Annotated in this window: 55 protein-coding genes and 1 other RNA gene (2 of these 56 only partly in view); 17 read left to right on the top strand and 39 right to left on the bottom strand. The window is 35.3% G+C overall.

Going from position 1 to position 57,671, the window contains the following annotated elements; translation table 11 throughout:
• The 3 genes in view from M900_RS04915 to M900_RS04905 are tightly spaced (at most 31 nt apart) and all read right to left on the bottom strand, a layout consistent with a single transcriptional unit that may run on beyond the window.
• Positions 1-191: the 5' portion of a hypothetical protein gene (locus M900_RS04915; RefSeq protein WP_021273637.1), read on the bottom strand. The gene continues 136 nt to the left of window position 1, outside the view; the window shows 191 of its 327 coding nt (coding positions 1-191); the start codon lies at positions 189-191; its stop codon lies off the left edge, out of view.
• A 31-nt stretch (positions 192-222) separates the two neighbouring features.
• Positions 223-3,375 carry an efflux RND transporter permease subunit gene (locus M900_RS04910; protein WP_021273685.1) on the bottom strand — a complete coding sequence of 1,051 codons (3,153 nt, stop codon included), beginning with the start codon at positions 3,373-3,375 and terminating at the stop codon, positions 223-225.
• Positions 3,375-4,757 (bottom strand): TolC family protein, encoded by a 1,383-nt coding sequence (locus M900_RS04905; protein WP_034731374.1) that lies wholly within the window; start codon positions 4,755-4,757, stop codon positions 3,375-3,377. The genes M900_RS04910 and M900_RS04905 overlap by 1 nt, the downstream gene beginning before the upstream one ends.
• 148 nt (positions 4,758-4,905) lie before the next feature.
• Between M900_RS04905 and rnpB the strand changes: the two genes are divergently transcribed.
• An RNA gene (rnpB, locus tag M900_RS16975) (RNase P RNA component class A) lies at positions 4,906-5,258 on the top strand.
• Between the two features lies 1 nt (position 5,259).
• On the opposite strand, the gene M900_RS04900 is transcribed toward rnpB, so the two are convergent.
• From M900_RS04900 to gshB, 3 genes are read right to left on the bottom strand one after another with little or no spacing between them, the layout of a single operon-like run.
• Positions 5,260-5,547, bottom strand: a complete 288-nt coding sequence (locus M900_RS04900) for a hypothetical protein (RefSeq protein ID WP_021273722.1) — start codon at positions 5,545-5,547, stop codon at positions 5,260-5,262.
• A 55-nt stretch (positions 5,548-5,602) separates the two neighbouring features.
• Positions 5,603-7,591, bottom strand: a complete 1,989-nt coding sequence (locus M900_RS04895; protein ID WP_021273642.1) for a flavohemoglobin expression-modulating QEGLA motif protein — start codon at positions 7,589-7,591, stop codon at positions 5,603-5,605.
• Positions 7,584-8,609: a glutathione synthase gene (gene gshB, locus M900_RS04890; RefSeq protein WP_021273600.1), complete on the bottom strand. Its 1,026-nt coding sequence runs from the start codon at positions 8,607-8,609 to the stop codon at positions 7,584-7,586. Before gshB ends, M900_RS04895 begins: the two co-directional genes overlap by 8 nt.
• Positions 8,610-8,774: 165 nt before the next feature.
• On the opposite strand from gshB, the gene M900_RS04885 reads away from it, so the two are divergent.
• Complete coding sequence (locus M900_RS04885) at positions 8,775-9,275, top strand: hypothetical protein (RefSeq protein WP_021273691.1); 501 nt, start codon at positions 8,775-8,777, stop codon at positions 9,273-9,275.
• A 71-nt stretch (positions 9,276-9,346) separates the two neighbouring features.
• Positions 9,347-10,369: a hypothetical protein gene (locus M900_RS04880; RefSeq protein WP_021273721.1), complete on the top strand. Its 1,023-nt coding sequence runs from the start codon at positions 9,347-9,349 to the stop codon at positions 10,367-10,369.
• Here M900_RS04880 and M900_RS04875 read toward each other — a convergent pair.
• Genes M900_RS04875 through M900_RS04855 form a run of 5 tightly spaced genes read right to left on the bottom strand, consistent with a single transcriptional unit; the run spans position 10,362 to position 14,291 of the window.
• Positions 10,362-11,234, bottom strand: coding sequence for a glycerophosphodiester phosphodiesterase family protein (locus M900_RS04875; RefSeq protein ID WP_021273627.1), 873 nt, complete (start codon positions 11,232-11,234; stop codon positions 10,362-10,364). The genes M900_RS04880 and M900_RS04875 overlap by 8 nt on opposite strands.
• A gap of 41 nt (positions 11,235-11,275) precedes the next feature.
• Complete coding sequence (locus M900_RS04870) at positions 11,276-11,791, bottom strand: hypothetical protein (RefSeq protein WP_021273768.1); 516 nt, start codon at positions 11,789-11,791, stop codon at positions 11,276-11,278.
• Positions 11,778-12,806, bottom strand: coding sequence for an A/G-specific adenine glycosylase (locus M900_RS04865; protein WP_021273653.1), 1,029 nt, complete (start codon positions 12,804-12,806; stop codon positions 11,778-11,780). The genes M900_RS04870 and M900_RS04865 overlap by 14 nt, the downstream gene beginning before the upstream one ends.
• Before the next feature lie 13 nt (positions 12,807-12,819).
• Positions 12,820-13,602 carry a hypothetical protein gene (locus M900_RS04860; RefSeq protein ID WP_034731361.1) on the bottom strand — a complete coding sequence of 261 codons (783 nt, stop codon included), beginning with the start codon at positions 13,600-13,602 and terminating at the stop codon, positions 12,820-12,822.
• A complete protein-coding gene (locus tag M900_RS04855) occupies positions 13,599-14,291 on the bottom strand; it encodes a helix-turn-helix transcriptional regulator (RefSeq protein ID WP_021273718.1) in 693 nt (230 codons plus the stop codon). Before M900_RS04855 ends, M900_RS04860 begins: the two co-directional genes overlap by 4 nt.
• Before the next feature lie 221 nt (positions 14,292-14,512).
• Here M900_RS04855 and M900_RS04850 point away from each other — a divergent pair, with 221 nt between their 5' ends.
• Positions 14,513-15,034, top strand: a complete 522-nt coding sequence (locus M900_RS04850) for a pentapeptide repeat-containing protein (protein ID WP_021273652.1) — start codon at positions 14,513-14,515, stop codon at positions 15,032-15,034.
• Positions 15,035-15,282: 248 nt separating this feature from the next.
• Here the strand turns inward: M900_RS04850 and M900_RS04845 are convergent, their stop codons facing one another.
• The 3 genes from M900_RS04845 to nadC are packed head-to-tail and all read right to left on the bottom strand — an operon-like array spanning position 15,283 to position 18,400.
• Complete coding sequence (locus M900_RS04845) at positions 15,283-15,969, bottom strand: glycosyltransferase (protein ID WP_157680546.1); 687 nt, start codon at positions 15,967-15,969, stop codon at positions 15,283-15,285.
• Positions 15,969-17,534 carry an L-aspartate oxidase gene (nadB, locus tag M900_RS04840; RefSeq protein ID WP_021273684.1) on the bottom strand — a complete coding sequence of 522 codons (1,566 nt, stop codon included), beginning with the start codon at positions 17,532-17,534 and terminating at the stop codon, positions 15,969-15,971. Before nadB ends, M900_RS04845 begins: the two co-directional genes overlap by 1 nt.
• An 11-nt stretch (positions 17,535-17,545) precedes the next feature.
• The gene (nadC, locus tag M900_RS04835; RefSeq protein ID WP_021273704.1) at positions 17,546-18,400 is read right to left on the bottom strand and encodes a carboxylating nicotinate-nucleotide diphosphorylase; all 855 of its coding nucleotides are present in this window, start codon (positions 18,398-18,400) and stop codon (positions 17,546-17,548) included.
• A 119-nt stretch (positions 18,401-18,519) separates the two neighbouring features.
• On the opposite strand from nadC, the gene M900_RS04830 reads away from it, so the two are divergent.
• A complete protein-coding gene (locus tag M900_RS04830; RefSeq protein ID WP_157680545.1) occupies positions 18,520-19,428 on the top strand; it encodes a ComEC/Rec2 family competence protein in 909 nt (302 codons plus the stop codon).
• Here the strand turns inward: M900_RS04830 and ung are convergent.
• Positions 19,418-20,083, bottom strand: coding sequence for a uracil-DNA glycosylase (gene ung / locus M900_RS04825; protein ID WP_021273590.1), 666 nt, complete (start codon positions 20,081-20,083; stop codon positions 19,418-19,420). The two genes, M900_RS04830 and ung, sit on opposite strands and share 11 nt — an antisense overlap.
• Positions 20,084-20,131: 48 nt before the next feature.
• Between ung and M900_RS04820 the strand changes: the two genes are divergently transcribed.
• Positions 20,132-20,719 (top strand): START domain-containing protein, encoded by a 588-nt coding sequence (locus tag M900_RS04820; protein ID WP_021273670.1) that lies wholly within the window; start codon positions 20,132-20,134, stop codon positions 20,717-20,719.
• A gap of 2 nt (positions 20,720-20,721) precedes the next feature.
• Here the strand turns inward: M900_RS04820 and M900_RS04815 are convergent, their stop codons facing one another.
• From M900_RS04815 to M900_RS04770, 11 genes are all read right to left on the bottom strand, one after another.
• The gene (locus M900_RS04815) at positions 20,722-21,639 is read right to left on the bottom strand and encodes a LysR family transcriptional regulator (protein ID WP_021273624.1); all 918 of its coding nucleotides are present in this window, start codon (positions 21,637-21,639) and stop codon (positions 20,722-20,724) included.
• 10 nt (positions 21,640-21,649) lie between these two features.
• Positions 21,650-22,183, bottom strand: coding sequence for a hypothetical protein (locus M900_RS04810; RefSeq protein WP_021273715.1), 534 nt, complete (start codon positions 22,181-22,183; stop codon positions 21,650-21,652).
• A gap of 21 nt (positions 22,184-22,204) precedes the next feature.
• Entirely contained in the window at positions 22,205-22,327 is a 123-nt protein-coding gene (locus tag M900_RS17955; protein ID WP_255344719.1) for a hypothetical protein, read from the bottom strand.
• 122 nt (positions 22,328-22,449) lie between these two features.
• Entirely contained in the window at positions 22,450-22,854 is a 405-nt protein-coding gene (locus M900_RS04805) for a hypothetical protein (RefSeq protein WP_034731358.1), read from the bottom strand.
• Positions 22,855-23,126: 272 nt separating this feature from the next.
• Positions 23,127-24,533, bottom strand: coding sequence for a methyl-accepting chemotaxis protein (locus M900_RS04800; RefSeq protein WP_021273705.1), 1,407 nt, complete (start codon positions 24,531-24,533; stop codon positions 23,127-23,129).
• Positions 24,530-25,087 carry a hypothetical protein gene (locus M900_RS04795; protein WP_198295943.1) on the bottom strand — a complete coding sequence of 186 codons (558 nt, stop codon included), beginning with the start codon at positions 25,085-25,087 and terminating at the stop codon, positions 24,530-24,532. The genes M900_RS04800 and M900_RS04795 overlap by 4 nt, the downstream gene beginning before the upstream one ends.
• Before the next feature lie 167 nt (positions 25,088-25,254).
• On the bottom strand, positions 25,255-26,193 hold the full coding sequence (locus M900_RS04790) for a substrate-binding domain-containing protein (protein ID WP_084703466.1): 939 nt from the start codon (positions 26,191-26,193) through the stop codon (positions 25,255-25,257).
• 69 nt (positions 26,194-26,262) lie between these two features.
• Complete coding sequence (locus tag M900_RS04785; RefSeq protein ID WP_021273716.1) at positions 26,263-28,452, bottom strand: thiamine pyrophosphate-dependent enzyme; 2,190 nt, start codon at positions 28,450-28,452, stop codon at positions 26,263-26,265.
• Between the two features lie 124 nt (positions 28,453-28,576).
• On the bottom strand, positions 28,577-29,668 hold the full coding sequence (locus tag M900_RS04780; RefSeq protein WP_021273603.1) for a hypothetical protein: 1,092 nt from the start codon (positions 29,666-29,668) through the stop codon (positions 28,577-28,579).
• Positions 29,669-29,728: 60 nt separating this feature from the next.
• The gene (locus M900_RS04775) at positions 29,729-30,388 is read right to left on the bottom strand and encodes a hypothetical protein (protein ID WP_157680544.1); all 660 of its coding nucleotides are present in this window, start codon (positions 30,386-30,388) and stop codon (positions 29,729-29,731) included.
• 71 nt (positions 30,389-30,459) lie between these two features.
• Positions 30,460-31,566 carry a Glu/Leu/Phe/Val dehydrogenase gene (locus M900_RS04770; RefSeq protein WP_021273630.1) on the bottom strand — a complete coding sequence of 369 codons (1,107 nt, stop codon included), beginning with the start codon at positions 31,564-31,566 and terminating at the stop codon, positions 30,460-30,462.
• A 108-nt stretch (positions 31,567-31,674) separates the two neighbouring features.
• On the opposite strand from M900_RS04770, the gene M900_RS04765 reads away from it, so the two are divergent.
• A complete protein-coding gene (locus M900_RS04765; protein ID WP_034731351.1) occupies positions 31,675-32,022 on the top strand; it encodes a 2Fe-2S iron-sulfur cluster-binding protein in 348 nt (115 codons plus the stop codon).
• Here M900_RS04765 and M900_RS04760 read toward each other — a convergent pair.
• From M900_RS04760 to M900_RS04750, 3 genes are read right to left on the bottom strand one after another with little or no spacing between them, the layout of a single operon-like run.
• The gene (locus M900_RS04760; RefSeq protein WP_021273703.1) at positions 31,997-33,244 is read right to left on the bottom strand and encodes a radical SAM protein; all 1,248 of its coding nucleotides are present in this window, start codon (positions 33,242-33,244) and stop codon (positions 31,997-31,999) included. The two genes, M900_RS04765 and M900_RS04760, sit on opposite strands and share 26 nt — an antisense overlap.
• The gene (locus tag M900_RS04755) at positions 33,241-34,860 is read right to left on the bottom strand and encodes a radical SAM protein (RefSeq protein WP_021273682.1); all 1,620 of its coding nucleotides are present in this window, start codon (positions 34,858-34,860) and stop codon (positions 33,241-33,243) included. Before M900_RS04755 ends, M900_RS04760 begins: the two co-directional genes overlap by 4 nt.
• Positions 34,853-36,490, bottom strand: a complete 1,638-nt coding sequence (locus M900_RS04750; protein ID WP_021273730.1) for a radical SAM protein — start codon at positions 36,488-36,490, stop codon at positions 34,853-34,855. Before M900_RS04750 ends, M900_RS04755 begins: the two co-directional genes overlap by 8 nt.
• A gap of 93 nt (positions 36,491-36,583) precedes the next feature.
• On the opposite strand from M900_RS04750, the gene M900_RS04745 reads away from it, so the two are divergent.
• Genes M900_RS04745 through M900_RS04735 form a run of 3 tightly spaced genes read left to right on the top strand, consistent with a single transcriptional unit; the run spans position 36,584 to position 39,689 of the window.
• A complete protein-coding gene (locus M900_RS04745) occupies positions 36,584-37,555 on the top strand; it encodes a class II aldolase/adducin family protein (protein WP_021273617.1) in 972 nt (323 codons plus the stop codon).
• Positions 37,555-38,997, top strand: coding sequence for an NTP transferase domain-containing protein (locus M900_RS04740; RefSeq protein ID WP_021273698.1), 1,443 nt, complete (start codon positions 37,555-37,557; stop codon positions 38,995-38,997). Before M900_RS04745 ends, M900_RS04740 begins: the two co-directional genes overlap by 1 nt.
• The gene (locus tag M900_RS04735) at positions 38,994-39,689 is read left to right on the top strand and encodes a glycosyltransferase family 2 protein (RefSeq protein WP_021273629.1); all 696 of its coding nucleotides are present in this window, start codon (positions 38,994-38,996) and stop codon (positions 39,687-39,689) included. Before M900_RS04740 ends, M900_RS04735 begins: the two co-directional genes overlap by 4 nt.
• Here the strand turns inward: M900_RS04735 and M900_RS04730 are convergent.
• The 9 genes from M900_RS04730 to M900_RS04690 are packed head-to-tail and all read right to left on the bottom strand — an operon-like array spanning position 39,679 to position 50,062.
• A complete protein-coding gene (locus M900_RS04730; RefSeq protein WP_021273688.1) occupies positions 39,679-40,266 on the bottom strand; it encodes a hypothetical protein in 588 nt (195 codons plus the stop codon). The two genes, M900_RS04735 and M900_RS04730, sit on opposite strands and share 11 nt — an antisense overlap.
• Complete coding sequence (locus M900_RS04725) at positions 40,239-41,933, bottom strand: hypothetical protein (protein WP_021273714.1); 1,695 nt, start codon at positions 41,931-41,933, stop codon at positions 40,239-40,241. Before M900_RS04725 ends, M900_RS04730 begins: the two co-directional genes overlap by 28 nt.
• On the bottom strand, positions 41,933-42,979 hold the full coding sequence (locus M900_RS04720; protein ID WP_034731347.1) for a radical SAM/SPASM domain-containing protein: 1,047 nt from the start codon (positions 42,977-42,979) through the stop codon (positions 41,933-41,935). Before M900_RS04720 ends, M900_RS04725 begins: the two co-directional genes overlap by 1 nt.
• Positions 42,969-44,408 carry a radical SAM protein gene (locus M900_RS04715; RefSeq protein WP_084703462.1) on the bottom strand — a complete coding sequence of 480 codons (1,440 nt, stop codon included), beginning with the start codon at positions 44,406-44,408 and terminating at the stop codon, positions 42,969-42,971. Before M900_RS04715 ends, M900_RS04720 begins: the two co-directional genes overlap by 11 nt.
• A gap of 57 nt (positions 44,409-44,465) precedes the next feature.
• Positions 44,466-45,158: a glycosyltransferase family 2 protein gene (locus M900_RS04710; RefSeq protein ID WP_021273614.1), complete on the bottom strand. Its 693-nt coding sequence runs from the start codon at positions 45,156-45,158 to the stop codon at positions 44,466-44,468.
• Positions 45,148-46,743, bottom strand: a complete 1,596-nt coding sequence (locus tag M900_RS04705) for a hypothetical protein (protein ID WP_021273669.1) — start codon at positions 46,741-46,743, stop codon at positions 45,148-45,150. The genes M900_RS04710 and M900_RS04705 overlap by 11 nt, the downstream gene beginning before the upstream one ends.
• Positions 46,740-47,798, bottom strand: coding sequence for a radical SAM protein (locus M900_RS04700; protein ID WP_021273643.1), 1,059 nt, complete (start codon positions 47,796-47,798; stop codon positions 46,740-46,742). Before M900_RS04700 ends, M900_RS04705 begins: the two co-directional genes overlap by 4 nt.
• Positions 47,788-48,984, bottom strand: a complete 1,197-nt coding sequence (locus M900_RS04695; protein WP_021273742.1) for an aminotransferase class I/II-fold pyridoxal phosphate-dependent enzyme — start codon at positions 48,982-48,984, stop codon at positions 47,788-47,790. Before M900_RS04695 ends, M900_RS04700 begins: the two co-directional genes overlap by 11 nt.
• On the bottom strand, positions 48,971-50,062 hold the full coding sequence (locus M900_RS04690) for a glycosyltransferase family 9 protein (RefSeq protein ID WP_021273628.1): 1,092 nt from the start codon (positions 50,060-50,062) through the stop codon (positions 48,971-48,973). Before M900_RS04690 ends, M900_RS04695 begins: the two co-directional genes overlap by 14 nt.
• A 76-nt stretch (positions 50,063-50,138) precedes the next feature.
• On the opposite strand from M900_RS04690, the gene M900_RS04685 reads away from it, so the two are divergent.
• The 6 genes from M900_RS04685 (at position 50,139) to M900_RS18040 (ending at position 54,441) form a co-directional block, all read left to right on the top strand.
• Entirely contained in the window at positions 50,139-51,197 is a 1,059-nt protein-coding gene (locus M900_RS04685) for a hypothetical protein (protein ID WP_021273623.1), read from the top strand.
• 15 nt (positions 51,198-51,212) lie between these two features.
• Positions 51,213-51,539 (top strand): hypothetical protein, encoded by a 327-nt coding sequence (locus M900_RS04680; protein WP_034731341.1) that lies wholly within the window; start codon positions 51,213-51,215, stop codon positions 51,537-51,539.
• Positions 51,511-51,942: a hypothetical protein gene (locus M900_RS04675; RefSeq protein WP_198295942.1), complete on the top strand. Its 432-nt coding sequence runs from the start codon at positions 51,511-51,513 to the stop codon at positions 51,940-51,942. Before M900_RS04680 ends, M900_RS04675 begins: the two co-directional genes overlap by 29 nt.
• Positions 51,943-52,061: 119 nt before the next feature.
• On the top strand, positions 52,062-52,544 hold the full coding sequence (locus tag M900_RS04670) for a ferritin-like domain-containing protein (RefSeq protein ID WP_157680542.1): 483 nt from the start codon (positions 52,062-52,064) through the stop codon (positions 52,542-52,544).
• A complete protein-coding gene (locus M900_RS04665) occupies positions 52,541-54,268 on the top strand; it encodes a carbamoyltransferase N-terminal domain-containing protein (RefSeq protein WP_021273734.1) in 1,728 nt (575 codons plus the stop codon). Before M900_RS04670 ends, M900_RS04665 begins: the two co-directional genes overlap by 4 nt.
• On the top strand, positions 54,265-54,441 hold the full coding sequence (locus M900_RS18040) for a DUF5989 family protein (protein WP_369751639.1): 177 nt from the start codon (positions 54,265-54,267) through the stop codon (positions 54,439-54,441). The genes M900_RS04665 and M900_RS18040 overlap by 4 nt, the downstream gene beginning before the upstream one ends.
• A 1-nt stretch (position 54,442) precedes the next feature.
• On the opposite strand, the gene M900_RS04660 is transcribed toward M900_RS18040, so the two are convergent.
• A complete protein-coding gene (locus tag M900_RS04660) occupies positions 54,443-54,736 on the bottom strand; it encodes a hypothetical protein (RefSeq protein ID WP_157680541.1) in 294 nt (97 codons plus the stop codon).
• A gap of 180 nt (positions 54,737-54,916) precedes the next feature.
• On the opposite strand from M900_RS04660, the gene M900_RS04655 reads away from it, so the two are divergent.
• Positions 54,917-57,671 carry the 5' portion of a hypothetical protein gene (locus M900_RS04655; protein WP_021273647.1) on the top strand. 557 nt of this gene lie beyond the right edge of the window, so 2,755 of the gene's 3,312 nt are visible here — the first part of the coding sequence; it begins with the start codon at positions 54,917-54,919; the stop codon falls past the right edge of the window.

Genomic DNA, 57,671 nt, shown 5'->3' with positions numbered 1-57,671 from the left:
AACTTACTCAAGCCAGTGTAAGCCTTAGTTATTTTTTCAAAATCGCAGTCTTCACGATGTTCTTGTTTCTGAGACTTCCCACCTAATGTCGTTATTTCGTAATTGTCTTTGTGATATACGTTGTGAAAATAATCAGCGAAGCTGATCGATAAGAATGACAAGAGAATGGCATAAAGAAAAAATATCCTCATGCCATTATAATTCCTTTTTAAAACGCCTAAGTCAAGCTTCTACTTCTGTATGTAAAATAGACTCTTCAGTTTCACGTTCGATTACATCTAATTCTTGCGCAATACCAATAGCAACTTTGTCTTCTTTCTTCCTAAAAAAATTAGAAAGCTTCTCAAATACAATATATTGACAAGGAACAAAGATCAGCGTTACTGCTGTTGCAAAAGCAAGACCCCAAGCAAAACTCATTGCCATTGGTTTAATAAAAGGGTCCCCTCCTGTTGCGTGCGCAACGGGAAGAAGTCCAGCAACAGTTGTTACCGTTGTCAAAATTACGGCACGCAAACGAGATAAACAGCCTTTAAAGATTGCTCGAATCAAGTCTGGTTCTTTTTTTCTAAATTCGTTAATACACTCAACTAAAACAATCGAATCATTTACAACAACTCCGACGAGACCAACAACTCCCATCATTGCCATGAAGCCTAAGCTCATTCCAAAGAACTTAAATGACCAGATTACACCTATCATCCCAAGAGGAATTGCCGACATAACAGCGAGAGTATTACCGACAGAATTGAACATAACAACAAGAACAATAAAAATTAGAGAAAATGCGATAAGGAAAGACTTAATTAATCCACCCATCGATTCTTTCGTGTCTTCATTTTCTCCTCCGAATTTAAATGTAACGCCTTCATATTCAGAAGTAATCTCTTTAACTTTAGGAGCAAATTCTTTTGCCACTCTTGTTGGAGTAGTCACGGCCTTATCAAGACTTGCTGAAACTGAGAAAATTCTCTTCCTGTCCAGACGTCTAATGACAAAGGCTCCAGGATGTTTTTCTAGATAAACGACACTGCCTAATTTAATTCTTCTACCTGATGAATTTAAAATAGAAAGATCTAATAGCGGTGCCGCATCTTTAATCCATCTATCATCAAATTTAATTTTGATATCAATATCCTCATCAGACCTTCTGATTTCCGTAATTGTATCTCCCGCCAGTGCTCTTCTTAGCTCAAAAGCAATAGTCTGAACGTCAAGACCAAGTCTTCTCGCTTCATCCTCTTTAACTTTAAAGATAACTTGATCATTACCTTCTTCAAAATCAATCTCAGTAGTTGTTACACCTTTAACTTCTTTCAGAGCGTCTTCGATTTTATGTGAAACAGCTTTAAGGTCCGCAATTGATTCACCTTTGATATCAATTTCAACAGGCTTACCTCTTGGTGGACCACCTTGAATTTTCTTAACAGTTATTTGATACTCACTCGACACTAGAGATTGCGCTTTTTCGAGAGCAGTATTTAAAATATCATCTGTAGTTCTCTCTCTTTCTACTGGGTCTGTTAAATAGATAACGATTGATCCATAATGGTTTCCAAGCTTATTCCCTTGCTCTCCTGCAAGAAGACCTACGCGTGCTTGAATTTGTTGAACTTCATTACGAGGAAATTCATTAATCAGCATTTTTTCAACTTTTAGCATTTCATTTGCTGTTACACTTTGATCTACACCAACTCGACCTTTGAATTGCATAAATACAGTTCTAACATCATCACCAGGGAAGAGTTCAAAATTCATTGTCTTCGCAAAAAACACTGAACCAAGAAATAACATAATGAAAAATGATACTGTGATAGCTGGAGCATTAAGTACTTTCTTCAGTACTTTTCCATAAAAAACGAGTACAGGTTTATACCAAGTTATACGCCACTGTTTTTCTTTTTTTAGACGTACAAAATCTGCTAAGTGTGCAGGTAAAATAAAGAAACACTCAAAAAGTGAAGCGACTAAACATATCATAACAGTCGCAGGAACTGGCCAGAGAAATTTCCCCATGATTCCCCCCATAAAGAAAAGTGCTCCAAAGGCAATCATAGTAGTTATGATTGTCCCACAAACTGGTTTAAATGTCTCAACAGCAGATTGCCTTGCTGCTTCACGAGGTTCAATTCCAGCCTCAAGTTTTTGGTAAAAATGCTCAGCAACAATAATTGAGTCATCTACAAGCATCCCAAGTACTAGAATAAGACCGAACATCGAGATTAAGTCAATAGTCATTCCAAAGGCCTGCATAATTGCGAACGAAGTCATAAATGCCATCGGGGCTCCTAGAGAGGTAACCACAGATGTTGAGAAATTCAAAAATAAAAGAAGACAGCCAAATACAAGAAATATTCCCATAATCCCATTTTCTTTTAATACATTTAAACGACGACTTACGTAGTATGAAGCATCATCAAGTAGATCATATTTTATATCTTTATAATCAGAGTTTTCAAAAAAAGCATGTACAGTTTCCTTGATCTGATCAGTCGTCTCAAGAATGTCAGAAGACTGTTTAATTTTAATATCTAAAAATAAAGCTTCCTCACCATTTGACCTTCCAAGTACGGAGTTCTCAATTGGACGTTGAACAACATGAGCAATATCTTTAACTGTAACTTTCTTCCCTTCACTATTGGACCGCACAACAACATTCTCGACATCCTCGACTGAATTAAATTCGTTAAGAGTTCTAATGTATACATCGCCCTCGACAGCTTTAATTTTCCCCGCAGACAAATTCATATTACTCTTCTTAATTGCTGCTGCAATCTCTGTTAATGTAACTTCATTATCTTCAAGCTTCTTAGGGTCTAGTAGTGCAACTATTTCATCCTCACGATACCCATCAATATCAACAAGTGAAATCTTCTTATTTAACTCTAGTTCATCACGAAGTTTTTTAGAGACTTCTCTTATTCGCGTGTATTCTGCCCCCTTAATTGCGACCTTAATTACACCACGTCTATTCTTATTACTTAGACTTGATACTTTTGGATCTTCAACTTCATCAGGAAAATCATTAATTTTATCAATCGCATCCTTAGCATCATCAAGAACTTTACTGATTTTTGCATCCGGATCAACTGTAAGATAAACTATACTTGAGCCTTCTGCAGACAAAGCATTAAGCTCTTTAATACCATCAACTTCCTTAAGTGCTCTTTCAACACTCAGGGTTACAAGCTTTTCAACATCTTCAGAGGATGAACCAGGGTAATCTGTTCTAATTAAAATCACGTCAAATTCAACTTGAGGAAATATATCCTTTTGCAATGTGTATGCTGAATATATTCCTAGCACTAAAACTAGGAACGAGAAGAGATTGACGACCGTGGATTTATCAACAAAGTATTCAATTAATTTCTTCATTACTTCGTAACCTTTTCTACAAGTTTTCCGTAGAGGTCATAAAGAGAATATACTTCTAACTCTCTTTGTACATTGTATTGAACGAAAGCTTGCTCTGTTTGTATTAGCTCTTCTTCTGCTCTGAGTACCGTATCAAGATTGGCACGACCCTTGTTATAAAGTTTGTTGTATTCATCGACTGTCTTCTTCGATAGTTCATATCTATCAGCAACACTGTCAATATTTCTATCTAGTGCAAGTAAGCGAACTTTAATTTGTTCAATTTTCTTCATTACTTGAACTTTTAACAATTTATAATCGTACTCAGCTTTCATTTTCGCTAAATTTGCTTGCGAGCGAGCATTCTTTTCAACATCAAATCCGATTGGTATTGAAACTGTTAATCCTATAGCTTTGGCACTATTATCGGCACCAAAACTCCCATCAGAGATTGGACTATCTTGAGCTGTATTAATTGAATTCGTCTTATAAGATGCGCTTAACTTAACAATCGGAAATACTGAATTGTCTGCACTCTCATAATTCTTTTCTAAGTATATAAGCTTCGATTTAATTGCTTGGATATCAAAATTATCTTCAAACTCACCGGCAGGTACTTCTTCTAATCTCAATTTCTTAACTTCATACGGAGGAAAGCTATCTAGAGAAACATTTCTCTCCAGTTTCGTTTCAAAATTTTTCTTTGCAACAAGTAAAGATGCTCTCTTCTGTTCTACTTGCTCTTTTTGATAGCGGTATCCAGACTCAGAACTATAAAGATCAACTCTCTCTTTAAGACCATCTTTTACTTGGCGCTTAATTAGCTTCAATCTTCTTTGCGCTCTATCTAAAGCCTGCTTTTGAAGTTCAAAGAATGTTACTTCTTTTTTTACATCAATATATTTCGCAATAAAGTCTAACAATGACTTGGACTTAATATTATCAAAAGTCTTATCTTGGAAAGTAACTTCTAGCTGTTTAACTTCTTTTGATAAGAACTCATTGCGACCAAAAAAATTTCTTCCGATATCTTGCGTGTACGAAACTTCTTGTGAAAAACTCTTGTAGTCACTTGCTGCATCATAGTCGTAAAGAGAACCTGTTATTGAAAACTCACCACCCCAAATAAAGTCCTTCGAGAGACTCGCAGAATGAGTCATTGTTTTTTCTTCTGTAGGATTGAGATTTAATGGAGTTGTTATTAAGTTAGAAGTTGATTTCTCGCTGGCTAGAGAAAAAACCAAGGGTCTTTTATCGAGCTCTAACTCTAGCAATAATTTCTGATATTCATAAGCAAATGATGAAGATTTGATTTCGTTTGATGTACTAAGGTATTCTTTTACAAATTGATTTAAATTAGCAAATGAACTCAATGATATAGTCATTAATAAGATATATTTCATTTATCCCCCAAAATTTTCTTCTACATATCAACTTATTGAACATCTGGCTAATTTCATCGTTAACAACTATGTAACAATTACGTCAGATTTTATTGAATAAATGAAATTTCATAGACTTGAATAATCTTCCATGCTAATCATTAAAACAAGAGTCAAGGAGACTATCGCTGGAGACTTCGGTCTCGGGAGGAAAGTCCGGGCACCATATGGCAGCTTAGCGGGTAATGCCCGTCCACCGTGAGGTGAGGACAAGTGCAACAGAAAGGAAGTACAGGGGTTTGAGTTAGATTGGGGTAGCGTAAGCCGGCCAATCAGCGAGAGATTTATCTCACCTGCTGTAGTGAAAACAGGTAAACTCTAGGCGGTGCAAGTTCAAATAGGTTCACGTTATGGGGGCGGCCAGCTTCTGTGAACGGGTCGAGCGCTTGAGCCTATTGGTAACAATAGGCCTAGACGAATGGTAGTCGAATACAGGACCCGGCTTATACCTTGGCTCTTTTTTTTATGCTGCGAGGATTTCTTCCTCTTCAACAGCAATTGCCACGTAATTTTTTCCACAATATCTTGTTCTTAGGGAATCGATAAACAAAATTGGGTTTTCTGTTGCAAAAACAAAAGTTGAAACATGTGGAGCAGGATTAAAAAGTCCTTCAGAAATAACACGATTTATATCTTCATTAATATGCGTGAGATGGATTACTCTATTTTCTACAATTCCATTGTTATTATAAACATAGTTTACCGTACGATGTTCATTACCATTAACTTCCATAATTTTTACTGCTTTCATAATCCCTCCGAATATTTTCACTATTCGGAAGGATCAAAAAATTCTCAAGTAATATTTAAAAAGAAGTTAATAGGTATTCGAGAACATCGTCGTTCTTGATTGGTGTTTCTTGAAATGATCTCGTAATAAATTCTGGTTTATTCAAAATTCCACGATCAAGAAGTTCGCGAATTTCGTTATAAAAGTGGTATGAGGTTTTTCCAATTAAAAGTGGAGTAATATCTTTACCAGAATCAATCATCTTTTTAATTTTTCTAAAACCTCTAAGATACAAATAGTCCTTAGTAAATCCACCACCCCGATAAACACGAGCTGTCAGGTAAAATGCCTTTTCCTCATCCATTTTATATCTTTCAACGACAAAATTAAATGTCTCTTTAAAGTCATAGACTTTAAGCATATGATCGACAGCAACAACTCGAAGAGATAAATCCTTTAGTCGCTCAATTGTTAAAAGTCCCGCACAATACTCACTAGCGATAGCAAGCCCTTCTTGCGTAAGGGTTGACACAGGAAGTCCTGATTCAAAAATGCGCAGAGGTTGTCTCTGAGCATTTTCTGTCGTCAACATATGAACACCAATTTCATGATGACAAAGAGCCTCAAGGAAATTCTTCTTTATTTTAATTCCCTTTTTTACTTTTAGTGTTTTCTTGGTCGGTGAGAACGCAGCGATGGATGGGATATTCCTAGTTAAATCAACCTTCCCCACAAAACCATAACTCTTCATTTCATTACGAAGTACAGTAACGGCTTTTTCATCATTGCATAGTGGAGAAATATTTTCTCTGTCCGGAGAATCAAGAAAGTACTTCGCAAGTGTCAAGTCCCCTTCGTGAGGTTCTCCAAAGTATTTTAAACTCATGTACTTAAACTTAATATCTCCACGATAAGCAAGAAGCTCTATCTGATCACAATAACCTTCAATTACAGAGCGATAAATTTTTTGCAAAGTAAGGTCATGAATACTATCAACTGGTACTTCATAGAGACTCTTTTTGAACTTAGCAACATCAACCTTCAAAGGCTTATAAGAGAACTCAGGATTCTTTTTAAATTTTGACGCGAAAAATTTTTTCTTCTCTGCCTCAAGATTACTTGGGTTAATAAAAGAAAGAAAATCAAATGACTTTAGTATTTTGCTGATCTGCGCATCTACAGATAGAGCAACAGGCTCGATATTTGAAGTTAAAAGATGTGATCTTTTATTTACCGAGATATTACATTTTTCTTCAATAAAGAGTTTTGCATTATCTAGAATAGCACGTCGTAAACCAGACTTAAGGTCATTTACGACTTCAGGAAAGATATCTCCTGTGTCTTCATTACAATAACTCTTTCTAATCTCTGTTGCATAAACCAGAGTATTTTTAAATTTTTGAGTAATATGTTTTAAAAAATAACCGTGTCCCTGAAAAACAAGGTTTTCAGCTGTTTGATTTACAAAGTAATCAGATTTTAGTTTTGAGAGTCTTTTGAGCCAGTCATCTACAAATTTTCTATATTTCTTGTCAACATTTGCGGTACCGACATTGAACATAGGTGGTTCTACATTTGTGATACGCTTGTAATTATAAGAGTGGATATCATACACGACACAAGACTTAAACTTTTTCTGAATTTTACCAACAAGAGCATCTACCACACGATAAAAGTTTCTATGCTTCTCAAGTGATTCTTCAATATCTTCCTCTTCAAGATCTTCCGACCAAATCTTTTTCCCCCACGCTTCTTTATAAACGCAGTCTACCGGCCCGCGATTTAAATCATACTCATAACGAGAATCGTTCCCGATAATACGAATTGGAAGAGAAGAAATAAAACTGGCCGTTAGTGGATCTTCCTCATACCAACGGTCACTTTTAGTTAAGAGGCAACGACTTCTTAGACTATGTCTTAGGTTCCCACCATCATGTATCGCTGCGCAAATATATGGAACATACTCACTTATATATAGTGAGAATGACCCATCTAAAGCAATACAGCTAAATACTTCTTCCTCGTTAATACGTCTGATAATCTCATCAATTGGTAGTTTAAGCATCTTCGATTACTTTCCTAAAATTAATCTTACGGTTAACGGCATTCTCTCTTCTCTTATGTACAAGTTCGACAAAGTCGAGAATACGTTTTTGTAATTTGGTTTTGTTAAATTTATTAATCCTTGTAATTCCACCAGGTGATAGTACATTGATTTCTAAAAGCTTGCCATTGATTATATCAAGGCCCGCAAAATATATTCCATCATGAACAAGTTTCGCTCCAATGCAACGACAAATCTCCAACTCTGTTTTAGTCATGACATGTTTTCTTGCTGTCCCACCAGCATGAACATTTGAGCGAGCATCTCCCTCTTTTGGAATTCTCTTCATCGCACCAATCGGTTCCCCATTAAGCATAAGTACTCTTACGTCACCTTTATCAGCACCTTCAATATATTCTTGAAGGATTACGTAATTTTTCGAACCTGATCCACTAATGTAAAACTCAAGAAGTGATCTAATATTCTGTTTCGCTTTTGTTTCGAGAACAATAACTCCGTGTCCACCAAAACCATCAAGTGGCTTTAAAATCATTTTATCTTTTTTACAGTCATTAATGACTTGTTCAAGGTAATCAATATCCTTTGATACATATGTCTCAGGTATATAATCTGCAGCTTCTTCGAAAGAAGTCACATAGATCTTATTATTAGCTTTTCGAAGACCATCAACACTATTAATAATAAAAGTGTCATCTTTAACAGAGTCAAGAAAGTTAAGCATTAAGTTATCAATTGGCGGATCTTTTCGTAAAAAGACTGCATCAAAGCCTTTTAGAGGAACCATCTGCTTCCTAAACTTTGCCTTCTTATAAAACGCCGGGATACTCTCTGGAACTTTATCCATTCTTGTCAGAATGTTTGCAAAAGCATAAGTTTCATTCTCTCTAATCGTTAGGTTTTTGGGTTGAAAAATAGCAACCTTGTGTCCTCTCAGGGCTGCTTCATGGATAACTCTCAGTGATGAATCAATTTCAGGGTTTAAGTCCGCCCAAGGGTCTAGAATAAAACAAATATTCATGTAATCTCCAACGTTTGTATTTCCTTACGAATCGGATTAACCAAATAATTAATTTAATATTTTTAGTTATTTAGGAAGGTGAATTTTTTACACGACCCCTTTGATAGATCTTTCTTATTTACTATAGTCGACAAAACTTATCAGTATTTTCATCTGGGGGAATCTATGAAAAAACTTTTTAAGGCATCTATTATGTCTTTAATGATTACACTCGTTCCACTTCAATCTTCACATGCTGCTATTGGTGCTTTCACTGCCCTTTTTAATCCTGTTGTTGGTGGGAAAATCGCTCTTGCAGGTCTCGCATCTGTAGGTGCCGGAACACTTGGATCTTTATTCTATATGGGTAGTTGTGATAGCGGTGAATGCCTTGGACCACTATTTCTTGGGGTTTCAATTGGTCTTGTAATTCTTGACGAAGGAACTGGAAAAATCGAGTTCAATACGATTGATCCTAGTAAAGCACAAGAACTTGGCCTTAAGAAATTCGAAGTTTTAATATTTAATTCAGAAATCGAAGAGGCTAATGCAATTCTTTCTGAAGTTATTTCAATGGTTAATGAAACAACAACGACTGAAGAAGCATCTCAAATCTGGGAAGAATACGAGTCCTCTCTTTCACCAGAGACTTTCAATGTCATGAAAGCACTTGTTGCTCAAAAATAAAATTACTCTTGGTAATCTGTAAAAATTACAGGTTACCACATCTTTATTTCCAAGTCTGTTATATTGTGTGTATGAAATTTATATCTATACTTCTATTTTTCCTACTCTCGTTGAACGTTTTTGCGGCTAGAGTTGTTTTACTTTCTTCGGTCGAAACTCCAAAAATTTGGTACCACAGTAAAGACTGGAAAATAGAAGATTCCCTCGAAAAAATCTTTCACAAAAGTTTTAAGAAGTCGGGTTATGAAATCATAATCAAAGAAAAAGTTGACCAGCAGACACTATGGGAAGAACTTCACAACCCAGATAACATTGCTCTTTTTTGGGTTTCTCATGCAAAAGCAGAGTCCCAGCTAGCAAATGGAATCACGAATGATGCTGCCGTTGTCGACTACTTTGGAAATGATGTTAAAGATCTTTTTAGAAGCGTCCATCCAAATATGAGATATCTTGGGTTAATTGGCTGTAATGCCAAGTCACTTCTTCAAACATTTAAAGAAAATGGTGACTACAACTCAAACCCTAATTTAATTACTCATTCTTTTGATAAGAAAATTGACGCGAGAAAAGGTCTTCGCCAATCAATAAAAAACTCAGCAAAATCACTTGGTATTTACAAAAAAAACAGAAAAAAGGATGGTTTCATCTACTCAACTCCAAGTATCCTCTCTCTGTTTAGTGAAAATAGAATGTGCGAGCAAGAAACGTCTGTATATGAAGTTAAGATAACTAGAACTTCTGATGTTGATGTCGAGAGTGTGGCAGTAAAAGTTAATTCGAAAGTTCTTGCCATTCTACCGGCCATGAGTGCTAATGATATTCAAGATGTAAAAGTCTTTATTCCTTCGAGTATTGTCTCTACAAAACATGACCTTAAAATTACGATTGATTCTAATAAATATTATTCTGCTACAAGACTAGACTTAGGCCAATTTGATTTTCAAGCAGTAAACTTCATTGGTAACTGGAAACTATTTGCAAAAAAAGATGGAACCCCAATTGGTATTACAAAAAATCTCTATCAATACAAGGGCAAAGTTCCAGAGATCGAATCAACAACACTGAAATCACTGTACCAGTGCTCAACTAATTAATTGGCTTCACTCTGTCTGTTAAGAGAAAGTCCAGATCATAATTTAAAAGATCTTTTAATTTTTCTTTCTTATTAACCGTCCATCCGATGACTGGGATATTATGAATTTTTGCATTCGTTATTAGTCTTTCTAATCTCCGCAAAAATCTTTTCTTCTTTCCAATGATTTTCAAAGGCGACTCATCTCCTAATCGAAAACCTACATTTAATGAAATAATATCATGTGTGACTCCAGCATTTTTTATAAAACTAGTATCGACGAGTGGCTCACTCCCCCACTTTCCTTCAAGGCTATATCTTACGTCTGGAAAAATATTCTTAAACTTTCGTAAAACATTTGTACTACCGTTATTAATGACAATACTATCCTTTAATGCTTCTGAAGCATAAGTACTGATCGTTTCTACTAATGGTTCAACTACTGCAATATTTTGCTGTTTCAGATCAATCCAAACAAGCTTCAAAGGCGCAGCAGAAGATAATTTCTCAAGGACTTCATCCAGTCGTGTTAATCTTTTGGGATTCTTGACCTTCTTTAAAAGGATTTTAGTAATTGGCAGAAGTGTACTTTTTTTTACGATACAATTTTGAATTTCTTTATAAAAACTCTCTGAAATTTTCCCTCTACAGTTAGTAACCTTCAAAAGGCTATCATCATGAGCGAGGATAAATACTTTATCTCTAGTCATAAAAACATCAAACTCTACACCTTCAAATCCGTTTTCGACAGCACCCTGAATTGAATAGGATGAGTTCTGCGGAAATACAAAATCTCTCCAAACCCCTTTATGTGAAACTTGAATTGTTGCACTGGCAATATTATTTAAACAAAGTAGGACAATAATTATAAATGAGTATTTATTCATTCATAAACAATATGAACTTAATTTTAAGGAGTCAAGAATAACTATTTATAACGAACTAGCAAGATTTCTGTAAACTTAGTTTTCTTACTATCGCCAAGCCATTTAAATCCACAAGGATGACAAGAATCATCAAGAAGAATTTCAATTTCTCCAAAACCTAGTCCTGACTCAGAGCGAGTATCATTATCATGAGGATCTTTTGCGATGTCATAGACCGATATACGATTTTTACTAATAAGTTCTTTAAATATACAGATATGCCCACTATCACCACTAGAAGGCACAAGTGTCTTTCGCCAAAGTATTAGATCACCTGGTAGAAGCTCATCTAAAGAATTAATTTTTAGAAAATTAGAACTTTCTTTCAAGTTTTCAAAGATTTCACATGCACGCACAGGAAGAACGATTCCATTTCTTTCATAGAAATCTCTTATGTAGCCAACACAATTACTTTCCAGAATTTTCTCTTCTAGAGAAATTCTAAATTTATTTGAATAATTTGTTTTATAGAATTGGTGATATTTTATGACTTCTTGAAGAAGCTTATTTTGCGACATACTTCATCACCTTCGTAGCTGATGTGGCGAAATTGCTTGTCTTTTCATTCTTATAAAATTGAAACTTTTTATCTTTTGAAATTTTCTGAAAGTCAGAATGACTGCATTCAACAATATAATTTTTAATTTTATATTTTGTAATTGATGTTTTAATCAGCCTTTTTTCATCGAGAGCAATTTTCGACTTTAAATTTGGATATTGAGCTAGAGAACCATCTTCAGAATTTAAAACAAAAGTCGGAAGTTCGACTTGCCCACTTAACCATTCTTGCTCACCTTTTACATAGCCAAGGATCTGACCATTTTTTTGAACAAAAAAACGCACAAGATCGAGTTCAAAGTATTTTTTTACTTTAGACTCTTGAAGCTCTGGGTACTCAAGAGGATTTTTACTTTTATAGGCAACACAGTTTTTGTTCATTGGACAAATATCACATGAAGCTTTTCTCGCCTGACAAAAAGTTCTGCCTAGATCCATCAATGCTTCATTAAATTCTGTCCAATCAACTTTTTCAAACTGAATCTTCTCAACAAAGAGGTTCTTCAATTTCTTATTTAAAGCGGGCCCCTTCTTTTCTTTGATTCCATAAATTCTCGCAAGAACTCTTTCTAGATTTGCATCAATTGCAATTGCAGGATCATTATTGCCAATTGCAATAATTGCACTTGCTGTGTAGTCCCCTATTCCAGATATCGAAGTAAGTTGATCGTAATCAACAGGAATTTTTGCAGAGAAATTTTCAACGATATCGATTGCTGCCTTTCTTAGATTGCGAGCTCTTCTGTAATAACCTAAACCTTTCCAAGAAATACAAACTTCTTCCTCTGAGGCAGCTGCTAGTTTTTTAATTGTTGGATACTCTTTTAAGAAACGATCAAAATGATTGAGAACTGTTTGCACTGTTGTTTGTTGAAGCATAATTTCAGAAACAAGTGTTCCATACAGAGATCTCTTTGTTCTCCAAGGAAGATGACTATAATTCTCTTTCGACCATTTAATTAGATTTGAATACATGAATTAGATTTATCTATTTCTTCTTTTTTTGGCAAGATGTTTCAAGAGTCGAAACATAATTAACGAGGCGCTCTCCGTCGAAGTCCCCGTAATCAGCACCGTGAAGTTTACCACCAATTTTAAAGAGATAATCTCTAACCATCGTGCTCGCCTCATCGATATCAGTTACAATAATTAAACGATCGACCGTGGACTCTTCAATCCAGCGTATAAATCTTTTTTGATCATTAAGTCCATAGGTTACACAGAGGCTTGATAAGTCCCCCATTTGCTTTATTGACGTATCAAAAACTTTTACTTCAAGTGCACAACTATTTCGAAGCCTTTCGACAAAGCTTCTACGTTTACAATGCATCGGATCTCCATCCCAATCAAAGTTTCTCAAGCTAGAACTTGTATCGATCCAGATTTCCATGTCGACATCTTCTCTCTTTGTGATTGGTTTTGCTTTTCCACAAAAAATATCAAAGAAATTTCCTTCCTTGCAATCAATCATATTTGTATCGAGAGAATTAATCGTTTTTAATTTTACGTCTATTTTTTTTTCTTCAGCTTTCTTCTTAAAATCTTTCTCATCTTCAACAAAACCCAACTGTGGGTGGAAACAGCCTCCCTCCATTGGTTGACAGTTATCCATATTGATCGCGACTTTAGGTGACGTCTTTGATTCAAATAAGAAGTTAGTTGTACTAGGTGCCTCTTTCTTTGTTTTGGAAGGAGACAAAAAGATGACTTCAACACTCTTTGGTGCCGCTAAGATATTCAGTGAAAGTAGGATACTTAAAAAATATCTCAATGAATCATACCCTTCTGCCTGAAGTAACGAAATAAATCATTACCTAGATCAACGATTAAATCTCTTGCTTCAATATCAAGACTTAAAAAATCTGATACATAAGCTTTTTGTCTCGGAGTGAGTGCTTGTAATCTTTCTCTGACACTCATCTCAGAGTTTCTTGCTGCTTGGTCTGGCGCAAATGGAATCGTTCTAGTCTTTGATCCAATTTGAACTTTTGCATTTGCATTTCTTTGTGCTGTACCAGAACTCAATACATCGACAACAGCATCCTCAAAACTATCATTCTGCGGTCCAGCTGGAGGAGGTTGTTGTCTTCTTTCTACAAATTCTTCTGGTGTTCCTCCACCTGCTTGTTTTTCTTCTTCTTGTTCCTCGGCGTCTTTTAGGCCGTAGTCATTTTCCTTGTCAGCCTGGTAAAACTTTAAAAGCCTCACAAACCGTTCTGTATAGTGCTCTTCGACAAAATCTATCATTTCATGAAGTGGAATATCGAGTATTGCGACAACCTTAGCGACAATTTGAGGATTAATATCAGCAGTCTTCATACTCATGAAGCGTGAAAGCGTAGAAACACCAATTCTTGTCTTCTCTGCTAGGTCTTTTTGAGACATTGGGCCTCTTACCTGCATATATTTTCTAACGATCCCTAGAAAATCATCGAATTTATCTCTATTAAACTCTGACATTTTTGTCTCCTGGTCTTTGCAATTTCACTCTGAAATATGCAACTGACTGATTTTACTTAATGTGCAATTTCACATTGCAAGTCTTAGTACCTGATATTCCTATCGGATCGAAAAATAATTTCTTGATGCAATTTTTTTGCTTGACGCAATGAGTCAGATATTATATTCTTGTTTCAAGCTCGGAAGGGCAACAAAAACATGCAGGACTCAGGGGGAAACGCATGACTACTTTAACTCAATTTCTTGAACCAGTTTTTAAAGCAGAAATCGACAAGGCCCAGTATGAGGTAATCGAAAATGAAGTGATAAAAGCTCGTGATTTAAAGGAGTTAACAGTGTCGGGTTCTCTCTTCTCACTCACTACATTTACCGGCGTTACCTTTGAGTCTTGTGTGTTCTTTGCTACGAGATTAGAGAATTGCATCTTTATTGACTGTAAATTTATTGATTGCAAGTTCGAATTCTCGCACATTGTTAATTGCAATTTCAATTCTGTAGAATTTGAAAATTGCAACTGGGATTTTAGCACTATAAAGAGCAACGATTTTAATCACTCGAAGATGTGTCAAAAGACAAACACGTTGCAACTTAAAGGACTAAACAAGTTAACAAATTGTTTACTCCCAAATTTAGAAATGGATTGGGAGGAAGCCCTTTACCAAGAAGAGAATAAAGTTTCTATGGAAGTTCAGGAAAAAACTCAGTGGGGAACTTCTCTTCTCAATTTTTTAAAGACCGCATAACAGTTGGTAACATATTAGGCCTCTTTATGTCTCATGGATAATATGCCAAAAGCAACTCAAGGCCAGAGACTCTCTTTTCAAACTTATTTAGAGAAACGGATCTCTTTAAATATTTAATCTTCAGCCTACCTAACCGGGGTCAGGAAACTGACCCCAGGCACTTTTCTCAAGGAGATTTTATGATTTTAAGGATAACGGTACTTTTCGTAATTTCACACTTTGTAGCTTTTGAATGCTGGGCGAAGGAATTAAATGGAAATGATAAACTTGATTACACCTATAATATTGCCTAACTTAAAAGCATTTGTTTTTTTCTTATGTTCAAAATTATCACGAACTCCAACCTCTAGATAAGATTTCTCTTTCTTTAAAAGTTTTATAAGAATTTCTGCCTGATACCCATACGAGTCTGATGTAATCTCAATCTCTTTAACATCATTTGTTTTCATTAAGACAGAATGATTAAAGTAATAAAGTCTCAGGTTGTGTTTGATATTAAGAATCTTCGTAAAGATCGAAGAAAATAAACGTCTATGAAATGGTCTTTCCATAAAATTTAATTGATAAGGAATAATCATGTCCTTATTCATATTAACATGACTAAAAATTGCCTTAAAGTTTTCAAGCGTAAAATCGCCCTGTCCTTGTACAACCATAATATAGGTAGAATCCACTAGAGGAAGACACTGCTTAAAAGCACCGCCAAGATTCTTAGACTTCTCATTTCGAATCAGAGTTAGAGAGAGATTATTTTGCCTTTGAAATTCTGCAATTTTCTGATTTGTTTGATCGCTACTTCCATCATCAACAGCAATCACTTTAAAATCATTCCACCAATTTGAAACCTCTGCGAGCAGTAAGAGGACTCTCTCGATATTATCCTCTTCATTTTTAGCTGGTACAATAATTGTGATACTGTCGTTTATTTTAATCATTAATTTTTTCTGTAAAAGCAACCTACAGACTCTTTATTTCTTAAAGATGACTGAAGAACAATTGAACCCACTTCAACTGAATTTCTTAAACCAATAAGACTATCGGTAAGCTTACACTTTTTATAGAATTTTCCTATTTCATCGTTTAACTCTCGAAACATTGCTTGAGCTCTTTTTAAACGATTTGATGTACGAGTAAGTCCTACATAGTTCCACATAGTTTGTTTTAATGTCATAAGATCCTGATGGACAAGAGCTTTATCAATATCCTCACTTCCATCTTCCCAGTCTCTAATTTTTCGAGATTCATATTCTGAAACATCAGCTATTTCTTCGAGGATTTTTTCGGCTGCAATATAGCCCCAAGTTAAGCCCTCTACTAAGCTTGTTGAAGCGAGGCGATTCGCTCCATGTAATCCAGAACAAGCGACCTCTCCAACAGCGAAGAGGTTTGTAAGATCAGTCTTTCCATCCATATCAATTTTCACACCACCACAAGTATAGTGAGCGGCTGGAACAACAGGAATAGGAGCCTTCGTCATATCAATCCCCTTCGTTAAGCAGTGCTCGTAAATTGTAGGGAATCTTGTTTTAATCCATTCTGGATCTTTATGTGAAATATCTAAGTAAACACACTCATGAAGTGTATCAATGATTTCTTCTGCAATTGCACGGGCTACAACATCACGAGGAGCAAGTTCTTCATCTGGGTGATATTTACTCATAAAGCGCACACCTTTTGAATTCACGAGAATTCCACCTTCACCACGTAGTGCTTCGGAAATTAAGAAGCGTCTATGTCCAGAACTATCATACAGAGTTGTTGGATGAAACTGGATAAATTCCATATCAATTATTGAAGCCCCAGCTCTTCTTGCCATGGCCTGACCATCTCCCCTCGCCCCTTCTGAGTTGGAATGGTGAAGATAGAGTCCACCTATTCCACCTGTTGCTAGAATAGTCATTTTTGAAAGGGCCTTACAAACTTCACTAGTCTCCTGATTGAAGAGATAGGCTCCGACAACTTTATTTTCCTCATAACGCTGCTTAATTGAGACCCCATGGTGTTGTGGAGTAAGTAAGTCGATTGCCGTATGAGCTTGAAGAAATTTTACATTAGGAAATCTCTTCTTATCCTTTAAATAATTAAGAAGACTCACCTGAATTTCTTTTCCAGTGAAATCTCCCTTGTAAAGAATGCGATCAATCGTATGAGCAGCTTCTCGAGTATAGAGTAACTCTCCGGCCTCATTTTTTTCAAATGATGTCTGAGCTTTATTAATCAAAAGTTCATCAATAATTCTCTTACCATGTTTTTTCAAAACATCAATCGCTTCACCGTTTGAGGTAAAGCTTGAAGCTTTTTCAATATCTGATTTTAAAGTTGAATCATCTGGGTTTGGATAAATAATTCCACCTTGGGCCCAAAATGTATTTGAGATTTGTGGATCTTTTTCTCTTGTTACAACACCAACAAGCATTCCAGACTCAGCTAACTTACAAGCTGAAGCCAATCCTGCAACACCACTACCAATAACAAGAACATCAAAATTATATGTCGTCATTTTTATCCAACTTAGTTTTTGTAATATTTTAAAGAGATATCAACATTTGGGGCACCATTAGTTAAAGCACCCACACTGATAGCATCAACACCTTCGATAATATAGCCACCAATTGTATCGAGTCTTATTCCGCCAGAAACTTCAATCGTAACTCCTGCCGGTTTTTTAGCAATTGCTTGGCGAACTTGATCAGGAGAGAAATTATCAAGCATCAAGTGTCTTACTCCAAGCTCAATCACTTCATCAAATTCCTTAAGGTCATGAACTTCAACTTCAATTGGAGTATAAAAGCCTTTCATCTGCTTGAAAAAGTCGACCGCCTCTTTAACACCACCAAAGAAACTCTTGTGATTGTCTTTCACCATCCACATATCAGCCTGTCCAAGACGATGATTGTTTCCACCACCTGTAACAACAGCATACTTCTCAAGAGAGCGATGCCCTGGAGTTGTTTTTCTCGTATCAAGGATTGAGATCGTAGATCCCTTCACCTTCTCAACATACTTATTAGTATAAGTAGCAATACTTGAAGCTTGCTGTAGTAGATTGAGTGCAATTCTTTCACCTGTTAAGGCAACAGCGAATGGTAGTTTAAATTTAATCTCGGCCTTATCACTTTTCTTAAATACTCTACCTTCAAACTCTTTGAAGCTATCGTAATTTAAAATACCAGGAGATAAATAATTAAATACTTCGACAAAGAATGGAAGGCCCGCAACCATCAAGTCATCTTTTAACTTCAAAGTGCAATCAACTTCATCCATTGGAAGAGAATTGACATAGATAAGATTTCTACCAAGATCATCTTCTTCAAAGTATGTTTTTATTAGTGGTCTTACGGCTTCACTGAAAAGCGTATTACTCATTTTGACACTCCGTGCATTTTATTCGATATAGGTTTTTCTACCACTTTCGCTTTAGAAATAAAATTAGATACTTAGTCTTTTTTTGCTGTTTTTAAGACCAATAATTGACATACATGGCCATGGCTAAATCCATTTTTCTCTTTAGTATTTTCCTACTCCTCTTAAGTCCCTTAAATTACAACAAAAAAAATCAGAAAACCTATTCTTTAAAACTAAGTCTTAAAAAAGAAAAGTTTAAGTCTTTTTCATCAAAGGACCGTGCCCATCTCTACCAATCATTTGTACTTGGAAATAAGTATGGTCTCTCCCCAGAAAAGAAAGACAAATTAAAGGTCATGGGTCTTTACCACCTCATGACACCTTCTGGTCTACATTATAGTTGTCTTCTCTTTCTCCTAATTTTCTTAAAGAGAAAATATAATAATAGATATCTCTCCTATCTTGAAATCTTGATTGGTGTCGCTATTCATACTTTTCTTCCTGGGTTTTATGCTTTTAAGCGCGTCGCGCTTCTACGCTCACTCAAAGTATCAAATGATATATTTTTGGATCGTAAATTTTCACGTCTCGAGATTCTTTTATGCTTTCTCTGTTTCGATATTCTCTTCGGTACGTTTCGGTTTTCCAACGTAAGCTTTCTCATGAGTATTTTATTTATCGGGATTTTCTATCTTCGTGGATCGAGTAAATTCTTTATCGTCTTCAATCTCTTCATTGGCCAAATAATAATGGCATATATTTTTGGGAATGAGGTTTCTATTTTGAACCTTATTCTTTCACCTTTCTACACCATGATTTTTTCTTTTCTTTATCCATTACTCTGTTTCAATATCTTCTTTCTTGATATTATAAATTACAGTGAATATATTCTCTTATTTCTCGAGAAGCTCCTAGAGGCATCCTACTTCTTGAGTAAAGTCACTCCATACTTCCAAGTGACATTACCATTTGTAATTTCTGCAATTCTTATTAACAGAAAGAACTTTCTTTTTTTCTTCGCTTTAAGTTTTTTAACATTTACCAATTGATTGGAGCTTTTCCATTATTCACCAAGAAAGTATTCGCTTGGCTAAATGGCTTACTGCCAAAGAAGCCACGATATGATGATAAAGGTGAAGGATGTACGCTTTTAATGACAAGGTGCTTACTCTCATCCACAAATGAAGCCTTCTTCTGAGCAGGCGAGCCCCACAATATAAATACAACATGATCACATCTCTCGTTTACAACTTCGATAACACGCTTCGTAAAATTTTCCCATCCTTTCTTTTGGTGGGAACCAGCACTTGCCTTATCTACAGTCAGCGTATTGTTAAGTAATAAAACGCCTTGTCTTGCCCATCTCTCTAAATTCCCACTTTTAGAAATCTCAACTCCCAGATCAGTATTTAATTCTTTATAGATATTTATAAGGGAGGGTGGAATCTTAACACTATTAGGTACTGAAAAAGATAGACCATGGGCCTGTCCTTCGCCATGGTAGGGATCTTGTCCAAGAATGACTACTTTAACATCTTGCACATTTGTTAGCTCTAAGGCTTTAAAAACATCAGATTCTCTTGGATATACTTCACCTTGTTTTCGTTTTGTCGCCACAAATGCTTCAAGCTGAGTAAAGTATTCTTTCTCTGTTTCTTCTTTTAAATATTGGAACCATTGTGTCTTTTTTAATAATTTTTTCATTCTACAATTCAATGACATTAAATTTATTTTGTATGCTATATTTTTAGCATGAAAATTATCCTATTACTATTAGCATACTCGCAACTCACTATCGCTCAATCTGACTGGAATTACCTCACGACTGAAGATGGGATTGCTATTTACACGAAAGAAGCAAAAGACTCGATAATGCCCTTTAAGGCGAGCGGATTAATTGAAGCAAATATCTACGATGTCCTCAAAGTTTTAAAAGATTTTTCTAACAAGAACAAATGGTCTCCAAAACTTAAATCTGTTAAAACACATCAGAAAATTAATGATGATCACTATATCTTTTCAGAGTACTATCAAACTCCATGGCCTGCAACAGATAGAGAATTTCTACTTGAGGGACAACTAAAGAAACTGTCTGCAAATGAATATCTCATTCTTGCTCATTCAATAGACAATGACTTTAAAGATAATGGACACATACAAGCAGATGTTGACTATCTAAATTTAAAGATAAAAAAGATCAGTGAGAATCAGACTAATATTGAATTCGAATTTCATGGGGATATGAAGGGTTGGATGCCAGTATGGTTGATGAATCTCATCCAAAAGAAGTGGCCCTTGAGATTCATTCAAGGGCTTAGAAAGTATTTGCACTCTATCTAAGATTATTTATCATCTACACTTAGAATATTGAAGATTTCTTTTCTTAACCATATTCTCAAAGGATCATAATGAGTTCTTTCATGCCAGAACTGTTTAATACTTACTCTTTTTACCGAAAATGGAAGGTCAGATTTAACTAAATTTGAGTTTGTATGAATGCTTTTGTCGGCAAGCGGCTCAAGACAAGAAAGAATATAATTTGACTTAGAGATTATTTCTTGAGGGACAAGAAAGCTAGTTGTTCCAGCAACTACTTTACGTACTTTATTAGCTTTTCTTAATTCAACATCAACAATTCCATCGAAATCACCAGAGAAAGTTGTCAATATATGTGAGCTTCTAAGATAATTTTCTAGAGATAAATCACCCTTAACATTTTTATTACATTTATCGTATAAAGCGACAAACTTATCTGTTCTCAAATTCTGCTGATAGAAATTACCATTCTCTTTTACAAAATAACCCGCAATAGCAATATCACATTCACCATTCACTAATTCCTTTTCAGGAAGGCCAATCGACGTATTGAATGTTCTAAGTTTGATGTTAGGAGCAACTTCATCAACTTTAGCTAAGAGCTTTGGCAAGAGTAGAAAATCAACATACTCAGTAGTAAATAGTGTGATAATGTCTGTTTTGGCTTTAAGGTCAATATCATTAGACTTAAAGTAAAAGTCATCAATAATTCGGATAACACTATCAATCCTTGAAGCAAGATCAAGTGCTTTCGGAGTTGGGGTTACACCACTTTGAGATTTAACAAAAAGAGGATCATCAAATTCATCACGAAGCCTGTTTAATTTTCCACTCAGCGCTGGTTGACTAATCCCCATTTTTTTAGCCGCTCTTGTAAGATTTTTCTCTTCATTCAAAATCTTTATGAGAACTAATAAATTTAAATCTTTTGATAAAATATTCATGGCCCATTCTTCACAACAAAATGTGGCAATCTGGCTTGCCCACACTTTTTATAATAGAGCTACTAGAATGCCACATAATTTTAATTGAGCAATGCAAATTTTGACATGAATATTTTTTCTCTCCATAATTATCTCCTTCAAAAGTACTTCCAACGATATTACTATCTCGTCGAATTCCAGGCACTTCATCTAAATCCACAATCAATTCTTCCGACTCCAATTTGCTTTCAATCTTTATTTTACACTCGTACTGAAAGTCTCCAAAACCTTGAGATTGAACTTGAGAATCAGCATCAAATGCAGTTTTTTTATATTTTATGCAAGTTGTTCCATTATCTATTTTAGTTAGCCCAGTTCTAAAAGGTCCCAAATAAAAATTCTCTTCATTCGTATTCAGTGCTATATAAACATCCTCAGCACTCTCATCAAGAGTAACATTTTTTTCTGTAGTAATTACTTCATATGCGTCAGAAAACGAGCACTCAGCCTTTACTATGGTTATGTTTAATACACTCATCAATAATATTAATACTATTTTATTCATCTCACTCTCCATTTTTCTAAATTAGTTTTTCATTACTGGGATTGTAATATCAAGTTTTCTCTCATTCTTCTTATCCAAAACACTCATCTTATTCAAGTTAGGTAAATTTCCATTAAATGGTTCGTTATAAGATCGTACAATCATCTGATTATTAACTTTAATAGTAATCTCAACAAGAACAGAGGCTTCAGCCAGCTTGTGTGTTATTAATGGCAGCGATCATGATCGCCACCAAAGCCAATATTTTTTTCATATGCTTTCCCAGTTTAATAAACACCTAAGCTCTCGCAGTTTTGAACTTTTTTCTCAAAACTTAACACTCTCGATCCACGTGTTGAATATTTATACAATCGAATAAATAATTCTCCAGAGAATGCTTCTTTCTCAACAATCTCTCCATGAGAAATCTTATTTCCGTTTCCAATGAATCGAAAATTACCATAACCATCTAAAGCACTTAAATCCAAATCTCTCTGTCCATCTAAGGCTCTAGAAATATCATCTAGATTCATCACACCTACATATCTACAAACGTACTTTTGTGGGAATTGCCCCTCTAAAGAGCATTCTTTATAGATTGCAATTTTATCATTTTCGCAACCAATTATTTTCTCCATCCCAAAAGTACTAAAACTAACCGACAACATAAATCCAAGCACAAATAACTTCATATTCTTCTCCAATAATGGTTCGATATACCCTTTCATCTCCCCATTCAAGTTTTACAATCAATCCTTAATCTAAAACATTTATAATGGAGAACAGTTTCGCTAGCTAATTGTTATTTATTATCACATCTATAAGGCAATAATATAACCTTGCGATTTTGATTAGTTATCATAGATTTTAGTTTGAAAAGTTAGTGTAATTTTTACAATTACGGAAGAATATAAACGATGTCCTAGACATCGTTCTTAAGAATTGCTTCAGAGTCTAAAGTATCTTACTTCGCAGAAAGCTTCTTAACCATCTCACTCATATGCGAGGCACGATCTGCAAGATTTTCTGAAATATTTTTTATTTCTTGAGATTTTTGTTGATTAATTTGTGTTAGATCATTGAGATCTGTCATTGCATCTCTAATATTGGATACACCATTTTTCTGTTCGTTTAGCGCCACCGTTGCCTCAGTTACTGCATTTTTCATTTCATCAGCAGAAGTTAATATCTCAGCAAAAATTTTATTCAATCTCTCCGTAAACTCATTACCTCTAGTGATATTCGAAGTAGAACTTTCAATAATCACCATCGTATCTTTAATTGTACTCCCAATTACTTTATTAACGATCTCGACACTCTCACTCACTATGGCCTCGACCTCAAGTGCGGCATCTCCACTTATCTTTGCAAGATTACCGATTTCCTCTGCAACAACAGAGAATCCTTTGCCATGCTCGCCAGCACGTGCAGCTTCAACAGATGCATTAAAAGACAAGAGCTTGGTTTGAAAAACGATATCGTTAATAATTTTTGTCTTCTCAGATATATTTTTTATGACTTCAATAATCTGTCCCATTTCTTCAGAGTTCTTTTTTAAACGACTATCAAGATTATTGTTGCCGTGTTTAATTTCATCCATCGAAGTAGTGACCATCGACAAAATCTGACTTCCGTCTTGCGCTAGATTTCTATTCTTTGATGATTTATCTTCAGTCATCTTCATTTGATCAAATGTTGTATCCACCATTGCTGTAATCTCATCAAGTGTTGACACTGTTTCTTGAATACCAGACGCTTGTCTCATTGAACCTTCTGATAGATCTTGGGCAGAGCGCTCGAGTTCATTACTAGTATTAGAATTTTCATTACTCACTTTACTAAGTTCAATAAATGTCTCTCCTTGAGTTTTAACCATATGTGCAATCTTCTGACAAATAACATAGGAAAAACCAGCATTGAGAATCGCAAATGCAGCGTGGAGAAGAACGATATAAAAACTTGCATCATAATTAAATAAACTCTTAGGAAGAATAAAGAAGAATCCTATATGATGAATAGCAATAGTTAATAGTGATGCTAAAACGGCTTTCCAACTTCCAAAGATTGACACTAGTGTTAAAAAACAAAAAATATGGAAGTGCATTTCGATCATCCCCCGACCAAGATGAATTAAAATTGCACTGAATGCCATAAAGCAGATACCATTAATAACTTTTGTAATCTCACTATCTCTTTTGAAGAGATAACTAAAAAACGAACCAGCAATAATAAATAACGAAAAGCCAACAGCGATTGTAAGCTCTGTTTTGAAAAATAGTGCAGTCGCAATAAACACAGGAATATGCGCAACAAGTACCCAAAGCGACATCTTTGCTAGTTTTGAATTATATTCACTTTCAAAGCTATTCATCTAACTTCTCCATATTTTAAACTTAAAGGATCAATCCATTTCTTATACTTTTCAGAAACTGCACAACCATAAGCAGGCATTGAGGCAATTTCTCTTTTTATTTTTTTCACTTCTTCTAACTTTACGAGATCTTGAAATTCTGTGAAAGGATTAATTAACTTATTTGAGTAACCTCCTTCATAAAGAACGCCGCCACTTGGATTAGCAATTACAAGTAAGGGAATACCACTAGGGCTATCTTCTTTTTCTAAATCTTCATAGGTTTGCAACTCAACTCGATACCCACTAGCTTCAAGTTTTGACTTAAAGTTCTTTCGATCTTCATAGATCACAACCTTTTCAAAGGTATTTGGCGTGGGCCTTCTTCTTACAAGATACTCAACTACATATTCAGAACACTGACACTCTCCACCTAGAAAGTGCACTAATTGATAATATGCTTGCTTATCAAATTTATTTGCTCTGTTAGTGATCTTCTTCTCAGCAAAATTAAGATTATGCCACGAGCTCATAAACGACATAACAACTATAATTACAAGTAACCACGTAGCCATTATCAAATGATAATATTTTTTTAGATATTTCATCATGTTAACCTATCGGCATTATAGATTCACCTATTAATGATTTTTAAATTTAACATTTGATAAAACTGACCATTTTACTCGTTAGAATAAATGACACAATTTTAGATAAAATTTATACAAGATATTTGAAAGCGCTAATTTGATTTCTTGAAGTCAAATTTTTTGAAAATTTTTTTATTTCTAACTTCTTCAGCTGATATTTTTTTAAGATTATATAGATTGATTGTTCTTATGACATCTCCAATTTCCTTGTAATGTCCCCCAACTGAAATCAACTTGTTCGAAGAGGAGAACTTCTTTAAAAATGAAGAAGTCCAATCTATTCCACCAATGATAAGCTTATCTGAAATTTTTAGCTTCTCCGCCGCTTCCAACACTCCAAGCGCCATTAAGTCGCTCGCAGTCCAAACCATATCAATATCTCTATAACGGCTCTGAGCTATCAGAAAAATATCGTTTGCCACTTCCTTGTCCCATAGGCCTGGTGCCACTTGAAGTAGTTTGATATTTTCATTCTTTCTTACATAATCCAATACTGCTTGCTCTCTAAGATCTGCAACGCTAGAATTCTTTTTACCATTGATAACGAGTAATTTGAGTTCTCTTTTATTAGACATTCTGACCATTTGTTCAATAAGTAACCTTGCAGCATGATAATCATCTGGATAAAAAGAGAAAATATACTTACTGGCGTTCGGTAAATTATAAATTCTATCTCTTAACTCATCTTCTATTTTTGTATTGAAAACAACGAGCTTTATCTCTTTATCAATCGCTTCCTTTGCAATAGAGAGAAAGGAATCACCCTGACAGATCACGTAAAGAGAATCTCCCTTCTTAGAGCTTCTCAATACTTCTAGAACCTTGCGATGATAATTAAAGCGATTATTTTTTGAATCAAAAGCTTCATAGTCCAAGCCTAATTCTTGATTTACTTTAACAAACTCTGATTTAACGAGATCCCAAAATTCATGACCTGACAGATATGGGTAGACAAGAATATTCTTGGCGAAGGCTAGACTGCTACCAAAAACAAGAACCAAATATAACTTTATAAGCAATAATCTAAACATAATTCATTATTGCATTATCAACAAAATACGTCTAGACAAAAGCGTCTAGAGAACTAGACGCTCACATAATTAGTAATTAATTAATTTTTGAAGAGCTTCGTAAACATCACTTACTTGTGGAAGAAGATAGTCTTCCGATGTTGGACAGTAAGCAACATGGCAATCTTTAGCGGCCACTCTTAAAATTGGAGCATCAAGATCTTCAAAACACTCTTCATTAACTCGAGCTGCAATTTCTCCAGCAAATCCAGAAGTCTTAGTTTCTTCATGACAAATTAAAAGTCTATTTGTTTTTGCCAATGAATCTTTAATCGCATTCATATCAAATGGAGCAAGCGTACGAAGGTCAATTACTTCGATTGTCTTACCAGTTTCTTCTTCGATCTTTTTTGCAGCATCAATTGATTTTTGAACAAGTGCTCCCCATGCAACAACAGTCACATCAGCACCAGCTCTTGCTATACGAGCTTTTCCAAATGGAATCATATACTCTTCACCTGGATCAGCTGTTCTATTATAACCTTGGTAGTAAAGGTGCTTATGCTCAAGGAACATAACTGGATCATCAGCATTGATTGCTGTTCTTAAAAGACCAGCTGCATCTGCTGCGTTTGATGGATAAGCAACTCTAATTCCTGGAATGTGAGTGAATAGAGATTCACCACATTGAGAGTGGTACATTGCTCCACCTCTTAGGTAACCACCAATTGGAACTCTGACAACCATTGGACACTTGAAGTCTCCACCTGAACGGTAACGAGTTGTTGCCATCTCGTTTTTAAGTTGCATATAAGCAGTCCAGATATAATCAAAGAATTGAATTTCAACAACTGGCTTCAGCCCTCTAATCGACATACCAATTGCACGTCCAATAATATTTGCCTCAGCTAGTGGTGAGTTGAATACTTGTCCTTCTTTCGATGCTCTTTGAACACCTGAAGAAACTTTAAATACACCACCCTTACCTTTTAGGTTTGGATCATTTAGTTTATGTAATTCAGTAAAGTCTGCAACGTCTTCTCCAAACATCATTAGGAATGGATTTTTTGCAAACTCAGATCTTAGAACACCATTGATTGTTGACGCCATAGGAACGTCATCTTTTCCTTCGAAAGTTCCAGGAACGTCAAATTGACTTGAAGTGATATCTACATCTTCAGAGTAAAGGTGATCCATTGCTGACTCCGGCTTTGGCCATGGAGTCTCAATCGCCTTATTCATTGCTTCTCTAACTTCTGCAGAAACTTCATCAAGAAGAGCTTTTACTTCTGCTTCTTTCATGACTTTCATCGCAATTAGAGTCTTTGGGTATGAATTGAAAACGTCGATTTCTTTTTCCTCTGCAAGATCTTCAAGAGTTCTATACATCCCCTGATCATCTGAAAGAGAGTGAGAATATGGTCTTGTCACGTGAGAGTGAACAAGTGCTGGTCCTTTACCTGCTCTGATATATTTTGCAGCTTCAAAGAAAGCTTCATAACTTTCAATTGGACAATTTCCATCACACTCAAAAATCTTAAGGCCAGGAAATTCATCCATTGCTTTAGAGATAGAACCACCAGGAGTTTGAACATATGTTGGAGTAGAAATTGCGTAACCGTTATCTTCAACATGGAAAAGAACTGGAAACTTATTTACACATGCAGTTGTCATCGCTTCCCAGAACTCTCCTTGTGAAGTAGTTCCATCACCACATGATGTATATACGATTTCTTGATCGTTTACTAAGAAGTTAGAAATATCTGTACCGTGCTCTTTTTCTAGTTTCTTTAAAAATAAACCAGCTTCAGCAACACCACATGCTTGTAGGAACTGTGTTCCCGTACATGAAGACTTCGTTATAATATTAAGTTTTACATTTCCCCAGTGTGCTGGCATTTGACGACCATGAGATGCAGTATCTCCAGTGTTACCATTTGCCTGACATAACATCTCGTATGGTGTTACACCAAGACCAGTACAAAGAGCTCTGTCACGATAGTATGGAATAAACCAGTCATGCTTTGGCTTTAAAACCTTTGCAGCAGCTGAAAGAACACCTTCGTGTCCAGCACCAGAAATCTGGAAGAATGCTTTTGATTGCTTCTTCATCGAAATTTCTGCATCATCAAGTTTTCTAGAAACAAAAACGTTTCTAAGAAGTGACTTTAAATCATCATTTGAAAGCTTATACTTCTTAGCGATCTTAACTTTCTTTTCAATATCTTTTGCCGATAATTTTAACTTTGCCACAGGCTTATCCTTTGTCTTATCTAACATGGTCTCTTCCTTATTAATTTAGTGAGTCAGTCTACCAACTATTAAGTTATCCGTGGAGATGCGATGCAACGTAACAATTTATAACACGTTGTTATTACAAGATGATATCAATGACTATTTTTGATTAGAAACCTGTAGAGAAACCTATAGCGAAACGGCGGTCTTCTTTTCCACGAAATTCGTTCGAAGTCGTATCAACAGCATATGTTGTGAGGTCAAACTCGAGACTTCTCGACTTCACCCCAAGGCCTGCAGAACCAAATCCATCACCATAACCAAAGCGAATAAAGAAAACTCTCGCAAAATCAAACTCCATCCCAGCAAGAATTTTTCTTGTTGATGAAACATCTTTATAAAGATTAGTGACATCTTTCATATTCACTTCCATATGGATACGAATAGCATTACCTACTTGTGGTGTTATTGAAAAACCGGCATCAATTGAGTTTTTAATTTTATCAGGCAAACCTGCTCCACGCTTGAATCCAAATTGTTGTTCACCTGTATTATGGGAAACAACTGAGAACGTTGGAAGAAAAGCTACCGGGAGCGTCAGCTTTGCCCCAGTTGTAATTATAAAAGCTTTTCCGTATTGATAGTCCCCATCTTCAAGAGTCAGAGTAGCCGCAGCATCAGCCTCACCGACAATTTCTTTTCGACTTAAATAAGTAGCAGATGCACCTAGTTTAAATATTCCTCCACCTAATGAAAGATTTAGGGCAACATAAGGACCATGATCTCTTCGCTGAGCATATTCAAACTTTGCTCCAGCTTCTTTACCTGTGTACGCACGCTGTTGAAATGAAAAAAGATACCCCATTGAAAAATATCGTGTAGTAAAATTTGGAAGAAAGTGAAAACGAGAATGAGATATTTCACCCTTATTCTTGTTAAGAAGTTCTCTCGTCCCATCTAGGGAGAATGCTTTAGGAAATTTAGTGGCCACATCTGTTGCCTTCCCACCAGCTGCGGAACTTAGCCAGCCTTTATTTGTTTCGAATTGAAAATTCGAGAGGTGTAAATGTCTATAACGAACAGTGCCTAGCCCTGCTGGATTATAGTAAACAGACGAGGCATCATCGACTTTTGAAATGAAAGCATTTCCCATGGCCAATGCACGTGACGAGGTTGCAAGTTCAGGAAAAACAGCATCTTCAAAATCGATAGCGAAGGCATTGAGAACGGCTAGGAATGTGATTATCAGTTTAAACTTCACCCTTCTATTATATTGTCCCAGTGCAACAATTGATAGATTTGGCAGATTATTCCTAAATATTTAGAGCTTATTGTTGATGGTTTTAATCAGCTTTTCGATTCGCTTTGAGCCCTTATGACAAGCGAAGTAATCCTTTAGTACTTGATGTTTATAGTTTGTATCAAATTTATATTTTTTAAAAAATTCTTCTTTTCCCCCGAAAGAGAGATAAATATCAGGGACACTTTCAAGAATATAATCAACTCTATCATGATCAAGCATAAAGAATAACTGATCTTCAGTCTCGACATAGTAAACTTTGAAATCTGATGGAAAGAAAAAACTATTGCGAAAGGAAGAGTTTAAAGCGATTCGTTTTTTCTTATAGATATTAGTTCTCGTCACTAGCTCGCTACTCTTCTTTGTAATGGCGAAAAGTTCAAGATCTACAAGGGGTCTTGAAAAGATCAAGGTCTTTGGACTCGATTCTTCTTGTTTTGAGTATGGAAAAAAGCAAGACTCTCGATCCTGATTAAATTTTCTAATTGCCCTTGAAGGAGGGAGAAAAACAACTTCAAAGTCCTCACCACTAACCTTTTTAATCATTGTGATAAGTTTATAGTAATAGGACTGTGCATTTTGAGTATTAATATTTGGGATTTCAATTGTATAGAGTTTGAGCTTCTGTCCGAATGTCGGAACAGATAATAAGAATAACAAGAAAACAAAACTATACTTCATCATTTAATTATATACGACTTTCAAAAATTGACGAAAAAAAACCCGCCGAAGCGGGTCTTTTATATGAAAAATTATCTAGTTTTTCTTCCAGGGAAACGGTGAGATAGATTCCCTAAATACTTTCCGCTTATATTTCTAATAGCTTCGATTCTTGATTCAGCAAGAATGTCTGTTGCTTTATAAACTGGAATATTTTGTTCATCAGAGATTGCGAAGATCTTAAGAGTTGTATCAAAGATTGAATCAACCATTCTTACAGCTTTATCTGCAGACCATCCTTCAAATTCAATTGAAACGTTCATTAAACCACCAGCATTAATTAGGTAATCTGGAGCATAAAGAATTCCACGATCCATTAGGATTTGTCCGTGTCTCGCTTCTGCAAGTTGGTTATTTGCAGCACCAGCTACGATTTTACACTGAAGTCTATCAATTGTGTTGTCATTGATTGTTGCACCAAGAGCACATGGAGAATAGATATCTGCTTTTACGTCGTAGATTTCATCAACACCAACGATTTCTGCATTTGGTACTTTTTCTTTGAAAAGTTCAAGGTTCTTTTCACTGATATCACAAACGTAAACTTTTGCACCTTCATTATATAGGTACTCACCTAGGAAACGACCTACAGATCCAGCACCTTGAAGAGCAACAACTTTACCTTTTGGAGATTTATCACCAAATACTTTTAAACAAGAAGCTTCAATACCTCTGTAAACACCTCTTGCTGTCCATGGAGACGGGTTCCCCGATCCACCGTGAACTTCAGCAACACCAGCAACGTTATTTGTTTCAGTGAAGATATGCTCAATATCTTCTACTCTTGTGTTTACGTCTTCAGCTGTAATGTAACGACCATTTAAAGACTCAAGGAATTTACCATAAGATCTAAATAGAGCTTCTGATTTATCTTTTTCTGGATCACCGATAATAACGGCCTTACCACCACCAAGGTTTAAACCTGAAACAGCAGCTTTATATGTCATCCCTTTTGATAGTCTTAGTACGTCATCTAGGGCTTCTTCTTCACTCTTATAATTCCACATTCTAGTTCCACCAAGAGCTGGTCCAAGAACAGTATTGTGAATCGCAACAATTACTTTTAAATTACAGCTTGGGTCACTAAAAAAAATTACTTCTTCATGTCCGTCTTTATAAAGTCTCTCGAAGCTAAGCATGCTTCCTCCTTCAATAATCTCACTCACTTAAGTTATTCAAATATGAGTCGATAAGGTTGTAATAACGATGAAATTTACTAGCTAAAGGATAAAAGTAATATGCCCACCGTGTCAGTAGTAGAAATAGATGAGCAAGGTAATGAAATCTCGAATAGTGAAAAGAAATTCACAGTCGAAACTGGTGACATTATCTATGACGCAATAGATAATCAGGGATGTCAATTACCCCACGGGTGCTTGGCCGGATCTTGTGGCTCTTGCCGAATCTTGATCATCGAAGGAAGTGATAACGTCGCAGGAAAGAGTGTTATCGAAGGAAACACTATCTCCAATATCGTTAAAGATTATCAGGACCAAAATCCAAATCATTTTACCGTTGGCAAAGAAGTAAGACTTTCTTGTCGCGCGAGACTAAATGGTAATGGTGATGTTAAGATCGCGGCACTGAAGAAGTAACTCTATTCTTCAAAGAAGTTAGTGCCACCACACTATGTCTTAAAAGAATTGCCAAGTTGATAAACCAAAAACGATAGCCAATAACGAATTTATTTAATTGCTCGGGAAGCTTCGCTGCAAGCGAATGTTTTCTCGGAGTGAATCTAAAAGCAACTAAAGCATCAAAATAAAAAACGGCCTTCACACTTTCCATATATTCGGAGAAGGTTTCTCCGGGGTAACCAACAATGATATTTGTCTTGCGCACAATTTGCGAGTTAACCTTTCTAAGTTCTGCCATCATCTTCAAAATATTGTGTGGATGATAAAATCTTCTCATACTAAAGACGATCTTCTTACTACCTGACTGTATTGGGAAATTGATATTTTTCACTCGAGTATCAGAAAGAAGCACTATCAGACGATCGTAATACTTCTCAAGAAACATAGGCTCCATATAGTTTAGAACTAGAGAAAAATCTTCTTCGATACTTAGAATGTCTTCAAGAAGATTGGCAATATTATCCCCGACATCCTGACCATAACATCCGATATCATCTCCAAGAAGCCAAAATTTCTTCTTGCCCAGTTGTAGGCCCGAGCGAATTTCTTCGACAATCTTTGTACGTGGGCGACTCTTAACCGAGCCCTTTGCCATCTTGATCGAGCAAAAAGAACATTCACCAAGGCAACCAGTGCTCACAGTTACCGTTTGATATTCATTATTAACGATTGCCGACTCGACGATATTTGAGAGAGGTTGAAATCTTCCACCGAAAGCCCTCTCGATACCAAAATAGATATTTCTCACCGAGTTTAAAAAGCGATGCTTAAAACTTAAAGATGAGAAGTCATTTGGATCAAAGCCAATTTGTTCATCGAATTCAGGAATAAGGTCGTAATCGATATCTGAGAGACTGAAGAGTTTTTTTATATCCCCAGGGCGAAAAGTTTCACCATCATATATATCTTTTAGAGAGTCTTTATTAATACTTGGAAGGCATCCGCCAACGACGATTTTTTTTTCAGGATAAAGATCGCGAACTTTCTTTATCTCACCTACCGCTCGGTCTTCCATCTGTTGAGAATAGCCACAAGTATTATAGATAACAACATCGGCCTCTTCAACATTACTTACGAGCTGAGCTCCGGCCTGACCAATTGAATTTTTGTACTGCGAATTTTCAACGAGATTCGTTGCGCAACCTTCAGTTGTTGATATAACACAGTATTTCTTACTCATGCGGCTTCCTCTGAGTGTTCTTCAAGTTTTGGCTTTTGCATTGGCTTTACAATACTTAATAAGTACATCCACGAATCTTTTCTAAAAATATTCATCGCATAGAAGCGACCAAGCTCTAGTAGATAATCATAGAGATTAAATTTTATCTCAATTTTCTTTTCTTGTATCCAGTTTTCTAGTTTCGCTTCATCAAGGATATCATTCTCGTCGTAAAGTCCGTGCTCAATCATCCGCAAGTACTTTATATATGAGCGCATAATTCCTTTGGTTGCATAGAACTGAATAAAGAATTTGCTCTTCTTATAAAAATCCATATGGGCCTTAACGACTGATTCTTGTAAAACAGAAGGCCTAATCTTTTTGGGAAAATGAATAACAAAAGTTCCAGAAAAGAATCTCCAATCATGATGAATATAACGATGATCTGGAATACATTGCTCCGACTTGGTCACAATCTCCTTTCGTGGAAAATCATAAAGAATCTGAAGTCCCATATAGAATGCATTATTTTTGATAGAAAACTTTAAAATTTTATCAATACTCTCTTGAGTGTCATAGTCTGAACCAACAACAAAGAGGGCGTGATATTTAATCCCATTATCATTCAATATTTTTAAGGCATTCTCAATTGAGTTATTTGAGAACTCTTTCTTATATTCTGTCTGCGTGTCAGATTCAATTGACTCAATTCCAAGGGCTAAGCATACACGCCCAGCTCTTTTAAATGCTTCTACTATATCTTGATCAAATGCGACCGTTATTCTTGTGAAAATAAAGAGGTCAATGTCACCGTAGTATTTCTCTTCAATAAGTTTAAGAACTTCCAACGTATGATTCTTACTTATACAAAAATCATTATCAACAAACATCACATATTTCGATCCAAGTTGATTAATCCCATTTTCAATTTCCATAAGAACCATCTCTGGGGTCTTACGACGATACTGCTTTCCAAGTTCAATTTTCACAAAGCAGAACTTACAGTCAAAGGGACAGCCACGACTAGACTGAGATACCACAACATTGAATCTCGGCATTCCAATAGTAAAGATGTCTTTAATATAAGTTCCTATACTTCTCTTTTTATAATTCTTAATTAGATCCGCGGTTAAGACCTGATTAACATCACTAATAAAAGGTCTTGCAACATTATGCTTTTTCTCTCCCTCAAAATTTAAGCTCAGCCCTAATACATCCTTTACGCTATTTCCTTGCTCAAGCTTTGAGAGAAGATCAACGAGAGTCTCTTCTCCCTCATTACGAATGACGTAATCAACATGATCAAGACAATCATCTGCAGCGAGTGAAGCATGGGAGCCACCATAAATTTGAATAGCTTTTGGATTTATTTGTGAAACCTTCTGAGTATATTCATATGCCTTAAAAGCACTAAAGGATAGGATTGAGTAACAAACATAATCTGCCTTCTGAACGAAGTTCCAGTCGACCTCACTACCCGACTGTTCACAGTATGTCTGAACTTCATAACCTTCGTTAATAAGTCTTGCCGCGACAGCGAGAATTCCATAGCGAGGCATATAAACACGATAGCTTGTTGATTGCAGTGGCAAACTATCATCGAGTGGATAAATAAGTGCGATCTTTCTCTTACTCATTTGCCACCTTTAATTTCAATACTTGAAGTTTTGTTTCCTTGATTTCATGATTTCCTTGAAGATCAATTTCACTCTCTGGGATATTTAAACTCTTAAGCAATGAAGTTGTCCAAGCAAAGAGCCAAAACTTAAAATAAGACATACAGTTAAAGTAACGAATCGAGAAATATAGTGTATAGGCCGATGCAAAAATAAAATTAGCGGCCCTTTCGAGATTAATAAATACCATCATCATTCGTTTAATGTAATTTAGAAGAACTGCAGGTTCACGAATTACAATTTTGAATACTTCAGATAGTGAAGCATAGTCTCCTGTTTTGCTATCAATTCTTTGTTCACTCAGCTGTGATTTTAAAAAGTTTATATAGCGACGACGTTGAAAAGTTCCTCTATTATAGCCATTTAAATATTCTTTCAGTTGCTTTTTAATTACGTCAGTTGGTCTATTGAAGATAATATTGCTGGAGTAGCGCTTATAACCAAGTGATGATTTTTGATGCACTCTTAGACGTCCATCATCTTTCAGACGTTTGTACAGAGGTGTCCCTGGCAATGCAAGAAGTGGTGTTATGTCCCCCGAGATTAACCCTGATTTCTCCAGTCCTTCAAGCTGAATGCTTGCAATATCTTCAGGGTCATTATCAAAGCCCATAATAAGACCGGCATATAGAATAAATCCATAACTTTGAATAAGCTTATTTGCCTCAATGAGATCTAACTTTGTATTTTGGACTTTCGAGGTCTCAAGAAGAGAGTTTTGATGGAAACTTTCGATACCAATAAAGAGCGTATCAATTCCAGCAAGCCTCATTTTCTTCAATAAGTTTGGATGGTAGCATATATTTATTGTCGACCAAGTATAAAAACTTATTTTGACATCTTCAATAGCACGCCATTTGATAATCTCATCACATAACCTTTCGGCCCACTTCACATCACCATTAAAATTATCACAGGCCATAAAAACAAAGTTCAGACCGCTACGTTGAAATACTTTTAGCTCATCCATAATGACATCAATAGATTTACAATGTGAGCGATTATTATCAGGCATTACCCGAATATCACAAAATTCACATAGAAATGGACAACCGCGTGAAACCTCTACACAGCCACCTGAGTAATATGGAATAAGATGCGAAAAAAGCTTTTCATCAAATGCGATTGCATCAGAAAGATTAAACTTAGTCTCCGCATTAATAATTCTTGAGATATTTATCTTCGCAAAATCTTTTTTAAAGTATTCAACAAACTCAACTTCTCCATCTCCAATGAAGATATGATCAGCAAAATTTAATTCTGAAAGTTTTCCCTCTTGCTCAAATGACCAGGTAATCGGACCCCCAAGAAGAATCTTGGCCCTAGGATTTAATTTTCTAAGTTTATCGGCGACCTCGGCTAATACGTGCAAATCTTGATTCATCCCAGACAGGCAGTAATATGATGAAGGTTTAATTTCCTTGAATTCTTGAATGCGAAGGTCAACTAACTCGCTTTTTAACTGTTGCGAAAACTCTTTCATCAGATAAGAATTAAGCGTCACCGCCCACATTGGCGGATACATAAGTCCCTGTAATTGATACAGCTCGAACTCTTTATTTTCAATTCTTATAAACGTAATAATTTCCATTAATTAATTATCTCATAGAACTTAGAATCATGATCAGAAATAGAAAAAAACTCCTAATTTTAATATCTTAGCTTATTTGTTAAGATGATAAACATGGAAAACCTAGACCACATTATTTCTCTGTGCAAACTCATCGAATTAAGAAAAGACTATAATCAGTCTAACGGGGGAAATATATCCTTTAAAGAGGGAAATAAAATTTACATTAAACCAAGTGGCAGACACATGGGCAATATAAATACCATCGATGATTTCTTTAGTTCGGAGATGGATGCCTTTAATAATTTACTATTAGAAAATTCAGATCTCGATTCACATCAAAAAAATTTCTATCAACAATTCGATGCAGACTCTTTACGACCAAGTATCGAAACTTTTTTACATGTCCAACTTAAAAAGTATACTGTACATCTTCATCAGATAGGCTCACTCATTCTTTCTTGTCGAAATGATTGGAAAAATTATATCGGACAGCACTTTCCAAAGGCACTCTGCCTTAACTACGCTCATCCGGGCCTTGAGTTAGGAATAGAGCTAAAAAAAGAAATCTCAAAACTTGGACACATTCCAGAAGTTATCTTCATGCAAAATCATGGAATTATTATCAGCACTGATTCCTACCAAGAACTAGAGACTCTTCTAAACGTTACTTTTAAGAAGATCAATTCACTAATTCAATATACTAATTTTCATATCGATTATTTTGAAGCTGCTGAGAAGCTGTTTAGAATTCTTCAAAAGAAAAGTATTAAATTCTATACCTCTCAGTGGCAAGAGAAGCTTCCAAGCTGTTTTGGCAATTACCTCAGTCCAGATATCATTATTCACCTTGGCGATAGTCCAGAAGACCAGAATATTAAAAATACCAGTAACAAAAAAGTGTTAGTCTATAATGACTATCTATTTCTACTTGAGCAAGACGCTGTAAAAAGAACAGAAGTTGAAGAATTGGCCATAGCACAGATTGAAATATGTCTGGCACTCGAAGAAAGTAATATTAACTTTCTGGACAAGACAGTAGTCGAAAGAATATCTAATTGGGCACTAGGGAAAGCGAGAAGATAATGACATCTGTAATCATTCCCATTTCTCAAATTCACCAGGACTGTCTTACCAGGCTCTTCCTCAACAAGACTATTTTTGAGCACATCAAAAATAATTTTCCCGAAAAGACTAACTTCTATTCCATCTCACAAGAAGTTGATCAGAGGATTTCGGGGACTATAAATATTAATGTAGCAAAGAATAATAAAGGCCCACTTCAAACTATTGAAAGCGCAATTAGTCATCTCAGTATCGATGAAAATGATGAAGTTTTCATTCATTATAGTGACCTTCTTGTCCTCTTTGATTACAAGAAGTTCAAGTCCACAATTGATTCCACTAAAGACACAATACTTTTTATCTCCAAACACCAGACCCCTTTCAGACTCGACTCTCAAGATTATTCTTTCGTAAAAAATGTTAGTGGTCAAAAAATTCAAATTGGACATAAGAAATCGTTTACTCAAATACCACATAGTGAAGATGTTTCTTGCGGTCTTTATTATTTTAAAACATTTAAACTTCTTAAAGATTTTATAAAGAAATCAATTTCATTAAATCACTTTCACACAGAATCAATATTTGACCAATCTGACATACAGAAAGAGACATATGGTGATGTCATCAATTTAGAGCTAGATTCGAAATCCAAAATAAGATTATTTGAAAACTGGTATCACTATTTCGATGTCGCCAAAATATCTGAGCAACGAATACCCGATATTGAGTACATAGTACCACTTGCAGGAAAAGGTAGCCGTTTTGCTAGTGCAAACTACGCAACACCAAAACACCTCCTACCGATTGAAGATATGACTCTGATTGAATTCACTGCTGGACATGTGAAGGAGGCAAAGAAATACCACTTCATCACGCTTGATGATAAAGCTGATTACTTGGATAGATTCAAACCTCTAGCTCTTAGGAAAATTTTAACACCTACAGAAGGTCAGGCCTGCAGTGTTTATGAGGCCGTTAAACACATAGCAGATGACAGTGAAATTCTCGTAGGGGTTTGCGATAACTGTGCCGAGTTTGATATTGAAGCTTTCAATAAGCTTAAGGTCCAAAGTGATGTTATTTATTTTTCATTCACTAATCATCCTAACATGATGACACGACCAGAACATTACGGATGGCTTAAAACAGATAACCAAAACATGGTTACTGGTGTAAGTGTTAAAACTCCAATTTCAAAGACACCTTTAAAAGATCAAGCAATTGTTGGTCTTTTCTATTTTAAAAAGGCGTTAATGTTTAAAAAAGCTTACCAAGAGCTTCTAAACCAGTGTGACAAGATTAATGGCGAATACTATGTTGATTCTCTAGTACCCTATTTAATCAAAGAGAATCTCAAGGTTTCATCTTTTCCAGTAAAGCACTTTATTAGTCTTGGAACACCTAATGAATATGAATCTTTCTTCTACTTTAAATCATGCTATCAGGAGTTAAGTTCACGATGAAGATTTCTATTGTTACACCGTGCTATAACGAAGCGGCCAATATTCCTGAATTGATTAATAGATTTAGTAAGGTCAGTAAAAAGTTAAATCTTGAACTCGTAATTGTTAACAATGGGTCAACTGACAACACTGTAAGTGTACTAACTGATCACGCCAAGCCACATGACTTCATTAAAGTTGTCGATATTCCAGTCAACAAAGGCTATGGGTTCGGTATCACTGAAGGTCTTAAGCAATGCACAGGCGATTTTATCGGATGGACACACGCAGACCTTCAAACAGACCCGATGGATATATATAGGGCCTATCAAATTCTTCTCGAGTCTGAGACATTACAAGTTTATATTAAAGGAAGACGTTCTGGCAGACCACTTCTCGACACTATACTAAGTATTGGAATGAGTATTTTTGAGACACTTCTTTTTCAAAAAAAGATATATGAAATCAATGCTCAACCAAATATTTTTCCTGCATATTTTTTCAAAGCAATGAAAAACTATCCTAACGACTTTTCACTTGATCTCTTTTTCTACACTGAAGCGATTAAAAAAGATCTTAAGATTATTCGAATGAAAACACTCTTTCCTTCTCGCCTTCATGGCGCATCGAAATGGAATAAGGGGCCGATGTCTGTCGTTAAATTTATAACTAGGGTTGTGGTTTTCTCGATAAAGAGAAGATTTACCTACTAGTCCAACTCGTCACAGTTTCTAATTTACAACAAATATAATCATCATCAGTTACAATCAACTGATTAGCGAGTGCAAACTGGTGCCCTTGAAGCTCGGGGCTTACAAAGCAAACTTTGATTCCCTTATCTCGAATATTCTTTATTGTACTATTTTCTGGATATTTTGTGAAACAATCCACCCATACAAAGCTTGGAAAAGCGATTAAGTCATCAACAGAATCAAGATTTTCGTACTCTGATAATCTTAGAGCAAACTTTGTAATTCCCTGTCGTAATAATTTAACAGCGGCTGGAAATTGAATATCTAGAAAAAAATAATTTTTAATATTATATTTCTTGAGGATTTCAACAACGTTAACCTCAAACCCAGTCTCTTTTATATTCAAAATAATATATGCGTGTGCAAACTTTTTAAGATACGACTCTAGATCTTCGTATTTCTCTTCGACTAGGCAAGGATCATGTGCAAGAACGATCTTATTATTGTGCCAACGCAAGTCAACTTCTACGCCATATTCGCATGGAATAGTTAACAACTCATTTATCGAATTTATTCTGTGAATGATAAAGTTTGACACTTCTCTCTCCAAAGCTCATAAAATTTAAAAAAGAAAACTTTCGTAATCACAATCAGATAATAGGAATAGTGTAGCAAGAAGCCATGACTGAAAATTAAAAAAGATAATGTATATACTAAGACACAGCTTAGAACTAGCAATTCAATTTTCATTTTCTTTATCGCTGCATATCCTAGAAATAATATAAAGACGATATGAAGTATCCACAAATACTTCATCATATTTTGAAAGATTCGAAACTCCTGTAATTTAAAAATTGAAACCTCTCGAGAACGATCCTTATTAAAGAATCTAAAATCCCCATTATTATTATTGAAATAACTAATCATATCTACATTCTTTTGATAGCTATTAGTACCGACATTCATGCCCAAAAAGTATGAAAATAAGATAAATTTCTGTTTTAGAACTTCTAATGGATGTTCAATTGCAAAAGTTAAATAATTCTGATGAATCACTTCATAGTGTTCGGCTATATACTCCCTATCAATTAGATCATCATCAAGCTTATCCCCACGATAATAAGTTTGAATCAAGGAACTTTTACGTGGCTTAGAAAGAGTCCCGTCCCTAAAGTATGGTCTCAACCACGCAAGCTCTTCAGGATACTTACTATGTAAGGGGTGTAGTTCATAAAGAACAGCATAACCACTATAACCAGTATCAGCCTCATCAATAAATACCCCATAACTCAAACTGTAAATTAAAGCAAAGGCAGTCATATAGACAGCAACATACCTTCGAGATAGTTTCAAAAAGAAAAAAAGAGCTACATCAAAAGCTAACAAGACAATCGAGTTTTTACGATATACAGCGAGTAAGATGCTTACAAAAGTATAATGAGACGAACCTTTTCCTTCTTTAATCAGTGAAGTCAAGTAGGACAACTTCAAAAACAGTAAGCCCGTAAAGATCAAGTCAGTATAAGAATAGGCCAAACTAAAAAGACAACCTAACACAACAACAAAAGTAAACGACACAAGTTGCAACTTCTTGTCTCGAATTAGACTTTGTATAAAATGTAAAATGCCGAAACAACAGAGACATACTTGCATTAACTTATAGACAAAAATACTATTACTTAAAAATTGAGTTACGAGAAATGGAAATATTCGGGCTAAGGAATATTCATTATCGAGATAATTTGGAAAGTTATTATAAATTTGCAAATAACCTAGAATATCAAAACTCCCCCCTCCTGGAAAATATAGCAAAATCAAACTAGTCACGACAACTGCGGGATAAAGCTCATAAAAATACTTTCGACGAAGTAAAAACAATAATAAGATAGCTAATCCTATTCTTATAACAATATACATACGGGCCAGACTGTTCGAAACGACAGTTACATCTTCTCCTGGACTTACAATGTAAGCATAACCATTAACTTCAATAAAACCTTTATAACTATCTCCAAAATTTAATAATAAGTAGTTAGAGTTATAAATATAAGAATCTAATAACTCACAAGAGATCTCTTTATCTCGTTTCTTAGGTGTCGCATCGCCTCTCTTCTCAACCAGAACTTTAACCTTGTCACACATAGGGCTTAATTTCACAACGGGAGGCTGTTTCAATTTAACTGTGATCAACTGCTGTAAAATTTCCGTATCAATAATAGAAAAGAAAAAGCAGAAAAGTCCCAAAATCATTGCTGGCATCTTCATTAATTAATAACCGCCTGTATAACTGATTTTACTGGATGCTCGATAATTGAGTGAGGTGCGTAGCAATTCATCCAACACTTAGGACACTTTTCTCTCTTTATATCATCAATAATCTTCTGTCCTTTTTCCGAGAACAACATTTCTTTTTTAAAATCTTGAGCATCGCTTATTTTTGGTAAGAACATACATGGTACAACTTCACCATCGGCCATAATATCTATTGTAGATTTCATCACGGAGCATGGAATAATATTTTTTCTCATTTTTTTTATAAAAAATTTCTTTGAAATTTTCAGATAAATAAATTCAATGATTTCATGTAATTTTTCGACTTTATAGCTCTTCATAATAATATTAAGACTATCAAGTATACGAGACGAGTTAACATCTCCACTATATGAATAAATACCATTCATATGGGTAAACGTAATGGCCTTAATGTTCTTTCCGTCATTCTGATAATGTTCTTTGATATAATCATGATTTAATTTTCCCACAGTCAGTCCGTAGTGAACTTTTACTCCATGATCTCTGAGTAACTTATACGTCTCAAGTGCCAACTGATAATTTCCTTTAATACCCCTAATATGATCATGGGTCTTTTCATCACCATCCATACTTATTGTCACAATACTATCAAGATTATACTTTCTAATTTCTAATGCGATCTCTAGCGCATCATTTGGCTTGAGACCGTTAGTGGTAAAAGCAACCACTCGCATGCGAGGACATATTTCAACTGCCCTTTTTAGAAGCTCAAAAATCTCAGCTTTTTTTAATGTAGGCTCCCCTCCTGTGAAGGCAACCCAGAATAGATCATTTTTGAGTTCGGACATGACATGGGCAATCTCATCCACACTAACTTCCTTATAGTCTGGATTCTTATTCACTTCATGTGTCCATATAAGACAGTTTTTACACTTTGAATTACAAAGATTTGTTAACTGAATCATTAATTTATATGGTGATCGGCGACTAATTTTTTGAGGAACAAACCAAGATAAAACATGCCATCTAATAAGTTGATAGTAAGTACTAGGCTTCATAATTTTTTATTCTTAAGATATCGCTAAACTTTTCAAAAAGCTTTCGCGTCAACATTCTTACATAGCTAGCGTTTGTATAATAACGCCAACAGTATCTTAGATGACGATAAATATATCTAGGATTTAAATAGAAACGACGATACAAGAGATTTTGCATTTCACTCTCGGTATACTCTGTAATCTTAGATAACTTAACTTCTGGCACTTTATAATGATAAAAGCTTTTCTCAGAATTTACGAAGTTTTCAACTTCCTTATAATATTTAATATCAGGGTAAGGCGTGAAAATTTGAACTTGAATATAATCAGGGTTTATCGTCCTTAACAATTCAACAGTTTGTCTAAAATCTTCAATTTCTTCACCTGGTGTCGCAACCATAAAAAGTCCGATTGCTCCAACTTCATATTGTTCGAAGAGCTTAAATGATGTAGAAATATTCTCCAACCATGTAGTGCCACTCTTACATTTACCTAGTTTCTCAATTACACGGGGGCTTCCTGTCTCAATTCCAACCTTAACAAGTTTGAGTCCCGCTTCTTTTGCCAGAGCTAGCGATTCCTCATCAATCTCATCAATTCGTGCATTGCACATCCATGAGATTTTGATCTTTTTATCTATAATTAATCGACAAATAGTTCGTAAATGATTTCGATTGCAAAAAAATGTATCGTCTTCAATAACAATAAAATCTGCACCTTGCCTTACAAGATTTTCGATATCTTCAACGACTCGCTCTGGTGAACGTCTTCTCAAATTGTCACCAGTAGACTTTCTAACGAGCAAAGTGCAAAAATCACATTTATGCGGACAACCCCAAGCAGACAATAGATATGCCCATTTCTTGAAGAAACCACCTCTTACAGGAAATGGAAAAGGATATGAACGATGCTCCTGTTGTGTAAAAGTTAAAAGTGGAAGTTCTTCAGGTTTTTCAACTATATGGTAGTAATTAGATTTAAATTTTTCAAAGTACTTAGACTTAAGTTCATTATCATCATCGCACTTTGTAAGTTCGACTATCAAATCTCTAACTGCAATCTCAGTTTCACCGTGTAAAATATAACGATATGAATCAGTAGCTAATGATTCTGAAATTTTTAATAACTGGGTTGTTTGCTGGCCAATAGCAATAGTAATGATATTATTTTTTTGAAGTTTCTTACTTAGTGATAAAGATTCCTCAAAACAAAATGATGTAGCTCGAATTATAGCAATACGACATCCAGACTTCACAACTTTAGCAATTAACTCTTCTTCTGAAAGCATATCTATCCACTGATCATGATATTCTTTATTAAATTCAGAGAGTAGTTCCATTGAATATTTGATATCTAAAGCTGGGTGCAGATGTCGAGGTTCGACAACTCTTCTCGAGGCGTCCCTGTCTAAACGTATGAAATATATGAGATCATTTTGAGATATCTTCATTGTTTAAATTTTATCACAATGTTAAATTCTGAACAATTTTTAACTTATCATTAGTATCTATGACTTAAGAATCATCAAGAAGTGTCTACAACCATCACGAAGTGGCCTAAGATGTGGGCGTCTAGATGTAGAAAAGCCCCTACCATAAGAGATTGGGACTTCATGTATTTGAAAATTACTTCGATAGCACTTAATTAAGAACTCTGAAGCAAACTCCATCCCATCGCTACTCAAACTCATTTTCTTAAGAATACTTGAGCGAAACACTCGAAGACCTGAGTTAACATCATTTGTTCTTAGCCCATGCCTAATGAAACACAATAAATTTAACATCGGTGTTCCAACATAGCGGTGCAAGAGAGGCATCGCTTTACTTTCGGACTTATCATTGATTCGAGTACCAATGACTTTATCAGACCCTTTTTCTCTAATCTCTTGATATAAAGCAATAAGATCTTCAATTGTATAACTCCCATCACAATCAAGATAAGCAATATACTGGCCACGACTTTCGATAAAACCTCGTTTTAGTGCAGCACCATATCCACGCATTTTTTCTTTAACCAATTTAACTGGGAATCTCTGTGCAATTTCGTAAGATGAATCAATTGATCCATTGTCGACGCCAATAATCTCAAACGAGATCTGAGATGATTCTAGCTTTTTAAATGCATTCTCAAAAAAAGAATTCAAAACTAACTCTTCATTCAAAAATGGTACAACTATCGAGAGATCAATATTAGTACTCATTAACACAGTCCAAGTTAAGTCTTATAAATTCACTCTTACTTTTATTCATATATATATTTTGTCCTACGATTTGATTTTCAAAGTCATAAATCAGATACAGAAGTAGCTCTCCAATATAATCACTCTCAATTATCGCCGAACAAACCCCATTTTCTTCTTTAAATATATTATCACCTGCAATGCTTTTCAACCAAAGTTTATCACATGTAATATCTTTTAAATCTATTTCTAATAGACAGCGCTTTTTTTCTTTATTAACTAGAATAGAAAACGGATTTTTTGCATAACAACGCTCATTCTCTATGACAAAACCAGTAAACAAGCTGTCAAAGACCTGTCTATCTCTCCTCAAAGCACTCTTTACATCTTCACACAGATACTCGGTCTTATCACTATAGTCATAAGAGTGAACTTCATCACGATTCTGCAAAGTATCCAGTTTATTATGTCGTGTTCCAATAGAGTCATTTAGTATTATTAAGAATAGGAAACAACATATCATTGCCAATAAAGAGAACTTGTCTTTTTTTATTCTAATTTCAAAACTTAAAAAGAGAAGAATAAAGGATATAAACAAGAGTCTGAAAGAGTAGAATCGTACAAAAATTATCTGAAAAAGAATATCAACAAAGAACAACAGCAGCATAGAAGTATCACAAAGCTTTACCTCCAATAATTTTGAAAGGAGCATGTACACTAAGGCTCCTATAAATATATAAATGAGAATACTATTTAATTGAGATATCGCTAAACTATTTCCATAAACAATTTCTCCACCAAAATTTAAAAAAACACCTCGAACGAAGTCAATAAAAGAATACCCGATTCTACTCAAACTAAAACTATCGACCTGTAAGGTTTTAAGTATTGTGATCCACTCACCCTGAAATTTATTAAACCTCTCTCCCCAAAATAAAAAATTTTCAAATTTTAAATAGTTCACATACAGGACAGAGCCAACTGCTACAACAATTGTTAACAAGTTCAGAAAATATTTTTTAAATCTTAATGAGTCAATCAGAAGGTATGATATTAAAATCGGTAGAAAGCCAAAACGACAAAGTGCAGAAGCAATAATACCTATAGCTCCAATATAATGTTTTTCTTTTTTACGTGCGTAAATCGAAGCTAAGAAATAACTAAGCCCAAAAATAAATGATAAGTCTACTGCCACTACATCTTGTTTAAAAAAATAAAGAAAGAACGGTGAAATCAATGCAATATAACCAAGACTTGAACTTTCTGAAATTTTTTTTAGAAGAATAGGAATTAGACCTAAGTGAATATAGAAAAGCACCGATGGACTAAGCATGCCGAAAGTTAGTTTAGAGAAGATAATATACTCAAACGCTGGCAATAGCCCCCAGCTCATATAAATAGAATTCTTATAAATAGTTGAATCAAAGATTAATAAATCTGATGAAGCTGAAACAATATCCAACTTCCCGTTTAAAATAGCATTAGCTTGCAGTATATAGAGATCATTAACAAAAGGATCAAAGTAATTGAGAAATAAACCAAAGAATACAAGCAAAACAACGACTATAATTTCTAAGTGATATTTTAAGATAGTACTTTTTTTCATCTTGTATATCTCACAACTTCTAAAATAACTTTTTTAATGTTTAGTATCGAATACCTTAGATTCATGCGAATACTAATCTCAGCACTTCCAACATCGTGACAAGCCTTCTTGCACATATCGACATTAGCTAAGTCCCTCTCGTAAGACTTACTTAGTAATATATCTTTTAGTGTTGAATTTTTGATCGATAATTTTGATGGGTATGCATAACAAGTTCTCACAAACCCAAAAGGATCGATTGTCACTGTGGCCCTTCCCACATAGCACGGAATTAATCTCCTCTCCCTATTCACTTCGATGAGATTTTCCAAGAACATGCTGGAGTTAGACAGTACACCAATTTTTTCTGCTGCAGTTTGAAATGCGAGCAATTTCTCTTTTATTACTAGAATTTCATTATCTGCTAAAGCATATTCTTGAAACTCGCTATCACTCATGTCATTTTGCTGGAGTGTATTTTTAGCCAATATGAATTGCACTTTTTGAACTTTCTGTTTTAGACACCATTCGAGTATTCTATCAATATCTAATATATTGAGCTTACTGATGACAACATTGATACCTACTTCTATATTTTTAGAGACTAGATAGTTTAGATTTCCAAGAACATGATCAAGTGCATTTATTCCACGAATTTCATGGTATTTATCTTTTTCAAAATGATCAATCGAAACATGGATAAAGTCTAATCCTGCATCGATCAGTTGATCGATTTGTGATTTAGATATACCGACTAAACTTGAGTTCATATGAACGCTAAACCCATTTCTCTTAGATTCTTTTATAATATTACAAATATCATTTCTAAGTAAGGGTTCTCCTCCACCTATTGAGATGATTTGAGTTTTAAACTCTCCTAATTCGGCCAGAAGTTTTTTGTATTCCTCAAATGTAACCGCTACGGGATTATCATGCTTCCATATATGGCACGTTTTACATTTTGATGTGCAGCTATCAATAACATCAAGATTAACAATCGGAATATACTTAGAACTTTTCTTTCTAATCTTACTTGATTTTAAATTGAGAAATGTCATTAAGTTCTTAATTAGCATTATTTACTACTTTAGAAATTCTCAAAATGTCCCTATTCTCTGCTCGCTCATGTATTGGTAATAAAAGTATCTGCTCTTCAACCCACTTGGCATTCGGGCTATTAAACTCCCCATCAAAATACTTGTCACAACAATCGATGACCTCAGATCCAAAACCAGAATCATAACCATTTTTGAATAAAATATTCTTTAATCTTTTAGGTCCACCTGTTTCTTTTACTATAATTGTTGAATTATAAAAACTCGGCTTTCCCTTGGTTGGGACAGATTGTACTCTTGCAATATTTGCATCTATCATTTTCTCGAATGATAGCTTTTTTTCAATATTCGCGATCTGTTTTTTACTAAAGACCTCATAGTTTTCTAATGCTATCTCTGCCTGAAAACTTGTGAATCTACTCTTTGGGCGAACTTTATCATTCATCCCACGATAGTGTTTTTCAAATGTCGCTTGGAATTTTTCCGAAAATAGAATAGAAGCAACAGGTTTAAAAAATGGACTCATTAGAAAGACCTCTTCAATTATTGTCATAAAGAGCTTCTTACTGATTGGAAGTTTTAACGTTTGCAAACTCTCTATAGAGTCTCGTATTTCTTGTGCTTTAGCCTGACTCTTTAAAATAAGTGCTCCTCCTCCATAAGCCGGAAGAGGTTTATTCCCTTCAAAGCTCAAAATGGCAGCATCTCCCCATGCTCCGAGAGGTTGATCATCATAAGAGGCAAACATAGTATGTGCACAGTCTTCTAAAACAGGAATTCCTTTTTCATTAGAAAACTTAATAATTTCGTCAATCTCAGCAGGAACACCGAACAAATGCGTAACCATAATACATTTCGTCTGGTCACTTACCTTATTCTTCAGAGAATCTACTGTAACATTTAGAGACTTGGGACAAATATCAGCAAGAACTATTTTATAGCCTTGTTTTTTAAGTAACGGTATCAATTCTCCAAGTGTTAAAGCTGGAACAATTATTTCATCCCCATCACTGAGTCCCAGGGACTTAAGACCAAGAAGAATTGCTTCTCTTCCACTTGATGTTGTAATAACATCTCGATTTCCGAAATAAGCACTAAGTTTCTTTTCAAGTCTTGAGACAATAATTTCGTCCTGCCCCTTAATAAGAAACTTACAAAGTTTAAAAATATCACCGAAGGAGAAATACATTTTCCTACGCGCTAACATTATATGCTCCTACAGATTGTCTAATATATTCCATAACTCTATCGACTGTAATATTCTTCATGCAAACATTATCTTCACAACTACTTATGCATTTATTGTATTGATTAAAGCAAGGTGAACACGGCGCCTCACTCGAGATATTCGTATTATGCGAAGACAAGCTACCAAAAAAACTTGAAGACTCAGGACCGAAGAGCGTAATCGTCTTAGTATTACAGAAGGCTGAAAAGTGCGATGGTCCACAATCCGTCGTTACAAATACTGTGCTAGCAGCAATTTTCTGCATCAACAAATTCAAACTCTCTGTTGGTTGATAATATTTGGAAAAATATTTCAGAAAAATAGCATCATGCTCTACATATGGAGCAAATACTTTAATTTCATATTCATCGCCGTAGTAACTTTCACATCTTTCAATCAAGCTTATCCAATTTTGATATGTCCATGATCTCTGCCAAAGAGGATCGTTTGTATTTAAATACAAAGATATAATCTTTTCTTTAGTTTCCTTAAATAGCTCAGGATAACTTGGCAGGTAACTCTCTACTTTTAGATATTTGTTAAATAGTTTTGAATAATGCTCATATATATGAACTTTCGAATTATAGGCTAGAGATTGGTCAGAATCATCTTGATTTATCCTATAGCGTCTACCTGCGAAACTAAAGTTCATTATTACATTACTAACATTTGAAAAAATATCTAAATTAAACACGGCCTTAAAGCCTAGACTTTTCGACCACATAACATATTTAAAAAGAGAAACTATAAATTTTATGAAAGACGTTGTATTAAAAAGAAAAATATTTTCTCTCTTTATAGATGGAAGAAATATAAGAGCATCTTCATTGAGGTCGAGAGTTGCAAAATATACTTCATCATCACCCTGATTCTCTAATTCATGTATTAAAGGTGAAACTAGTGCCAACGCACCCTTTTCGTATAGTTTCAGGACTAAGACATTATTCTTCAATTTTTTATTTTTTTTTAAGAAAGACGATAACTTAGACATAGGAAGCCATATCTTATCTAAAGTTAGTAGCACTCTTGCATATTTTTCTAGATGATGTCTTTTCATAACAAGGTTTTGCTCACTTGACTCAAACTGTCTGATACCTAATACTTAACTATAATATTATACACGAGGTGACGAATTGCACAAGATAATGCTCCTGCTGACATCACTACTTTTATCCGTTCTTGTCGCTAACCAAATCTTCGTTACTTTCTACTTGAGAGATATTGATATCACGTATGATCAGACGACATCACAGATGATTTATGATCAAGAGCTTGGTTACATTACCTCTCCAAATGATAAACTTGTAATCAATGGCCTAACCTACCAGACGGATCAATTATCAGAAAGAATCATCGATCAAAATGTCACTGAATACAGCAAACCAACAATTCTTTTAATCGGAGACAGCCACGTCTGGGGATGGGGAAAGCCCACTCACCAAACGATTCAATTTAAACTTAATGATCTCCTTCAAAAAAATAGTATCGATTATCAAGTCAGAACAATTTCTGATATTAGCTATTCTTCATTTCAAACTTATCTAAAATTTCTTCGTGACTTTAGAAATTACAAATCTATCAAGGCAATAATTTGGATTAACGGACATAATGATTCTTATAACAATAGTCTTATCTACGAGCACAGGGTATCAAGGCCTACAATCGCCTTTCAACATGAAGAATCTCCTTGCCGCTACAATACACCACCTAAAAGACCTCTTTATTTTTCACGTCAGCGCTGGGCCAATGAGTCAATGTTCTCTCCTCGCTTCAGCTTAAGTATCAATCCCTTCAAGTTAGAGTTACTTAATTTCTTTGGTAATATTATAGAAGATCTGACAATTAAGGATCTCCCAGTTGTTAAATGTACAAAAGAAGAAATCGATGGAGACGAAGTTGTTATCTTCTTAAATAAACTGGTTAATGGTATTGCTAACAAGAGGAAAGCAAAATTCTTAAGTGTTTTTGTTCCAAATAAGTCTCTATACCAGCAAGGCTCATCTCCGAATTTTATATTTACCAAAAAACTAAATCAGTCAGGTATCACAACTGTTGATATTGCATCTAAATATGCAAATCGCGATGTAAGTTCCATTTTCAATACGCCACTGAATGATCTCGATGATCATCTCTCAGAAGAAACACATGAGTTGATTGCAGAGGAAATTTTCTCTTTTTTAAAGTTAGACTAATGTTATAATAAGGGCATGTTAAAACTACTAATCATTGGAACATTATTTTTTTTTCAAACGCATGCAACTGTAATCGAAATGCCTCGTATAGAAGCATTGATTTACACCGTTAATTCAAAACCTATTAAACCTACAAAGAATTATGATTTTGAGTTGGATTTCTTCACACCATTTTCTCAAGTTTTTGTTCGCCTCTATTTAAAAAAGGGCGGATTTGAAAATTTTAAAGAAAGAGACGAACTTGCGATGAAAATAGTTAAACAAATTGAAATAGAGAACAAGAAGTTTAATGTTCCTAAACTAACAGTTAAAGTTGATTATCATGATAAAGACAATGATTAAAATTTTTATTCTTCTTTTTTCATTTACAGTACTTGCAAAAGATTTTGTAAAAGTAGACGTAAATCCTGGTAGGTTTATCACTCATATATATAATTATCATTTCCCTGATCACGGCAAATTTCATCACACACAGTCTACACTTTGGTTTTCTGAACCAAATAATATCCATCTTGAAATGGAGATTTATCACTACTATTGGGATCAGTACAAAAAGGAAAAAGATATCAAACTTACCGAACAGCAAGTTATTGATGCTGCTGTGATTCGAATGCATAGAGCAATCAATCTGATTGCATCGAGATTTCAATTACCTAAAAAGGACTATGTAGTTAGACTAAATAAGGAAGCAATTAATAGATTCGTTCCGCCAGAGGAGTGGGTTAACTTCAAACTCGAAGAATAATGTTCATATTAAAGATAAAATATATTATCAGTTCTATACTGATGGAGAAAAGTACCTCATTCCTCCATCGTTTCTTGAAACGCTTCCACTACATAGAAGATGATAGTCATTGGCAGATAATGTCCAACATTAAAGAATCAACACCAAGCCATATAAAAAAGAGACTTCTTCTTCAAGCACTAGAGGAAAGACAGCACGCAACAATTTTCAAAAGAATATTGATAGATAGCTCCCTATCGCCTTTTCTTTATGAGTCACCGACAAGGTCAATCTATTTTAACGAGAATAATCCTGAAAGATTCACAAGGCTTTGCGAAATTGGCGAAGCGGATGCTCTCAAAAAGTTCATTCATATTCATCGACACACTAAGAATGCAGAACTCAAGCGCGGGCTACATCAAATAATTAAAGACGAAATTCAACACGCTGGAAGCCATAAGAGTGCTGATATAAAGGATAAACTATTCTGGTTTCGATACAAATATTCAAATATTGGGAATCAAGTTGCTGGTCAATTAATAAGTCTTTTATTAGTTATTATTTATCTTGTCATTCTTCCATATTCACTACTGGTTTTCCTAAGTAAGAGAGTGATAAGATGATTATTTTAGGAATTTGCTTTGGATATCATGATGCATCTGTATCTTTAATTAAGAATGGGCAGGTTATTTTTTGTAGTGAGGAAGATAGATTTACATACCTTAAGCATGATTCAAATTTTCCGCTACATACATTAACATATCTACTTGAGCGATTTAATATAAGACCAGATCAAATCGATCATGTTGTTTTTGGTGAAAATCCTTATCAAAAATTTATTTCAAGATTTGACACATTCTTCAAGCATGATCTTTTTAATATTTCTCAATTTATTTCTCTTTCAAAAAAGTGGCTTGGGTCTAATCTTTGGAGTATTAAGCGCATAGCTGAGTTTCTTAATATATCTATCGATAAGATTAGTTACATAGACCACCACTTAGCACATCACTATAGCGCATACTACCAGAGTAATTTTGATAACGCTTACTCTTTGGTACTCGATTCAATTGGGCAAGATCAATCACTCTCACTATATAAAAATGATGTACTAGTTAAATCTATATCTTTTGAAAATAGTATATGTTATCTCTACTCCCTTGTTACAAACTGGTTGGGTTTCTCTCCAAATAGTTCTGAGTGTACAACCATGGCACTAAGTTCATTTGGAAAACAATTGAAAAATAATCCTTTTTCAAAAATAGTCACTTTTAAAGATGGTGACATTCTTATTGACTCAAGTGTTATTAACTTGAAGTCATTAAATGCTAAAGCTCATATAAAACAACTAGAAAAATTCTTAGGCGTCTCGAGAAATTCTTCACAGAAAATTAATCTCTCGTGTTTTAATACTTCTAATGAACACTTCACCTATGCCGATTATGCTCTTGCGATACAAGAGGTTTTTGAGGAGATGATAATCTCTTTCATAAATTTTCATTGTCAGGATGATAATATTTCTAATCTTTGTATTTCTGGTGGTGGAGCGCAGAACTGTAAGCTCATAAGAAAAATTCGTGAAAATTCGAAGTTTAAGAATATTTTTATCCCACAAGCCCCTGGGGATGCTGGACTCGCACTTGGAGCAGCACTTTCAAAATCAGGAAAGATTGGTAACGATTCTGCTTTAAATTTCTATCTCGGAAGTTATGTTGAAATCGATGAGGTCAAAGATGTTTTGTCTTCTCTAGATAGTAAGGATATTTCAAACTACAGCAGTGAAAATAATCAATATTCTTCCTTAGAAATATTGGAGCTGACAGAAAGTGAACGTGCCGTGTTCTTAGCAGAGCAAGTCAACAACGACAAGATTGTTGCGCTCGTTAATGGACAAGCCGAGTTTGGGCCTCGTGCACTTGGAGCAAGATCTATTATTTGCAGAAGTGACTCTATAGAACTCGCGAAAAAGATTAGTACACAGATAAAGAAACGTGCCCCATATCGTCCGTACGCGATATCTCTTACCGAAGATAAAGCTCGAGAAATATTAGTCGACAAAAATTTCGACTCAACTTTTTACGGTATGCAAACGGACGCACTCGTAAAAAGTGAATATCACTCCCTCGTTTGTGGTGCCATACACATCGACAAAACAACTAGGCCTCAACTTACAAAGAAAGGCTTTTACCATGATCTCATCTCTCAAACTAAGAATCAGATTGTTCTAAATACATCTCTGAATGAAAGTGGTTATCCCTTATGTAAGTCTTCTAAAGAGGCACTTTTACTTTTTTTAAAAACCCCTATTGATATTATCTTATTAGATAATTTGATTGTGATTAAAAAATGAAAAATATACTAAGCTATGCTCGACACTTATTTTCGGCACTATTAAAACAAGTACACAAAGACAAGAAGTGGTTTCTTCTACCAATACTGATCATCTTACTGTTAACCTCTATTTTGATAGTGATTTTAAAAATTTCATCACCTGTACTACCATTTATTTACCCGCTCTTTTAAGTTATTTATAAAAGAGTGGTGTAAGGATACTTGTATTACAGTATTTAACGAATCTCATATCAGGAGGGAGTTCTTCTTGAGCCAGAATATGAGTTTTAGGTTTCTCCTCAGTTCCTCTTAACTCGTATAAATGTTCCCATGATCTAAATGTACAATAAAATGCTTTTCCATCTGAAAAATAAAGTTCACTTTTGTATGAGAAGAAACCTTCGGGATAGATGACCTTAACTTCTTTGTTCTCTTTTTTACAGGAAATGAGCGTAAGCCCCATAAATAATACAATTATTAATTTCATACTGAAATAATAGCTTATTTTAGAACTTTAACAAGTTTTTATGGCACACCATCTTTACTGAACACAGCACAAGGCACTGAAATTACATATAAAAAGGGGAAAACTATGCTTAAGATTGGTGCAAAATACAATTTCCTATATAATTTTTATTATACTAAATAAATTAATAGGATACACCTAATGAAGTCCCATAAAACATCAATTATTCAGCGTATTTTTAGCTCGAACTCAGGTTCTGTACTACCACAGATCATTGCAACTTCTGCATTAGTTGGAGCCCTAGCAGTAGGTGTTCTAAACCTAACAAAGAACTCTGGAAAAGTTGTTAAATACGAAGCCCAGCGCTCTCTTGAAGACAAATTTAAGTTTGAAGTTTTAAATGCGCTTAGAAAAAAATCTGCATGTTTTGCAACACTTGGTGGAGTTAACGTTGCAGACGGAACGACTGGTTTTACTGATCTCAGTGATGGCTTCAAAGTTTTTGCGAGTACAGATCCGGCCAAGAACGATATTTATGGTAAGTCCGAAGCAGGTCAAGTAAACGCGAATAGTACAGCTATTCGTCTCGTAAGTATGACACTTAATAACTATGCAGCAACAGGCGCACCTTATAGAGAAAATGGGGCTGTAGGTTACAAGCGTGCTGCAACGACTGTATTGGAAATCATTTACGAAAGAGAAGGGAATTATGCGGCAAGTGCAGGTAACACTACTCAACGTCTCGATATTCCTCTTCAAGTTGTTCATAGCTCTACCTCAGGTGGAGGAACTGGTGTCATCACTGAATGTAATATTCATATTGTCGATGGAACAGACCAAAGAGCGACAGGTCTTTGTCAGTCTTTAGGTGGACTGATCGATACAGATGGTAACTGCCGACACATAAATGTCGAAGACGACAATGCTCCTAATAATGACTACGCTGCAACCTTCAAAGGTAATGTACTAGTTGAAGAAAGTAAGTTTAATTATCAACCAGCATTCCCAGATAAAAATAATCATCTTAGAGTAGAGGGCTCTGTTGGTGTCGGTCGTGACCCAATAGATAATAACGATGATGGTGGAGAACTTTCAATTTCACGCTCAATGGTAATTGGAGCTACGGCATTACAACCAAATGATGCTGGATTCAATGAAGCAGGTGTTGTTCAAATCAATAACTCACTCGGTGTAGGCAAAGTTCCAAACGCCGCCAAAGGTTCTGTACTGGCTAATGAATCCGTTTCAGTCGGGTCTAGCTTTCCAAGCGACAGTCCTGTAAATCTAGAAGATGGTGATCTCGCAGTAAAAAACTCACTTAGTGTTGGTAATGGGATGACCGCCACAGCAGCAGGAATCCCTGGCTCACTTGAAGTTAAGAAAACTCTTTATGTAACAAGTCTTGCAAATCCGGCAACAAAGCCTGATGGTGCTATATTCATTCAAGGCGCGAATAGTTTTGCACTTATTGGTGATAGTTCTGCTACAACAGGTGCGATTTCACATTCTAACAACAGTGGCGCCCGTGGGAATCTGCAAGCCGATGGCTTTCTTAATATACCAAGCCAAGCACTAAATTTTGCTCCAACCACAGCCGCAGAAAGACAGAGAGCGGCTACAATGGCATGGGTTGCAAACAAAGTTTCACAAACAATAAGTCCGACCCATGCGGGAGATGTTGCACAAGTTATGACTGCTATTCAAGATGAAACAACACCGAATGGAAAAGGATTCATTAGTATCTGTAAGGGAATGTGGGCACGAAATCCTGACCCAACAAACTTTGTAGGCGGAGTACCATCAGGATTTTCAACATGTGACCTACTGCTAAAACACTGCAGCATGAACAGTGCGACAGACCCTACTTGCCAGCAAATTTATGCAAACACTGTAACTTCAACAGGCAATATTACAACAACAGGAAATGGAAGCTATATAACAGCGACGAATGGAAATATCACGGCCTCACAAGGAAATATTTCTGCCAATTCTGGTGAAGTTATTGGATCGACTGTTAAGACTAATAATTCAGGAGGGATTATTTCTCTGAATTCATGTGAGATTAATAATTGGAGTTCAATTCTAATTGGAACTAATTATGGAAGTTGTAGTACTAGAAGCGTATCGGGTCAGTGTCCTGCCGGAACCTTTGGTGTTTCAGCAACCCCAGTCTACTCCAATTGGACGTATGCAAGTAATGCTTCACGAAGTGGCGTATCAAATTCAACCAAACGTTATGTAAGTAATGTTAACATGAAATGTTGTGAAATGATCAACTACAAATGTGGTACTACACCTGTAACACCTCCATCTGACGGTGTTTGTGGTGCTTCAACTAATACATGCTCGGTTGGCTCAGTGACGGGAGTCTCAAGTGATACTTATAATAACTACTGGACTTGTTCTGTATCTGCACCAGCAACAAGTGCAAGCTGTACAGAGCCTAAAACAACCGATGGAGTTTGTGGTGCTTCAACGAATACTTGTACGGCGGGAACATTTGCAGATACTACCGATGAAGTTGTTGGCTCAACAACTGTTCCGACTTGGTTTTGTAACGGAATCGGTGGTGGTGGTAACCTAAAATGTTATTCAAATTATCCAGAAGATGGAATGTGTCCTTATGATGAGAATGGTGAAACACATATTCAATCATGTGATGGCGGTACACTGAGTAACCTACTAGACAATGGAACATTCTACACATGGAATTGTTTAGGAATAAATGGTGGAGAGGATACAGATTGTACGATGTATAAGGCAGCTTGTGGAACTACTTACAACACATGTAATGATGGTGCTGCAACTGGTGGTACTCAGACAACTTCAAAGTGGTCTTGGTATTGTACCGGAGGGACTGTCTTATGTGAAAAGAGCAAACCTATTAACGCTGTTTGTTCATCATCTCATTCAGGATGTTCAAAAGGAACTCTACTTGCAGGAAGTGAGGCGACAA

It is taken from the genome of Bacteriovorax sp. Seq25_V (assembly GCF_000447795.1).
GTDB lineage: Bacteria > Bdellovibrionota > Bacteriovoracia > Bacteriovoracales > Bacteriovoracaceae > Halobacteriovorax_A.
The sequence above is the reverse complement of the archived record's forward strand: the minus strand, read 5'-3'. Positions and strand labels throughout refer to the sequence as shown.

Coding starts and splice junctions, on each gene's coding strand:
- M900_RS04910 (WP_021273685.1), bottom strand. CDS start 3,375: ATGAAGAAATTAATTGAATACTTTGTTGATAAATCCACGGTCGTCAAT.
- M900_RS04905 (WP_034731374.1), bottom strand. CDS start 4,757: ATGAAATATATCTTATTAATGACTATATCATTGAGTTCATTTGCTAAT.
- M900_RS04900 (WP_021273722.1), bottom strand. CDS start 5,547: ATGAAAGCAGTAAAAATTATGGAAGTTAATGGTAATGAACATCGTACG.
- M900_RS04895 (WP_021273642.1), bottom strand. CDS start 7,591: ATGCTTAAACTACCAATTGATGAGATTATCAGACGTATTAACGAGGAA.
- gshB (WP_021273600.1), bottom strand. CDS start 8,609: ATGAATATTTGTTTTATTCTAGACCCTTGGGCGGACTTAAACCCTGAA.
- M900_RS04885 (WP_021273691.1), top strand. CDS start 8,775: ATGAAAAAACTTTTTAAGGCATCTATTATGTCTTTAATGATTACACTC.
- M900_RS04880 (WP_021273721.1), top strand. CDS start 9,347: ATGAAATTTATATCTATACTTCTATTTTTCCTACTCTCGTTGAACGTT.
- M900_RS04875 (WP_021273627.1), bottom strand. CDS start 11,234: ATGAATAAATACTCATTTATAATTATTGTCCTACTTTGTTTAAATAAT.
- M900_RS04870 (WP_021273768.1), bottom strand. CDS start 11,791: ATGTCGCAAAATAAGCTTCTTCAAGAAGTCATAAAATATCACCAATTC.
- M900_RS04865 (WP_021273653.1), bottom strand. CDS start 12,806: ATGTATTCAAATCTAATTAAATGGTCGAAAGAGAATTATAGTCATCTT.
- M900_RS04855 (WP_021273718.1), bottom strand. CDS start 14,291: ATGTCAGAGTTTAATAGAGATAAATTCGATGATTTTCTAGGGATCGTT.
- M900_RS04850 (WP_021273652.1), top strand. CDS start 14,513: ATGACTACTTTAACTCAATTTCTTGAACCAGTTTTTAAAGCAGAAATC.
- M900_RS04845 (WP_157680546.1), bottom strand. CDS start 15,969: ATGATTAAAATAAACGACAGTATCACAATTATTGTACCAGCTAAAAAT.
- nadB (WP_021273684.1), bottom strand. CDS start 17,534: ATGACGACATATAATTTTGATGTTCTTGTTATTGGTAGTGGTGTTGCA.
- nadC (WP_021273704.1), bottom strand. CDS start 18,400: ATGAGTAATACGCTTTTCAGTGAAGCCGTAAGACCACTAATAAAAACA.
- M900_RS04830 (WP_157680545.1), top strand. CDS start 18,520: ATGGCTAAATCCATTTTTCTCTTTAGTATTTTCCTACTCCTCTTAAGT.
- ung (WP_021273590.1), bottom strand. CDS start 20,083: ATGAAAAAATTATTAAAAAAGACACAATGGTTCCAATATTTAAAAGAA.
- M900_RS04820 (WP_021273670.1), top strand. CDS start 20,132: ATGAAAATTATCCTATTACTATTAGCATACTCGCAACTCACTATCGCT.
- M900_RS04815 (WP_021273624.1), bottom strand. CDS start 21,639: ATGAATATTTTATCAAAAGATTTAAATTTATTAGTTCTCATAAAGATT.
- M900_RS04810 (WP_021273715.1), bottom strand. CDS start 22,183: ATGAATAAAATAGTATTAATATTATTGATGAGTGTATTAAACATAACC.
- M900_RS17955 (WP_255344719.1), bottom strand. CDS start 22,327: ATGATTGTACGATCTTATAACGAACCATTTAATGGAAATTTACCTAAC.
- M900_RS04805 (WP_034731358.1), bottom strand. CDS start 22,854: ATGAAGTTATTTGTGCTTGGATTTATGTTGTCGGTTAGTTTTAGTACT.
- M900_RS04800 (WP_021273705.1), bottom strand. CDS start 24,533: ATGAATAGCTTTGAAAGTGAATATAATTCAAAACTAGCAAAGATGTCG.
- M900_RS04795 (WP_198295943.1), bottom strand. CDS start 25,087: ATGGCTACGTGGTTACTTGTAATTATAGTTGTTATGTCGTTTATGAGC.
- M900_RS04790 (WP_084703466.1), bottom strand. CDS start 26,193: ATGTTTAGATTATTGCTTATAAAGTTATATTTGGTTCTTGTTTTTGGT.
- M900_RS04785 (WP_021273716.1), bottom strand. CDS start 28,452: ATGTTAGATAAGACAAAGGATAAGCCTGTGGCAAAGTTAAAATTATCG.
- M900_RS04775 (WP_157680544.1), bottom strand. CDS start 30,388: ATGAAGTATAGTTTTGTTTTCTTGTTATTCTTATTATCTGTTCCGACA.
- M900_RS04770 (WP_021273630.1), bottom strand. CDS start 31,566: ATGCTTAGCTTCGAGAGACTTTATAAAGACGGACATGAAGAAGTAATT.
- M900_RS04760 (WP_021273703.1), bottom strand. CDS start 33,244: ATGAGTAAGAAATACTGTGTTATATCAACAACTGAAGGTTGCGCAACG.
- M900_RS04755 (WP_021273682.1), bottom strand. CDS start 34,860: ATGAGTAAGAGAAAGATCGCACTTATTTATCCACTCGATGATAGTTTG.
- M900_RS04750 (WP_021273730.1), bottom strand. CDS start 36,490: ATGGAAATTATTACGTTTATAAGAATTGAAAATAAAGAGTTCGAGCTG.
- M900_RS04745 (WP_021273617.1), top strand. CDS start 36,584: ATGGAAAACCTAGACCACATTATTTCTCTGTGCAAACTCATCGAATTA.
- M900_RS04740 (WP_021273698.1), top strand. CDS start 37,555: ATGACATCTGTAATCATTCCCATTTCTCAAATTCACCAGGACTGTCTT.
- M900_RS04735 (WP_021273629.1), top strand. CDS start 38,994: ATGAAGATTTCTATTGTTACACCGTGCTATAACGAAGCGGCCAATATT.
- M900_RS04725 (WP_021273714.1), bottom strand. CDS start 41,933: ATGAAGATGCCAGCAATGATTTTGGGACTTTTCTGCTTTTTCTTTTCT.
- M900_RS04720 (WP_034731347.1), bottom strand. CDS start 42,979: ATGAAGCCTAGTACTTACTATCAACTTATTAGATGGCATGTTTTATCT.
- M900_RS04715 (WP_084703462.1), bottom strand. CDS start 44,408: ATGAAGATATCTCAAAATGATCTCATATATTTCATACGTTTAGACAGG.
- M900_RS04710 (WP_021273614.1), bottom strand. CDS start 45,158: ATGAGTACTAATATTGATCTCTCGATAGTTGTACCATTTTTGAATGAA.
- M900_RS04705 (WP_021273669.1), bottom strand. CDS start 46,743: ATGAAAAAAAGTACTATCTTAAAATATCACTTAGAAATTATAGTCGTT.
- M900_RS04700 (WP_021273643.1), bottom strand. CDS start 47,798: ATGCTAATTAAGAACTTAATGACATTTCTCAATTTAAAATCAAGTAAG.
- M900_RS04695 (WP_021273742.1), bottom strand. CDS start 48,984: ATGTTAGCGCGTAGGAAAATGTATTTCTCCTTCGGTGATATTTTTAAA.
- M900_RS04690 (WP_021273628.1), bottom strand. CDS start 50,062: ATGAAAAGACATCATCTAGAAAAATATGCAAGAGTGCTACTAACTTTA.
- M900_RS04680 (WP_034731341.1), top strand. CDS start 51,213: ATGTTAAAACTACTAATCATTGGAACATTATTTTTTTTTCAAACGCAT.
- M900_RS04670 (WP_157680542.1), top strand. CDS start 52,062: ATGTCCAACATTAAAGAATCAACACCAAGCCATATAAAAAAGAGACTT.
- M900_RS04665 (WP_021273734.1), top strand. CDS start 52,541: ATGATTATTTTAGGAATTTGCTTTGGATATCATGATGCATCTGTATCT.
- M900_RS18040 (WP_369751639.1), top strand. CDS start 54,265: ATGAAAAATATACTAAGCTATGCTCGACACTTATTTTCGGCACTATTA.
- M900_RS04660 (WP_157680541.1), bottom strand. CDS start 54,736: ATGAAATTAATAATTGTATTATTTATGGGGCTTACGCTCATTTCCTGT.